Annotated in this window: 44 protein-coding genes and 1 pseudogene (2 of these 45 only partly in view); 20 read left to right on the forward strand and 25 right to left on the reverse strand. The window is 73.2% G+C overall.

The genetic code is table 11. The features are described 5' to 3' along the window. The 3 genes in view from ACH4TG_RS36680 to ACH4TG_RS36690 are tightly spaced (at most 46 nt apart) and all read left to right on the forward strand, a layout consistent with a single transcriptional unit that may run on beyond the window. Window positions 1–996, forward strand: partial view of an extracellular solute-binding protein gene (locus tag ACH4TG_RS36680; protein WP_398247013.1) — the 3' portion only. The gene continues 654 nt to the left of window position 1, outside the view; 996 of the gene's 1,650 nt are visible here — the last part of the coding sequence; the start codon falls outside the window, past its left edge; it ends in the stop codon at window positions 994–996. A 46-nt stretch (window positions 997–1,042) separates the two neighbouring features. Then, window positions 1,043–2,098 carry a LacI family DNA-binding transcriptional regulator gene (locus tag ACH4TG_RS36685; RefSeq protein ID WP_398247014.1) on the forward strand — a complete coding sequence of 352 codons (1,056 nt, stop codon included), beginning with the start codon at window positions 1,043–1,045 and terminating at the stop codon, window positions 2,096–2,098. Window positions 2,099–2,114: 16 nt separating this feature from the next. Continuing rightward, a complete protein-coding gene (locus ACH4TG_RS36690) occupies window positions 2,115–4,085 on the forward strand; it encodes a DUF2264 domain-containing protein (RefSeq protein ID WP_398247015.1) in 1,971 nt (656 codons plus the stop codon). A 112-nt stretch (window positions 4,086–4,197) separates the two neighbouring features. On the opposite strand, the gene ACH4TG_RS36695 is transcribed toward ACH4TG_RS36690, so the two are convergent. Continuing rightward, window positions 4,198–7,194, reverse strand: a complete 2,997-nt coding sequence (locus tag ACH4TG_RS36695) for a beta-galactosidase (RefSeq protein ID WP_398247016.1) — start codon at window positions 7,192–7,194, stop codon at window positions 4,198–4,200. A gap of 785 nt (window positions 7,195–7,979) precedes the next feature. Here ACH4TG_RS36695 and ACH4TG_RS36700 point away from each other — a divergent pair. The 7 genes and pseudogenes from ACH4TG_RS36700 (at window position 7,980) to ACH4TG_RS36730 (ending at window position 19,666) form a co-directional block, all read left to right on the forward strand. Beyond that, window positions 7,980–8,497 (forward strand): annotated as a pseudogene (locus ACH4TG_RS36700) (class I SAM-dependent methyltransferase). Between the two features lie 480 nt (window positions 8,498–8,977). Next, window positions 8,978–9,691, forward strand: a complete 714-nt coding sequence (locus ACH4TG_RS36705) for a hypothetical protein (protein WP_398247017.1) — start codon at window positions 8,978–8,980, stop codon at window positions 9,689–9,691. A 147-nt stretch (window positions 9,692–9,838) separates the two neighbouring features. Then, entirely contained in the window at window positions 9,839–10,351 is a 513-nt protein-coding gene (locus ACH4TG_RS36710) for a hypothetical protein (RefSeq protein WP_398247018.1), read from the forward strand. After that, complete coding sequence (locus tag ACH4TG_RS36715; protein ID WP_398247019.1) at window positions 10,351–11,880, forward strand: copper resistance protein CopC; 1,530 nt, start codon at window positions 10,351–10,353, stop codon at window positions 11,878–11,880. Before ACH4TG_RS36710 ends, ACH4TG_RS36715 begins: the two co-directional genes overlap by 1 nt. Before the next feature lie 165 nt (window positions 11,881–12,045). Further along, the gene (locus tag ACH4TG_RS36720; protein WP_398247020.1) at window positions 12,046–14,928 is read left to right on the forward strand and encodes an AAA family ATPase; all 2,883 of its coding nucleotides are present in this window, start codon (window positions 12,046–12,048) and stop codon (window positions 14,926–14,928) included. Window positions 14,929–15,168: 240 nt separating this feature from the next. After that, window positions 15,169–17,082: a putative Ig domain-containing protein gene (locus ACH4TG_RS36725; protein ID WP_398247021.1), complete on the forward strand. Its 1,914-nt coding sequence runs from the start codon at window positions 15,169–15,171 to the stop codon at window positions 17,080–17,082. A 52-nt stretch (window positions 17,083–17,134) separates the two neighbouring features. Continuing rightward, complete coding sequence (locus ACH4TG_RS36730) at window positions 17,135–19,666, forward strand: hypothetical protein (RefSeq protein ID WP_398247022.1); 2,532 nt, start codon at window positions 17,135–17,137, stop codon at window positions 19,664–19,666. A gap of 85 nt (window positions 19,667–19,751) precedes the next feature. Here the strand turns inward: ACH4TG_RS36730 and ACH4TG_RS36735 are convergent, their stop codons facing one another. From ACH4TG_RS36735 to ACH4TG_RS36795, 13 genes are all read right to left on the reverse strand, one after another. After that, window positions 19,752–21,245 (reverse strand): DUF6298 domain-containing protein, encoded by a 1,494-nt coding sequence (locus ACH4TG_RS36735; protein WP_398247023.1) that lies wholly within the window; start codon window positions 21,243–21,245, stop codon window positions 19,752–19,754. Window positions 21,246–21,250: 5 nt separating this feature from the next. Beyond that, window positions 21,251–22,018 (reverse strand): phytanoyl-CoA dioxygenase family protein, encoded by a 768-nt coding sequence (locus ACH4TG_RS36740; RefSeq protein ID WP_398247024.1) that lies wholly within the window; start codon window positions 22,016–22,018, stop codon window positions 21,251–21,253. Further along, the gene (locus ACH4TG_RS36745) at window positions 22,011–23,990 is read right to left on the reverse strand and encodes an MGH1-like glycoside hydrolase domain-containing protein (protein WP_398247025.1); all 1,980 of its coding nucleotides are present in this window, start codon (window positions 23,988–23,990) and stop codon (window positions 22,011–22,013) included. Before ACH4TG_RS36745 ends, ACH4TG_RS36740 begins: the two co-directional genes overlap by 8 nt. Continuing rightward, the gene (locus ACH4TG_RS36750) at window positions 23,987–24,976 is read right to left on the reverse strand and encodes a Gfo/Idh/MocA family protein (RefSeq protein WP_398247026.1); all 990 of its coding nucleotides are present in this window, start codon (window positions 24,974–24,976) and stop codon (window positions 23,987–23,989) included. Before ACH4TG_RS36750 ends, ACH4TG_RS36745 begins: the two co-directional genes overlap by 4 nt. Further along, a complete protein-coding gene (locus ACH4TG_RS36755; RefSeq protein ID WP_398247027.1) occupies window positions 24,973–25,944 on the reverse strand; it encodes a Gfo/Idh/MocA family protein in 972 nt (323 codons plus the stop codon). The genes ACH4TG_RS36750 and ACH4TG_RS36755 overlap by 4 nt, the downstream gene beginning before the upstream one ends. A gap of 45 nt (window positions 25,945–25,989) precedes the next feature. Next, complete coding sequence (locus ACH4TG_RS36760) at window positions 25,990–26,883, reverse strand: carbohydrate ABC transporter permease (protein ID WP_398247028.1); 894 nt, start codon at window positions 26,881–26,883, stop codon at window positions 25,990–25,992. A 14-nt stretch (window positions 26,884–26,897) separates the two neighbouring features. Then, the gene (locus tag ACH4TG_RS36765; protein WP_398247029.1) at window positions 26,898–27,908 is read right to left on the reverse strand and encodes a carbohydrate ABC transporter permease; all 1,011 of its coding nucleotides are present in this window, start codon (window positions 27,906–27,908) and stop codon (window positions 26,898–26,900) included. A gap of 13 nt (window positions 27,909–27,921) precedes the next feature. Beyond that, complete coding sequence (locus ACH4TG_RS36770; RefSeq protein WP_398247030.1) at window positions 27,922–29,385, reverse strand: ABC transporter substrate-binding protein; 1,464 nt, start codon at window positions 29,383–29,385, stop codon at window positions 27,922–27,924. Between the two features lie 6 nt (window positions 29,386–29,391). Next, window positions 29,392–31,650, reverse strand: a complete 2,259-nt coding sequence (locus ACH4TG_RS36775; RefSeq protein WP_398247031.1) for an endo-1,4-beta-xylanase — start codon at window positions 31,648–31,650, stop codon at window positions 29,392–29,394. A gap of 206 nt (window positions 31,651–31,856) precedes the next feature. After that, entirely contained in the window at window positions 31,857–32,888 is a 1,032-nt protein-coding gene (locus tag ACH4TG_RS36780) for a LacI family DNA-binding transcriptional regulator (protein WP_398247032.1), read from the reverse strand. Between the two features lie 170 nt (window positions 32,889–33,058). Then, window positions 33,059–34,330, reverse strand: a complete 1,272-nt coding sequence (locus tag ACH4TG_RS36785; RefSeq protein ID WP_398247033.1) for a glycoside hydrolase family 5 protein — start codon at window positions 34,328–34,330, stop codon at window positions 33,059–33,061. A gap of 195 nt (window positions 34,331–34,525) precedes the next feature. After that, on the reverse strand, window positions 34,526–35,506 hold the full coding sequence (locus tag ACH4TG_RS36790; protein WP_398247034.1) for a LacI family DNA-binding transcriptional regulator: 981 nt from the start codon (window positions 35,504–35,506) through the stop codon (window positions 34,526–34,528). An 8-nt stretch (window positions 35,507–35,514) separates the two neighbouring features. Beyond that, the gene (locus ACH4TG_RS36795; RefSeq protein ID WP_398247035.1) at window positions 35,515–36,834 is read right to left on the reverse strand and encodes a Gfo/Idh/MocA family protein; all 1,320 of its coding nucleotides are present in this window, start codon (window positions 36,832–36,834) and stop codon (window positions 35,515–35,517) included. Window positions 36,835–36,954: 120 nt separating this feature from the next. Here ACH4TG_RS36795 and ACH4TG_RS36800 point away from each other — a divergent pair, with 120 nt between their 5' ends. Then, the gene (locus ACH4TG_RS36800; RefSeq protein WP_398247036.1) at window positions 36,955–37,284 is read left to right on the forward strand and encodes an acetylxylan esterase; all 330 of its coding nucleotides are present in this window, start codon (window positions 36,955–36,957) and stop codon (window positions 37,282–37,284) included. Here ACH4TG_RS36800 and ACH4TG_RS36805 read toward each other — a convergent pair. Next, window positions 37,281–38,135, reverse strand: a complete 855-nt coding sequence (locus ACH4TG_RS36805; protein ID WP_398247037.1) for a phytanoyl-CoA dioxygenase family protein — start codon at window positions 38,133–38,135, stop codon at window positions 37,281–37,283. The genes ACH4TG_RS36800 and ACH4TG_RS36805 overlap by 4 nt on opposite strands. 71 nt (window positions 38,136–38,206) lie before the next feature. Between ACH4TG_RS36805 and ACH4TG_RS36810 the strand changes: the two genes are divergently transcribed. Then, a complete protein-coding gene (locus ACH4TG_RS36810) occupies window positions 38,207–39,070 on the forward strand; it encodes a helix-turn-helix domain-containing protein (RefSeq protein WP_398247038.1) in 864 nt (287 codons plus the stop codon). A 36-nt stretch (window positions 39,071–39,106) separates the two neighbouring features. On the opposite strand, the gene ACH4TG_RS36815 is transcribed toward ACH4TG_RS36810, so the two are convergent. Continuing rightward, complete coding sequence (locus ACH4TG_RS36815) at window positions 39,107–39,967, reverse strand: helix-turn-helix domain-containing protein (RefSeq protein ID WP_398247039.1); 861 nt, start codon at window positions 39,965–39,967, stop codon at window positions 39,107–39,109. Window positions 39,968–40,112: 145 nt separating this feature from the next. On the opposite strand from ACH4TG_RS36815, the gene ACH4TG_RS36820 reads away from it, so the two are divergent. Further along, window positions 40,113–40,931 carry a phytanoyl-CoA dioxygenase family protein gene (locus ACH4TG_RS36820; RefSeq protein WP_398247040.1) on the forward strand — a complete coding sequence of 273 codons (819 nt, stop codon included), beginning with the start codon at window positions 40,113–40,115 and terminating at the stop codon, window positions 40,929–40,931. Between the two features lie 174 nt (window positions 40,932–41,105). Here the strand turns inward: ACH4TG_RS36820 and ACH4TG_RS36825 are convergent, their stop codons facing one another. Then, entirely contained in the window at window positions 41,106–41,552 is a 447-nt protein-coding gene (locus ACH4TG_RS36825) for a MarR family winged helix-turn-helix transcriptional regulator (protein WP_398247041.1), read from the reverse strand. Window positions 41,553–41,661: 109 nt separating this feature from the next. Between ACH4TG_RS36825 and ACH4TG_RS36830 the strand changes: the two genes are divergently transcribed. After that, window positions 41,662–42,576: an alpha/beta hydrolase gene (locus ACH4TG_RS36830; protein WP_398247042.1), complete on the forward strand. Its 915-nt coding sequence runs from the start codon at window positions 41,662–41,664 to the stop codon at window positions 42,574–42,576. 151 nt (window positions 42,577–42,727) lie between these two features. On the opposite strand, the gene ACH4TG_RS36835 is transcribed toward ACH4TG_RS36830, so the two are convergent. Together ACH4TG_RS36835 and ACH4TG_RS36840 are read right to left on the reverse strand one after the other, a co-directional pair. Beyond that, on the reverse strand, window positions 42,728–44,266 hold the full coding sequence (locus ACH4TG_RS36835) for a HAMP domain-containing protein (RefSeq protein ID WP_398247043.1): 1,539 nt from the start codon (window positions 44,264–44,266) through the stop codon (window positions 42,728–42,730). Beyond that, a complete protein-coding gene (locus ACH4TG_RS36840; protein ID WP_398247044.1) occupies window positions 44,263–45,015 on the reverse strand; it encodes a response regulator transcription factor in 753 nt (250 codons plus the stop codon). The genes ACH4TG_RS36835 and ACH4TG_RS36840 overlap by 4 nt, the downstream gene beginning before the upstream one ends. 35 nt (window positions 45,016–45,050) lie before the next feature. On the opposite strand from ACH4TG_RS36840, the gene ACH4TG_RS36845 reads away from it, so the two are divergent. The 4 genes from ACH4TG_RS36845 (at window position 45,051) to ACH4TG_RS36860 (ending at window position 49,671) form a co-directional block, all read left to right on the forward strand. After that, window positions 45,051–45,614, forward strand: a complete 564-nt coding sequence (locus ACH4TG_RS36845; protein ID WP_398247045.1) for a hypothetical protein — start codon at window positions 45,051–45,053, stop codon at window positions 45,612–45,614. Window positions 45,615–45,883: 269 nt separating this feature from the next. Then, window positions 45,884–46,741 (forward strand): CAP domain-containing protein, encoded by an 858-nt coding sequence (locus ACH4TG_RS36850; protein WP_398247046.1) that lies wholly within the window; start codon window positions 45,884–45,886, stop codon window positions 46,739–46,741. 256 nt (window positions 46,742–46,997) lie between these two features. Further along, window positions 46,998–47,531, forward strand: coding sequence for a CbrC family protein (locus ACH4TG_RS36855; RefSeq protein ID WP_398247047.1), 534 nt, complete (start codon window positions 46,998–47,000; stop codon window positions 47,529–47,531). Window positions 47,532–47,823: 292 nt separating this feature from the next. Further along, the gene (locus tag ACH4TG_RS36860) at window positions 47,824–49,671 is read left to right on the forward strand and encodes a hypothetical protein (RefSeq protein ID WP_398247048.1); all 1,848 of its coding nucleotides are present in this window, start codon (window positions 47,824–47,826) and stop codon (window positions 49,669–49,671) included. 107 nt (window positions 49,672–49,778) lie between these two features. On the opposite strand, the gene ACH4TG_RS36865 is transcribed toward ACH4TG_RS36860, so the two are convergent. After that, window positions 49,779–50,159 (reverse strand): hypothetical protein, encoded by a 381-nt coding sequence (locus tag ACH4TG_RS36865; RefSeq protein ID WP_398247049.1) that lies wholly within the window; start codon window positions 50,157–50,159, stop codon window positions 49,779–49,781. Window positions 50,160–50,197: 38 nt separating this feature from the next. On the opposite strand from ACH4TG_RS36865, the gene ACH4TG_RS36870 reads away from it, so the two are divergent. Together ACH4TG_RS36870 and ACH4TG_RS36875 are read left to right on the forward strand one after the other, a co-directional pair. Beyond that, window positions 50,198–50,809, forward strand: a complete 612-nt coding sequence (locus ACH4TG_RS36870) for a TetR/AcrR family transcriptional regulator (RefSeq protein ID WP_398247050.1) — start codon at window positions 50,198–50,200, stop codon at window positions 50,807–50,809. A 487-nt stretch (window positions 50,810–51,296) separates the two neighbouring features. Next, window positions 51,297–51,893 (forward strand): two-component system response regulator, encoded by a 597-nt coding sequence (locus ACH4TG_RS36875; RefSeq protein WP_398247051.1) that lies wholly within the window; start codon window positions 51,297–51,299, stop codon window positions 51,891–51,893. Between the two features lie 120 nt (window positions 51,894–52,013). On the opposite strand, the gene ACH4TG_RS36880 is transcribed toward ACH4TG_RS36875, so the two are convergent. The 5 genes from ACH4TG_RS36880 to ACH4TG_RS36900 form a co-directional block, all read right to left on the reverse strand. Then, window positions 52,014–53,606 (reverse strand): MFS transporter, encoded by a 1,593-nt coding sequence (locus tag ACH4TG_RS36880; RefSeq protein WP_398247052.1) that lies wholly within the window; start codon window positions 53,604–53,606, stop codon window positions 52,014–52,016. A gap of 10 nt (window positions 53,607–53,616) precedes the next feature. Beyond that, complete coding sequence (locus tag ACH4TG_RS36885) at window positions 53,617–54,159, reverse strand: GbsR/MarR family transcriptional regulator (protein WP_398247053.1); 543 nt, start codon at window positions 54,157–54,159, stop codon at window positions 53,617–53,619. Window positions 54,160–54,227: 68 nt separating this feature from the next. Further along, complete coding sequence (locus ACH4TG_RS36890; protein WP_398247054.1) at window positions 54,228–55,682, reverse strand: FAD-dependent oxidoreductase; 1,455 nt, start codon at window positions 55,680–55,682, stop codon at window positions 54,228–54,230. Window positions 55,683–55,843: 161 nt separating this feature from the next. Continuing rightward, entirely contained in the window at window positions 55,844–56,617 is a 774-nt protein-coding gene (locus ACH4TG_RS36895; RefSeq protein ID WP_398247055.1) for a thioesterase II family protein, read from the reverse strand. Between the two features lie 177 nt (window positions 56,618–56,794). Then, window positions 56,795–57,671, reverse strand: partial view of a type I polyketide synthase gene (locus tag ACH4TG_RS36900; protein WP_398247056.1) — the 3' portion only. The gene runs 3,293 nt beyond the window's last position; 877 of the gene's 4,170 nt are visible here — the last part of the coding sequence; the start codon falls outside the window, past its right edge — the gene reads right to left on this strand; it ends in the stop codon at window positions 56,795–56,797.

A 57,671-nucleotide genomic window follows, 5' to 3' on the forward strand; every position in this document is an offset into this window, starting at 1 on the left:
GGCTCGACGCTGTGGCTCAACCAGGGCATGTTCACCGGTGCCGGCATGCACGACGGCTGGACCTCGGACGACTTCGTCTCCGTCGCCAAGAAGGCGACCCACGGCAAGACCTACGCGCTCGGTTCGGCGAAGGGCTCGGACTTCAACAACAACGTGCACTCCGCGGCGCACAACGCGCCGCAGGGCTGGGCGGTGGACGGCAAGGGCGCCTTCCACGCCGGCTACACCGACGAGCGGTTCAAGGCGGCAGTCGCCTTCCAGGCGCAGCTGCGCAAGGACGGCTACTACCACCCGGACTCCACGTCGCTGTCCACCTCGGACGCGTACACCCTGATGCTCAACGGCACCATCGGCTCGCTGCAGAACGGCTTCGGCAACTACACGGCGCTGTACCCGGACTCCAAGGGCCTGCTGACGCCGGCGCCCGCGGTGCCGTACGCGGTCGACGGCACTCCCGGCGGCGTCGTCGCCGCCCGCCGCTCGTTCGGCTACACGATCCTGAAGAAGGCGAGCAAGGAACGCATCCAGCTGCTGCTGCGCGTCCTGGACTACCTGGCGGCCCCGTTCGGTACCAAGGAGTACGAGCTGACCCACTTCGGCGTGGAGGGCGTGCACTTCACCCGCGACAAGGGCGGCTCGCCGGTGCCCACCAAGCTCGGCCAGGTCGAGAACATCGCCAACCTGCCGTTCCGCTACCTGGCCGAGGGCCCGCAGGTGCTGTTCGTCCCGGGCCTGCCCGACGCGACACGCGCCCTGCACGCCTGGCAGCAGAAGGTGGTGCCGGTCGCCATCCGCGACGCGTCGTTCGGGTTGCAGTCCGCCACCTTCAACGCGCAGGGCACCACGCTCAAGGCGGGCATGGACGACACGATCACCTCGGTGATCGCCGGTCGGGCGCCGCTGTCCGCGCTGGACGGCGCCATCAGCAAGTGGCGCTCGGGCGGCGGCGACAGAATGGCCGACGAGTACGCGAAGGAACACGCCGCGAACACGTGAGGCGTGGACGGCGTACAGGGCAGCAGGGGCTGGAGACAGGAGCGACATGGCGGCGAAGCGGCGGGTCACCATCCGGGACGTGGCAGAGCGGGCAGGCGTGTCCGTCGCCACCGCGTCCCGGGTGCTCAGCGGCAACTACCCGGTTCCGCAGACCACCCGGGCCAGAGTGCTGCGTGCCGCGCAGGCCCTCGACTACGTGGCCAACGCGCACGCCCGCGCGCTGGTGGGCGGCGGCCGCAAGATGGTCGCCGTCCTGGTGCGCCAGGTCACCAGCCCCTTCTACGCGCACGTCGCCGAGGGCGTCGAGGCGGAGGCCGCCGCCCACGGCTGGCTGTGCCTGGTCGGCCAGACCGGCGGCGAGCCGCAGCGGGAGCTGGAGTTCGTCCAGCTCATGCGGGAGGAGGGCGCCCGGCTGGTGATCCTGGTCGGCGGTGTCGTCGAGGACGACGACTACCGCGGGCGCGTCGCCCAGTACGCGCAGGCCCTGGACGCCGCGGGCTCCCGGCTGGTGCTGTGCGGGCGCCCGGCGCCCGGCCCGGACATCCCCGCCCTGGTGGTCGAGTTCGACAACGAGGCGGGCGCCCGCGCCATCACCAGCCATCTGCTGTCCGCGGGCCACCGGAAGATCGTCTTCCTGGGCGGCCTGCCGGGCAACACGGCCCTGGACGCCCGCGTCGCCGGGTACCGGGCCGCGCTGGCCGAACACCGGTTGCCGCCGCAGGCCGCGCATGTCGTGGACTGCGGCCTGGGCCGCGCCAACGGACAGCGCGCCATGGCCGAACTCCTGAAGGGCGAGAGGGAGTTCACCGCCGTGTTCGCCGGGGACGACATGGTGGCCGCCGGCGCCCTGCGGGCCATCGCCGACGCCGGCCTGCGCGTCCCCGACGACATCTCCGTCGTCGGCTACAACGACATCCCCCTGGCGGCGGACTTCCATCCGCCGCTGACCACGGTCCGCACTCCCGCCGAGGAGCTGGGCCGTGAGGCCGTGCGCATCGCCCTGCGCTCGGCCGAGGACTCCCTGAGCACCCGTCATGTGCTCGGCACTCACATCGTCGTACGCGAAAGCGTCGCCGCGCCCCCAGCGGAGCGCACCCCATGAAAGGGCCCGAACCGGCATGACCGCGCCGCACCTTTTGGCCGATTCCCACCAGCAACCGCCCCTGGACCCGGAGTTGTCGCCGTACACCGGCTACACCCGGGCCCACTGGGAGGCCGCCGCAGACCACATGCTGGCCGCACTGCTCCCCTACGCCTCACCGCACAGAGCCCAGTACCGGCTGCCCGGCAGGACCGGGTATCACGGTGCCCTTTCGGACGGACTCGAGGGCTTCGCCCGGTCGTTCACCCTCGCCGCCTGCCGCATCTCCGGCGCCGGCGGCCGGGACGAACCCGGCAGCACCCGCATCCGCGACCTCATCGAGCGCTACTCCGCGGGCCTTGCTGCCGGCGCTGATCCCGACCACCGGGAGAGCTGGCCGGCCATCACCGACGGAGCGCAGTCCATGGTGGAGGCCGCGGCGATCGCCATCGCCCTGCACGAGACGCGGCCGTGGATCTGGGACACCCTCCCCGACGCGGTCAGGCAGCGCGTCGCCACCTGGCTCGGCGGGTTCGTCGGCGCCAAGCCCAACGACTCCAACTGGCGGCTGTTCCAGGTCGTCACCGAGGAGTTCCTGGCCTCGGTCGGCGCCCCGCACCGCCGCGCCGAGATCGACGCGGGCCTGGCCCGGCTCGACGACTGGTACCGCGGCGACGGCTGGTACACCGACGGCGACGGGCAGAAGTTCGACTACTACAACGCCTGGACCCTGCACCTGTACCCCGTGCTGTGGGCCCGCATCGCCGGTCCCCGGGCGGACGGCATGCTGGTCACCACCCACCGCGAACGCCTGCGCCGGTTCCTGGAGACCCACCAGTACTTCTTCGGTGCCGACGGCGCGCCGATCCACCAGGGCCGCTCGCTGACCTACCGCTTCGCCGCGGCCGCCCCGCTGTGGGCCGGGGCGCTGGCCGGCGCCACTCCCCTGCCGCCCGGCCGCACCCGCCGGCTGGCCTCGGGCACCCTCAAGCACTTCGCGGAGCGGGGGGTGCCGGACGAGGAGGGCCTGCTGCGCCTGGGCTGGTACGGCCCCTTCCTGCCCGTCACCCAGCCCTACTCCGGGCCCGCCTCGCCCTACTGGGCCAACAAGGCGTTCCTCGGGCTGCTGCTGCCCGCCGACCACCCGGTGTGGACGGCCCGCGAGGAGCCGAGCCCGGTCGACACCGCGGACCGCTACCTGGCGCTGCCCGGCCCCGGATGGCTGCTGCACTCCACGGCGTCCGACGGCATCGTCCGGCTGGTCAACCACGGCAGCGACCACCAGACACCGACGTCCACCGCCAAGGACAACCCGCACTACACCCGCTTCGCCTACTCCACCGCCACCGCCCCGGAGACGCCGCCGGCGGACGAACCGCCCGGTCCCGACAACCAGATCGCGCTGCTGGACGTGCCCGGGCCCTCGGTCCGCGGCCGCATCCACCGGCTGTTCGCCGAGGGCCGCCGCGCCGCCTCCTGGCACACCCGCCCGGCCGCGGACAACGGCGAGTACGCCCGCATCACCACCGCCAGCGTCGCCCACGGGCCGTGGGAGGTGCGCATCCACCGGGTCGAGGCACCGGCCGGCGCGCTGGTCCGCGAGGGCGGATGGGCGGTGGCCGGCGACGAGGCGTCCCCCGTCGAGGAGACGGGGCCGGGGTGGGCCGCGGCCCACCGCCAGGACGGCCTGACCAGCGCCCTGGTGGCCCTCCTCGGCTGGGAGGGCGACGCGCCCGACGCCGGCTGCCGCAGCTCGGTCACCTCCGCCCGCGGCCACAACGCCTACGGCCGCCACTCGGCGACGCCGGTGCTCACCGCCCGCCACCCCGGCGGGACCAGGATCCTGGCGAGCCTGGTCGTCCTGACGGCCGACCCGTCGGTGTACGGCGACGCGCAGGCGCTGCGCACCGGCACGAGCGCGACCGTCACGGCTGACGGAAGCGTGCGGATCGTCTTCCCGGACGGGACGGCGGAACAGATCCGGGTGACGGGAGAGTCACCCGTGTGACGGCCCGGGCCCTTCGCGCCACCCGGACCGTCACCCCGCTCCCGGCGGGGAGCCCGACCGAGCACCATCGGTCGGGCTCCCCGCCGGGAGTTCCGGCGTGCCCTCAGGGTCGTCAGCCCTGCGTGCCGCCCGGCCGGTAGCCGGGTGAGGCGACGTCCTCGACGGGCGTGCCGCCGGCCGCTGCGCCGAGCAGGGTGAGCGCCGGCAGCGCGGGTCCGGCCGGTCCGCTGCCGTCGCTGAGCACCGCCAGGGCGAGGGTGTTGCCGCCGCGGGTGCGCAGGATGCCGTTCGGCAGGACGAAGGTGTGCTGCGGGCCGACGTCGTTGGCGTACTGGCCGACGTTCCAGCCGTTGAGGAAGATCTGCACGCGGTAGGCGCGCGCCGGGTCGTCGGTGAACGTCAGACCGATCGACGCGTCGGTGCCGCTGTCGACGGCGAGGGTGAACGCGGTGCGGTACCAGGCCACGCCCTGCCGGGTGTCGGTGTGCGGCAGCGTGACCGGCGACCACGCCCGGTCGGGGAACCCCGGCAGGTGCCAGCCCTCGCGCTCGCCGTACAGGCCGCCGTTGTTGAGGGGGCCGCGTACCGCGTCGTACCCCGAAGCGCCCTGGATGCGCCAGTTCAACGGCGCGCCGTCGAGGGTCGCGGCAGTCAGACCGCGGGCGGCCTTGAACGCGTCGTTGGCACCGCCGTCCTCGTCGTGGCCCATCCGCCGGACCAGCACCGCGAGGGTGTGCGGCCCGGAGCCGCGCAGGTCCTGGGGCACCGTGAAGGCGGCCGTGGCGGACCAGGTGCCGGTGGTGACCTCGGCCTTCGCGGGGACCGGCATCCGGTGGGTGCCGAGCGGCCGGCCGTCCCACCAGGCCATCAGCAGGCCGAGGGTGCCCGTCTGGTAGGTCAGGGCGAGGTCCTGCGCGCCGCTCGCGTCGGCGATCTCCGCGCGGTACCAGACGTCGCCGTAGTGGAAGCCGTAGTCGTCCGCGAACAGCACGGCCGGCTGCCCGTCCGGCACCGCGGTCCTGCTGTGGCTGGTCGTCAGGTCGCAGGCGCGCCAGGCGCTGTCGTCGAACGCCGGGTCGGCCTCCGGGTTCTCCGCGGCGTACCGCCAGCCGGTGAGGACGGGCAGCGACACGGCTCCGGGGCCGCGCAGCGGGTTGCGGGCCGCGAGGCCGCCGGAACGGGTCGCGGTCACGGCGATGTCCTGGCCGTTCCACTCCACCGCGCTCAACGGCCCGGCCGACCAGACCTGCAGGCCGGTGGCCGCGGTGGTGTCACCGGTGAGGTGGACGCTGCGGCCGGTGATGCGCACGGTGCGGACCAGGGCGGGGCCGCTGACGAGCACGGAGCCGGCGTCGGTGTCCCGCGGCCACAGGGCGGCCGCCGCGTCGTCGTCCGCCAGCAGCACCACCAGCGGGGCGGCCTGGCCGCCGCCGTCGATCCGCACCACCGTGAGCCCGTCGAGGACGGCGTTGAGCCGCAGCGTTCCCGCGGCTTCGTCGTAGACCGCGTCGGCTTCGCCGTCCGTGACGTTCACGGTGGGGGCGTCCTGGCTGAGCAGGACGACCTCGACCGGGTCGCCGGGGCGGCCAGTGAACACCGCGAGGTCCTTGTCCGCGCCGGAGGCCCGCCACATCGGCTGGGCGGTGGAGTAGAGCAGCGCGCGCCGCCCCAGCGAGAGGTCGGTGGCGAGGAGCTTGCCGTCCTTCGCCGCCACCTTGAGCCCGCCGGCCACGGCCGGGACGGTCAGCGTGCCGGCCGCCGTGTCGACGGGCAGCGTGCAGACGGCGTCGTGGGTGGTGTCGTTGCGTAGCAGGTAGACGTGGGAGCCGCGCTCCGGGTCGGTGAGGTGGTAGACGCGGACCGATGTGCTGCTCGCGGACGTGTCCGCGGCCCGGTCGAGCACGGCGAGGTCGGGGAACGACGCGAGCAGGGAGCCGATCTGCTTCATCGGGGTGACCTTGGCCGTCAGGTGCCGCGTCTCGTCGATGGCCGCGCCGAAGTCGTACGAGGTGTAGACGACCGGGGCGGGCAGCCAGCCCCACGAGGAACCGCCGAACGTCATGTAGACGTTGTGGATCTTGATGCCGTTGGCCAGGTTCGTCAGGTAGAAGCGGCGCTCGTAGGCAGGGTCGCGGGCGGCCCAGGCCCCCGCGTACCCCTGCCCGTTGAATCCAGCGCCGCCCCAGGCGTCGAACCAGCCGCCGCCGAACTCGGCCAGGAAGCCGGGGGTGTCGGGGCTCGCGGTGGAGCCGCCCTTGTCACCGCCGATACCGAAGTAGCCCCAGTCCGGCGGATTGCCGCTGGCGTAGCCGTCGAAGGCGTACAGGTAGCGGCCGGTCTCGCCGCCGGTGTCGAAACTGCCCGGGACCCAGTAGCCGTTGCGGCCCTTGTCGTTGTGGAACAGCGGCACGTCGATGCCGTCGGCCCGCACCCTGGCGTACAGGTGGGCCATGTAGTCCGCGCCGGTCGCGCTGGTGACGTACGAGGCGTACTCGTTCTCCAACTGGTAGAGCACGACGGTCCCGCCGCCGCGGGTGTACTGGCGGGGCGCGATCACCTTGTCGACCGCGGTGAGCCACTCGTCGGCGTACCGCAGGTAGACGGGGTCGCTGGTGCGGGCCTTGGCGGCGCTGCTCGTCAGCCAGCCGGGGTAACCGCCGGCGTCCGTCTCGCCGTTGATGTACGGCCCGGGCCGCACGATCACGTACAGCCCGGTCTCGGCGGCCATGTCCAGGAACCGCCCGAGGTCGCGCACTCCCGTGAAGTCGTAGCTGCCGGGCGCGGGCGAGTGGTAGCTCCAGTTGGCGTAGATCGACACCGCGTTGTAGCCGCTCGCCGCGAGCTTCTGCAGGATGTCCCGCCACAGCGAAGGGCTGGGCAGCCGGAACGGGTGCATCTCGCCGGACCAGATGGGCACCCGGCGGCCGTCGATGATCAGCGAGTACCGGTCGAAGGCGACCGTGTGGGCCGTCCCCGGCGCGACGGCCGCCAGCGGCACCGCGGCGCCGGACGGGGAGGATCCGGCGGCGGCCTCGGCACCGGCCGGCAGTGCCAGGGACGCGGCGGCCGCCCCGGTCAGGGCCGTGAACGTACGGCGTGACAAAGACACATGGTCTCCTCGATGAGGTGGAAGTGGAGATGGAGGTGGAAGTGGAGGTGACGGGAGCGGGGAGCGGAAAGGGCTCATGGTCCGGACCGCCTGAAAACGTTTTCATGCCTATGCTGCTGCATGCCTCCCCCGAGGGGCTTCGACAACGGGTCAACCAGGCCAACACGGCCGCGACTGAACAGAATTCAGCAAACAAGCACGGGAATGAACGCGAAGATGTCGCAGCCCAGAAAGCAACCACAGTGCGGGCGTCGCGTCAACACTCCTCACAGAGAGAGACGAGATCCCGTTGGCACCAGTGGAGTTGACGGTTCAACCCCCACATTGGCACACGTCGAGTTGGCATCAGGCGGTAGGCAGACGCCGATTCGGTCGCTACTCTGGCCCGACATGAAACGTTCCAACCCCGCGCGGTGCGGCACGTGGGGACCGATCGCGGAGCGGGGCCGCTGCGCAACGAACCCAACGATTCCCAACACACCACGGGCACCGGGCACTTCGTGTCGTCAGGCTTCGGGGTGACCGGCTCCGGTTCGCCCTTCACATGGCGCGGTGGGGCCCCGTCAAACCGCTCGCGGTCGGCAGCCCGCCGGCGCGATGCTGTCACGATGCCTCCACACACCGCCTACCATGGCGAACTCGGTGACCACTTCGCGAGGATCGCCGACACCAGCCCGTACAACGCCTACACCGACCGGCCGGCGATGCTCGCACTCGCAGGGGACGTTGCCGGGCTGAAGGTTCTCGACGTCGGCTGCGGAGCCGGGCACTACGCGGCCGAACTCCTGGCGCGCGGCGCCGAGGTGGTCGGGATCGACGGCAGCGCCACACTCCTGGCTCATGCGCGGGAGCGGTTGGGCGACCGGCCGAACTGCGCGTGCACGATGCGGAGAAGCCGCTGGACTTCGTCGGCGAGGCGTCCTTCGACGGAATCGTGTGCGCCTTGATGCTCCACTACATCGCCGACCGGCAGGGCCTCCTCAGCGAGCTGCGCCGCGTGCTGCGTCCGGGCGGATGGCTGCTCGTCTCGACGACGCACCCGACGGCCGACTGGCGCAAGTTCGGCGGCTCGTACTACGCCGAGGACTGGGTCGACCGCCCGATCGCCGGGAGGACGTGGGCGATCCGCTACCAGCGCATGCCGCTGGAGACGCTGGTGAACGAGCTGCTGGCCGCCGGATTCGTGCTGGAGCGGCTCGTGGAGCCCCGCCCGGCGCCCGACCTGAAGGAAGTCGACGAAGCGGCCTACGACAAGCTCCACGAGGCTCCGTGCTTCCTCGCTGTCCGGCTTCTGCGGCCATGACGGCAGACGATCCGCACGCCGGTCCGCACGTCCCCGGCGCACGCGGCACCCGCACGGGTCCCGGGCCGGGGCGCGGCGGTGCGGGACGCACTGGACCAATCCGGGGGTGACGACGTTGTCGCACGGCCTCGTCGCAGCTCCGTGGTGTAGACCAATTTCATGCCGCACACCGGCCAGACGAATGCGCCTCCACGCCTGCGGCCAGCCATGACGTGTAAAGGTCCAGACCTAATTGGTCCAGACCCTTGCGAGGACAGCTCACGAGTGCCACGGTACGAACGTGCCCTGCGCAGGGCGTCGTCGGGATGGCTGCCATCTGCTGCCGCCCGCTGGCGGCAGCCGGACGACACCCAGCACCACGCGTCGACGAGGTACCGGCGGCGCGGTGTCCGACACCGCGCCGCAGTGCCCCCCACCGGCCCGCGGTCCCCACCGCGGGCTGCACGCCCACTCGTTCGCGATCGAAGGGAACGACCCACCATGCACGGAAAGTCCACCGGGCGCGGGTTAACCGCCAGCCTCGGTACCGTCCTCCTGCTCGCAGGTCTCGCGGCCTTCGCCGGGGGAAGCCCGGCCTCGGCCGATCCGAACACCACCACTTCGGTGTCCGCGGGACCGTCCAGTTACACCCAGGCCGTCGCCACCGGTCAGCCGTCGCAGTACAACTCCCCGCTCGAGCGGTGCGCCAACGGCGTCGACCACCCGATCAGCGGCGCCAACCCCGTCCTCAGCGAACCGCTCACGACCCAGTTCACCAGCAACGTCGGCCTGTCCGAGTACGTGACGTTCAACGGCAACCAGTGGTACGGCAACTGGGACTTCGTCTTCACCAACACCTCCTCCCAGGTGCTCTCCACCGACTGCGCGGTGCTGGTCTTCCGTGCCCCGTCGAGCTCGGACGACCACAGCTACACGGCCACCCAGTCCTACGGCCACCCGCAGCAGGACTACCTGGAGGTGCCGCGCGGGGACGGCACGTCCTTCTACATCGCCCGCCTCGGGTTCCACGACGTGCCGCTGGCGCAGCGGCAGGTGGCCCCCGGCCAGTCCTTCACGTACACGTTGGGCGGAGTGCCGTCCTCGGCGATCACCAACGACCAGATCCGCGACTCGCTGAAGTTCACCGCTGACCTGGACCTGAAGGCCAACGAGTCCCTCATCGAGCACTACGGAACCGACCGTCTGACCAACTGACCGCGACGGCGGACCCCCCTCCCCCACCCCATGCCACGGGGGAGGTCCGCCCTCGCCGCCGGGAGCGAGTGCTCGCGCACCCGCTCCCGGCACAGCCGGGCGGCGTACGTCCGCGCCGGGCGGAAGGCCCCGGACGAGGAGGGGATCGTGCAGCGCGTACCCAAGCGATGGCTGGTGCTGGCCGCGGCCGGCCTGACCCTGCTGACGGTGGCGGCCGTCCGGTCGGGCCCGTCCCACCACGGCGGCGGCTCCGGCGCCGGGATCCGGGCCGGCACCGGTGGGCCCACCCCACCGCAGCCCCAGCAGGCCTCGGCCGTGGCCCGGCAGGAGTTCGGGCTGCTGGCCGGCGGCGGCTGGGCCCAGGCCTGGGAGCTGTGGACCGCCGACGCCCAGCACGCCGTCCCGCGGGCCGAGTTCGTCCACGTGAACACCGCCTGCCGGCCGGCGGTCGGCGTCCCCTACGTGATCGACAGCAGCACTCCCACCGATCCGGCCACCGTGCGGATCGTCTGGCACCGTGCCGGTGCCACCGGCAGCAGCTCCCTGCTCTTCCAGTCGGGACGATGGCGGTTCGCGCCCGACGCGCGCACGATGAGCGACTACCGGCTCGGAGCCGACCGGCTGATCAGGAGCCGGCGGTCGGCGGGCTCATGCCACTGATGCCGGAAACCCCAGCCGCGCGGTCCCGGCGCCCGGCGAAGACGCGCGTCCCGAACCACCGGGTCCCGCGGGTCGCGGCCACGGACCGGCTCGGCTCCGCCGCGGCCACGCGCCGGCTCGGCTTCGCCGCGGTCGTGCGGCGGCTCGCGTGGGCCGCGGGCCTGGCGGTCGCCGCACTCCTCTCCCTGCCCGCGGTGGCCGCGGCCCACGCCGACCTGGTCGACGCGTCACCGTCCGATCGGGCCGTGCTGTCCGCGGAGCCGCAGCAGGTGACGCTGGTCTTCTCCGAGCGGGTGACGCTCGCGCTCAGCACGGTCGCGGTGGTCGCGCCGAACGGGCACCGGGTCGATCGGGGCGCCCCGACCGCGGCGGGCGCGGGGGGCGACCGGATCCGCGTGCGCCTCGCACCGGAGCGGGACCGCGGCACGTACGTCGTCGCGTGGCGGACCACCGCGGCCGACGACGGGCACACCACGTCGGGGCAACTCACCTTCTCGGTGGGCGCCCCCAGCAGGACCGGCGCCGCGCCGGCGCCGCTCGGCGGCCACGACCGGCTGACCGACGCGTTCCTGGACACGGCCGTCTGGCTCGGCTTCGCCGGGCTCGCGGGCCTGGTCGGCTTCGCCGCGGTCCGCCTGTACTGCCTTCCGGACCCCGGCGCGTCCCGCGACCACCACGAAGACGGGGAGACCGCGCCGCCGGCCTGGGCCGGCATGCGGTGGCCGGCCGCCGCCGGCTGGGGCCTGCTGGTGACCGGAACGCTGGTCCAGCTCTTCCTCTACGGGCCCTCCGCGCAGGGCGAGTCACTCAACTCCGCCTTCGACCGCTCCCTGCTGTCGAGTTCACTGTCGTCCCACGTGGGGCACACGCTCGTCGCCCGCTTCCTGCTGCTCGCCCTGATCGCGGCGGTCGGCGAGGAGGTCCTGCGGCACCGTCGCGCCGGGCGTGCGGCGGCCGCCGTGATCGCCTTCGCACTGGCCCTGACCTGGAGCGAGACCAGCCACGCACCGGCCGGCCCGGTCGCGCCGCTCGCCCTGACGATCACCACCCTGCACGTCACGGCGATGGCCGTGTGGGCGGGCGGCATGGCCTGCCTCGTCGTCCTGCTGACCCGCGGCCGGGACGCGGCCCTGGCCCTGGCCGCCCGGCGCTTCTCGCACCTCGCCCTGTGCGCGGTGGCCGTGCTGGCCGCCACCGGCCTCTACCAGGCCTACCGCGAAGTGGGCAGCCTCCACGGGCTGACCGGCACCCACTACGGCAGGCTCGTCCTGACCAAGGCGACGCTGTTCCTGCTCGTGGTGACGGTGGCCGCGCGAACCCACGCCCGGGTGCGCCGCCGCCGCGAGCCCGCGAGCCCGCGCGAGGCGCGCCGTCCCATCCTGCTCGAACTCGCGGGTGTCACCGCGGTCCTGGTGGTCACCGTCCTGCTCATCAGCACCGCCCCCGCCCACGTTCCGCGCACCACCTACACCGGCTCCGGCGGCGCGTCCCCCGCGGCCCCGCAGGCGCCGGGCGCCTCCCCGCGGTAGCGCCCGTCGCCCGTGAACGCCCGTGCGGGCAGGGGTGGTTCGCGGGTGCCGGCGGGCGGTCTCGCGGGCCGGTTCCCCAAGGGGCACGGACGAGGCGGTGTCCGGCCTCCGAACTGGGAGAATCCGAGACGGTCAGGCCGCCGCGCCCGTGGATAGCATCACGTCATGGACAGTGTGCGCTCGCCTGCCTTCGTCGGCCGTGACCTGGAACAGCAATGGCTCCGGGAGGCGTTGGCGCGGGGCTCGACGCGGCTGGTGGTCATCGAGGGCGAGGCCGGGATCGGCAAGTCCCGGTTCGTCCACGAGACCGTGCCGGAGGCGGCCGGTGGCGACGGTGTCCTGCTGCTGCGGTGCCCGCCGGTGGCCACCCCGTTCCCGATGGGAACGCTGGTGGAGGCTCTCGGCCCGACGCCGCCCGACCGCCGCCGGCTGGGGCGGCTCGCCGGGGCGCTGCGCCCGCTGTTCCCGGAGTGGTTGGACATCCTGCCCGAGGCGCTGCCGCCCGCGGAGAGCGGCGCCTTCGAGCGGCACCGGCTGTTCAGGGCACTCGCCGAGCTGGTGCGGACGCTGGGCGTCCACACGGTGGTGCTGGACGACGCCCACTGGGCGGACGACGCCACGCACGAGTTCCTGCTGCACCTGGCGACCGTCGACGGGGACGCGCCGGTTCGGGTGGTGGAGACCTGGCGTACCGAGGAGCGGCCTGACCCCGAACTGGTGGCGCGGATCCTGCGCATCGCGGCCGGCAGCACCGGCCGGGTGATCCCGCTGGGCCCGCTGGACCTGGCCAGCACCGAGAAGTTCGTGGCGTCGATGCTGCACGGGCCGCTCGCCTCGCCTCGCGTGGCCGACCTGCTGCACCGGCGCACGCAGGGTGTTCCGCTGCTGCTGGAGGACCTGATTCGCACGCTGAACGACCAGGTGCGGGCCAACCCCGGTGAGGTGCGCTGGAGTCCGGCGAGCATCGGCGCCCTCGCGCCGCCCGCGAGCCTGCGCGAGTCGGTGGCCGCACGGACCGAACGGCTCACGCCGTCCGCCCGGTTGACCGGCTGGGCGCTCGCCGTGCTCGCCGAGCCGGCCACCGTCGCACTGCTGGCCACGGTGACGGGCCTGGACCACCAGGAGGCCGGCACGGCGGTCGACGAGCTGATGGCGGCGCACCTGCTGAGCGCGGCGGGCGGCGGCGAGATCGCGTTCCGCCACGCGCTGGTCCTGGACGCGGTCGCCGACCAGGTGCCGCTGGGCGAGCGGTCGCGCCTGCACGCCCGTGCGGCCGCGGCGCTGGGCGCGCTGCCCGCGCCGCCGGTGGTCCGGCTGGCCCGGCACCTGAAGCTGTCGGGCGACCTGGCGGGGTGGGCCCGGTACGCCGAGCAGGTGGCGGACCTGGCGCTGGGCCGGGCCGACGACCTGACGGCGGCGACGATCCTGCTCGAACTCGCCACCGTCACGGTGCAGTCGCCGGCGGACCTGACGCGGATCGTGGCGAAGATACCCTTCGCGGTGTTCCGCAGCGTCGACCAGTACCGCGCGGTCGAGGAGGTCCTGCGGCGCGTCGCGGAGGACCCGACGCTGTCGCGGCTGGACCAGGGCCGGGTGCGCTGGCAGCTGGCGCGGGTCCTGATCCTGGAGGACCGCATGAGCGAGGCTGCCGAGGAGACGCAGCGGGCCGTGCCGCTGCTCGCGGACGAGCCGCTGCTCGCCGGGCAGGCGATGATCAACACCGTCCATCTGTCCTGGCCCACCTGGTCGTTGGCCACCCGCCAGGCGTGGCTGCAGCAGGCGGCCCGGCTGCTGCAGGACCGCGATCCCGGCTCCGAACTGCGGCTCACCTCCGATCTGGCGACCGTGCTGCTGCGCTTCGGGTCGGCGGACGGCTGGCGGGAGGCGGCGAGGATCCCGACCCGCGACATCGAGGTCAGGGACCGGCTGAACGCGGCCCGCGGGCTGGGCAACATCGGCCACTGCGCGCTGATCTGGGGCCGCTACGCGACGGCCCGCACAGCCTTGTCGGCCGCGTTCGACCTCGCGCACACCTACGACTACCCCGTCGTGTCGTCGGTGCTGGAGGACATCAGCCTGCACCTGGACTACCTGGAGGGCTCCTGGGAAGGGCTGCGGGAGCGCGCTGCCGCGCTCGTGGCCGCCGCGCGCTCCCTGGGCAGCGACCGGCTGGAGGTCGAGGTCGTCGCGGCCCGGCTGCTGGTCGCGGAGGGCGAGAGCGACGACGCACGCCGCCGGCTGCGGGCCGTCCTCGACCACCCCGCCAGCCGGCTGGGCCCCGAACTGGTCATGGAGGCCCGCGCGGTGCTGGCCGAGGTGGCGCTGGCCGGCGGCGACCCCGAGGAGGCGCTCGCGCTGACGCAGGAGCCGTTCTCGCTGATCGAGCGCACGGGGGTGTGGCTGTGGGGCACCGATCTCGTGCCCACCCGGGTGCGCGCCCTGCTGCTCACCGGCAGCGAGGAGGAGGCCATGGAGGTGGTGGACGCCATGGCCGCGGGGATCGGCGGCGGCAGTGCCCCGGCCGCCGACGCGGCGCTGCTCAGCTGCCGGGCGCTGCTTGCGCACGCCGCGGGCCACCTGTCCGAGGCGCGGGACCTGCACCGCGGGGCGGCCGCGGCCTGGCGTGAACTGCCGCGCCCGCACGAGGAGGTGCGCGAGCTGGAGGCGGCGGCCCGCTGCCTGCCGGAGAGCGCGCGGCAGGAGGCGGTCGCCGAACTCCGGGACGTCCTGCGGCGGTACACGCGGCTTGGCGCGGTCGTCCACGGCGAGCGGGTCGCGGCGGTGCTGCGCACGGCGGGGGCCGGGACGCGCGTGCCGGGACGGCGCGGCAGGAAGGGGTACGGTGCCCGGCTCTCGCCCCGTGAGCGCGAGGTGGTCCGGCTCGTGGCAGCCGGCGAGACGGACTCCGCCATCGCCGCGAAGCTGTTCAAGTCGCCCAACACCGTCCAGTCCCAGGTGAAGTCCGCCAAGCACAAGCTCGGGGTGTCCACCCGCGCCGAACTCGCCCGTGCGGCGGCGGAGTTGGCGCCGGACGACGACGAGGCGTGAGGTAGGCCCGCCGGCGCCGTCCCGCGGACGGGACCGCCGGACGAGTCCCGGCCGCCATTTATTTCACCTGTCCTGGGATTTCATTCACCCCGCGGTCCGTGACCTGCCCGTGGCGTGCGCTGGCAGACTCACCCGCACCGAAGAACGGTGCGCACTCCCCCACGGTGCTGCGCGGCCCCCGGTTCCCCACGCTCCCCCTCGGCAATGGTGCCGCGCTGCCCACAACCCTTGGAGGTACTCGTGAAACACGCCCTCGCTGCCCTGGCGGCAGCGGCGGTGCTCGTGCTGAGCGGCGCCACGGCCCAGGCCGGCACGCCACCGGCCGACTCCCCCTCGGCGGCACCCAGTTGCGCCCAGGACGTGAAGGCCGGGCACTACACGTGCTTCGCCCTGAAGCGCACCGACGTGAAGGGCGTCAAGGCGCTCGCGGCGAACGCCACCCCCAACGGGTACGGCCCCGGGGACCTGCGTGCGGCGTACAACCTGCCGGACAGCGCCACGAGCGCCACGGTCGCCATCGTCGACGCGTTCGACGACCCGAACGCCGAGTCCGACCTCGCCGCCTACCGGTCGCAGTACGGCCTGCCGGCGTGCACCACCGACAACGGCTGCTTCAGCAAGCTGAACCAGAACGGGCAGGCGAGCCCGCTACCGTCCCCCGACGCCGGTTGGGCCGGTGAGATATCCCTGGACCTCGACATGGTCTCGGCGACCTGCCCGACGTGCCACATCATGCTGGTCGAGGCGGACGACAACTCCGCCGAGAACCTCTTCGGCGCGGTCAAGAAGGCCACCGATCTCGGCGCGAAGTACGTGTCGATGAGCTTCGGCGGCTCCGAGTCCGGCGCGGAGTCCAGCTACGACTCCACGTACCTCCAGGCGACCGGCGTCGTCTACACCGCGTCGAGCGGTGACGACGGCTACGCCGCCGGGCCGATCTACCCCTCCACCTCCAACCGGGTCGTCTCGGTCGGCGGTACGTCCCTGACCCGGTCGGGCAACTCCCGCGGCTGGGACGAGTCGGTGTGGGCAGGCGCCGGCTCGGGTTGCTCCAGCGACGAGACCAAGCCGGAGTGGCAGAGCGTCGTGCCCACCGGGGTGTGCGGCCACCGGGCCGACACCGACGTCTCCGCCGTCGCCGACCCCTACACCGGCGTCGCCGTGTACCAGACGTACGGCGGCTCCGGCTGGGCGGTGTACGGCGGCACCAGCGCGTCCGCGCCGATCATCGCCAGCGTGTACGCGCTCGCCGGGACCCCGCGCTCCGACGACGAGCCCGCGTCCTACCCGTACGCGCACACCGGCGGGCTGAACGACGTGACGAGCGGGAACAACGGCGGCTGCTCCGCGTCGCTGCTGTGCACGGCGGGCGCCGGATGGGACGGCCCGACCGGGCTCGGCACCCCCGACGGGCTGGCCGCCTTCGCGCCCGGCAACAAGATCACCGTCACCGCCCCCGGCAACCAGACCGGCACCGCGGGCACGGCCGCCAGCCTGCAGATCCAGGCGACCGACTCCGACTCGGCCGCGACGCTGAGCTACTCGGCCACCGGCCTGCCCCCGGGCCTGGCGATCGACGCGCACACCGGCCTGATCTCCGGTACGCCGACGGCCGGCGGGATCGGCAACGTCACCGTCAAGGTCACCGACGACACCGGCGCGTCCGGGTCCACGTCCTTCACCTGGACCGTCGTCGGCAACGGCACCGGCTGCTTCGGGCAGACCCTGCTCAACCCCGACTTCGAGTACGGGGACGCGGGCTGGACCGCGAGTGACGGCGTGATCAACACCGACGGGGCCTACGCGCACGGCGGTTACGGCTACGCCTGGCTCGACGGGTACGGCACCGCGCACACCGCCACGCTGTCCCAGCAGGTCACCATCCCGGCCAAGTGCAAGGCCACGCTGGACTACCAGCTGCGGATCTCCAGCTACGAGAGCGCGAAGGGCGCCCGCGACATCCTCACGGTGACCGTGGGCGGGCACGCCGTGCAGTCGTTCTCCAACGCCGACAAGGGCACCGGCTACGTCGAGCGCACCGTCGACCTGTCGGCCTACGCCGGGAAGACCGTGACGATCGCCTGGACGGGCAAGGAGAACAGCTCGCTCGCCACGTCGTTCTTCGTCGACGACACCGCACTCAACCTCGGCTGACGCACAGCCCGTGCACCTTGGGCCCGTTGACACGAATACGAAAGGCAATCCCATGCGCACACGACCAAGGCGCGCCACCAGCGCCCTTGTGGCCGTCGCGTCGCTCCTGCTGGGTGCGGCGGCCCTCGACTCCGCGGCCGTCGCACCGGCCACCGCCGCCCCCGGGCAGGCGAACCCCGCCGGACACCCCCCGGCCCAACGCTGGAAGCAGAGCGGCCTGACCCAGACGCTGACCGCGAACGCGGGTCTCGGCGCCACCATCGGCTACTCGTCCGCGCTGTCCGCGGACGGCTCGACCGCGGTGCTCGGCGCGCCCGACGCCAACTACTACGACGGCGCCGTCTACGTCTTCCACAAGGCCGGCGGCACGTGGCAGCTCGACACCGAGCTGAAGCAGACCGACCTGCAGTACGCCGAGATCGGCTTCTCCGTCTCGGTGTCCGACGACGGCCGCACCATCGCGAGCGGCGGGATCAACTCCGGTGGCCGCGTCTACGTCTTCAGCAAGCAGGACACCACCTGGAAGCAGGACGCCGAGTTCAAGGCGCCTTCGGGCGGCGGGCTGTTCGACGACCTCGGTTTCGCGGTGAGCATCTCCGGCGACGGATCGACCGTCGCCGCGGGCGACTTCGCGCGCTACAACAACCAGGGCTCGGTCTTCGTCTACGACAAGGTCGCGGACGGCTGGAGCAGCGGCAGCGAGCTGAAGGCACCGGACGGCGTGGCGGGTGACCGATTCGGCTACGCGAACGGCGTCTCGCTGTCGCACGACGGCAAGGCCATCGCGGTCGGCGCGATGAGCAGGAACAAGGACAAGGGAGCGGTCTACACCTTCACCCGGCAGTCCGGCGACTGGACCCAGACCGGCGAACTGGCCGCCTCCGACGGCGCCGCGAACGAGCGCTTCGGCGAGGCCGTCGCGCTCGCCGGGACCGGCGACACCCTCGTGGTGGGCGCGCCGTACCACGGCACCGGCGTCGCCTACACCTACCAGCTCGGCGGAGGGTCCTGGACCCAGACCGGCGAGCTGCAGGCCGGCGGCAAGCGGGACTTCATGTCGGACGCCATCGCGGTGAGCATCTCCGGTGACGGCTCGGTCGTCGGTGTCGGCCTGCCCTCCCGCAACACGCTGCAGGGTGCGGCCGCGATCTTCGTCCAGGACGCCTCCGGCACCGGATACACGCAGCACGCGACGCTCGTGCCGTCGGAGTTCCGCGGCTACACCGGGGGCGCGGGCACCGGCCTGGCGCTCTCGGCCGACGGGCACACCGCCCTGGTGGGGGCGCCCATGGTGGCGCAGCCGGACTTCATCTCCGGTGCCGGCTTCGTCTACGAGGACGGGGCCGCGAAGCCCGGTCCCGGCGGGATCCTCGGCCAGGTCGCGCCGTCGGCCCGCAAGACGACCTCGCAGGGCAAGCCCCCGACGGCTGACACGCCGTCGCCCTACGGCAGGACCGGGCGGACCCAGGCCACGTCGTCGTCGCACAGCTCCAAGCTCGCCGGCCGGCACCCCGTCCTGAACACCACCCACCGCACGGCCACCGCCTGCGCGGCGGTCCCGCGGCCCGGCTACGCCAGCTGCAGCGCCCAGGTCGTCACCGACACCGCGCTCAAGCCGCTGGCGACCACGGACTACCAGGACGGCTACACGCCCGCGCAACTCCAGAGCGCCTACGGGCTGAAGGGCCTGACCGGCAAGACGACCGTGGCGGTCGTCGACGCCTACGCCAACCCCGACGCGCAGAAGTCGCTCAACGCCTACCGCGAGCAGTTCGGCCTCGGCCCGATCCACCTGATGCAGGTCGGCCAGGACGGCACCTCGAAGCTGCCGGCGGCGAACGACGGCTGGGGCACCGAGGAGATGCTCGACCTCGAAATGGTCTCGGCGACCTGCCCGACCTGCTCGATCCTGTACGTCGGCGCCGACTCGGCCAGCTTCGACGACCTGGGCACCGCCGTGAACACCGCGGTGAAGCTCGGCGCGAAGGTCGTCTCCAACTCCTACGGCGGCGACGAGGGGTCCGACAACGACCAGATCCAGGCGAAGTACTACCAGCACCCGGGCGTCGCGATCACCGCGAGCAGCGGCGACTACGGCTACGGGGTCTCGGTCCCGGCCGCGTTCAACTCGGTGATAGCCGTGGGCGGCACCTCGCTCACCGTGGACGCCTCGGGCGCCCGCACGAAGGAGACGGTCTGGGACGGCGCCGGCAGCGGCTGCTCGCGCTTCACCGCCAAGCCGTCCTGGCAGCGCGACAGCTACTGCGCCAACCGCACCGTCTCGGACGTGTCCGCGGTCGCCGACCCCGACACCGGTGTCGCGGTCTACGACTCGGTCGCCGGGGGCTGGATGGTCGTCGGCGGCACCAGCGTCTCGGCGCCGGTCATCGCCGGGATCTACGGCCTCACCGGCCACACCTCCGGCCAGCCGGCCCAGCGCCTGTACACGGCGCCCGGCCACGCGCTGTACGACGTGGGCTCCGGCCTCAACGGCACCTGCTCGTCGGACTACCTGTGCTCCGGCGTGGCCGGGTACGACGGCCCGACAGGAGTGGGTTCGCCGAGCGGCGTCGGGGCGTTCTGATCCCAGCGCGATGACCACCCGTTCCCGCTGGGCACGTCACCGCGGGGCCCCGCCCATCCGGGCCGGGGCCCCGCGGCATGCCGTGTCACGGCCGCGTCGGGCCCGGGGACGGGGTGAGCCACAGCGCCCAGTCCTGCTCGTCCGGAGCCGTCACCTCGACCCGCGCGGACGGGTCCTTCTCCCGCGCGCCGCCCTCCAGGACCGCGCCGGTCCGCGGGTCCAGCCATCGGCAGCGCACGGCGGGGACGCCGGCGGGAAGCCGCAGGGTGAGCCGGCCGCCGTGGAGCATGTAGACCAGGTAGAACCGTCCCGGATCCGCCAGGCACCAGTGCGTCTGCCCGCCGTCGAGCGGCAGCGGCCGGGCCCGGGCCAGCGGCGCGGCCAGGTGGTCCGCGACGAAGCGGAACGGGATCCGGGCGATCTCGGACCCCACGGGGCGCACGTACTCCGCGGGCGGCAGGGACTTCGGGGAGCCGCCCGGCGGGAAGTGGATCTTGTCGATGAGCATCGACCCGCCGCCCATGAGGAAGGCCCAGACGTGCTGCCGGGACGGCAGGTGCCGTTCGACGATGATCGCCCGGTCCGGATACCGGGTGCGGTACTCGGCGACCTGGCGGTACAGCTGGGCGGGCGTGGGCCGCATGCCGTCCATGAACCGCGCGGGGGTCTGCCGGCCGCCGCACGGCGCGTCCAGGGCGCCGGACGCGTCGTAGGACCAGTACCGCAGGTCGATCGTCGAGATCGACGGCGAGCGCACGGGATCGTCGAGGACCGCGTCCGTCACGTCCTTGGTCGCGCCGAGCGCGACGTGCACCGACCGTCCGTTCTCCTCCTCCCACCGCCGGATCTCGTCCAGCCAGAACTCCAGGAAGGACAGCGGCCCGGTGTACTCCTCGGCGAGCAGGAAGACGACGTTCCTGTTGTCCCCCAGCACGTCGAGGCACTTCCTGATGTACCTGCGGTGCAGTTCCCCGCGGACCGGGTGACCCACGTCGTAGAAGGCGTTCGCGGCCGGGACCCGGTCCGGCATGCCCGTGGCCTGGAGGCAGTTGGCGGGCCGCCAGGGGAAGTCCACGTAGTGGGCGTCCACCTCGACCAGGGCGTGCTGCAGGTAGAAGTCGTGGAAGAGGACGAGTCCCTTGCGGTCGCACAGGTCGGCGAACTCCTTCAGCCGCCGGAAGTAGAAGGGGTTGAAGCGGTCCAGGTCGTAGCGGGGCAGGCCGTCCCATGCCGCGGGGCCCCCGCTCCTGGGCCACGGCTGCTCGAGGAACGGCGGGACGGCGTCCGGGTCCGCCCGCCGCTCCGTGTCGTGGGCATCGCGCCTGCGGTCGAACCACAGCCCGAAGCAGTGCTCGAACCCCGGGACGCCGTGCTCCACCATCGAGTCGGTCAGCCGCGGCAGGTCCTCGGTGTGTCCGGGCCCCGTCCGGCCGGGGTCGCGGGCCGCGATGTTGGGGCGGATCGGGCAGTCGGCGAACCAGCCGTTGCTCCCCTTGAATCCGCCCCAGATCCCGTTGTGCTGGGCGAGTCCCCACACGACCCGTCCTCCGTCGGCGTACCAGCCGTTCGTGACCCGCACGGGGATCAGTCCCGGGCCGCCCCGGCTCCGGCGTACCGGTAGTGCCGCTCGGGGTCGAAGGCGGGCCACGGCTGGCAGGCGTTGACGCCGGGTGTGCCGCGCAGGTGGAAGGCGCTGGGGTAGGGCTGCTCGTCCGCCGTGATGCGGGTGGCGGCCGGGATGTAGCGCATGGTCAGACCGCAGCGCCGGTGGGGCGAGGTGTTGGCGTTGCTGCCGTGGACGATGTTCGGGTGGTGGACCTCGACGTCGCCGGGGGCGAGCACCATGTCGACGGCCGCCGACTCGTCCACCTCGACGGCGATCTCCTCGCCGAGGACGTTGTCGACGTCGGTGTTGGCGCGCATCGCCTCGATGCCGCCGCGGTGGCTGCCGGGGATCAGGCGCACACAGCCGTTCTCCGGTGTGGAGTGGTCGACGGCCAGCCAGAGCGTGACCACGCGCATCGGCTCCAGCGGCCAGAAGGCGCCGTCCTGGTGCCAGAGCACCGCCTGGCCGGAGTACGGCGGCTTGCTGATGTAGTGGGAGGCGAACAAGGCGATGTCCGGGCCGATGAAGGTCTCGGCGATGTCCAGCAGCCGGTCGTCGGAGACCAGCCGCAGCCAGAACGGGTCGTCGCGCAGCAGAGTGTGCCCGAGCTGTTCCGGCCGCAGTTCGGGGTGCCGGCGCTCCAGCCATGCGACGTGGCCGGCGGCTTCCCGCACCAGGTCGGGGTCGATCGCCGCGCGGAAGAGCGCGTAGCCGTCGCGGTCGTAGCGGTCGAGGGCGTCATTCATCGGGTTCTCCCAGGATGCGCAGCGGGGCGGGCGCCCCGGAGTGGAGGACGCGGCCGTCCACCGCCACCTCGCTGTGGCCGGTGGAGAGCCGGAGGCCGATCTCGCGGCCGCGGTAGTGCAGCCCGTGAAGTGCCAGCTCGCCGGGGAGCCAGGCGGGCGGTGCCAGGTCGAGCGCGCCGTCGACGCGCGGCCGCAGCCCGGCCATGCCGAGCAGGACGGCCTCCGCACCGGCCAGTCCGGCGATCACGTTGGCGCGCCGGCCGCGCGGCGGGGCCGCGGGGCGGTCGCAGTAGTGGTCCTGCGGGAAGTACGGGAAATGGGCGCCCATCCACAGCACCCGGCGCAGCACGTCCCAGGCGGTCCGCGGCTCGTCCCGTTCCCACAGGGTCAGGGCGAGCTGGGGTGCCTCGCCGGTGTAGGCGCCGCCGCCGGACCAGTCCACGTCGCCGAGTTCGTAGTGCAGCCGGTCCTCGGCGGAGACGCTGCTCACCCCGTACGGGCCGAGGAACGCACCGTCGCGCAGGTGGGCGAGCAGCGCCGCGGCCATCGGCGGAGTGCAGGCGCCGGCCCTCAGGGCGTCGAACGCCTGGACGGAGTAGGCGAGTTCGGTGTGCCCGTCGGGGTAGCGGCTGCGGAACCAGCCGGCCTGCTCGTCCCACAGTTCCTGCCCGACGGCGCCGCGGATCCGCCGGGCCTGGGCGCGCAGCGGTGCCGCCCGCACGGGAGCGCCGCACTGCTCGGCCAGTTCGGCCAGCAGGTCCAGGCTCCAGGCGCGTTCGGCGTTGGGGCTGGCGACCACGTGCTCCCAGCCGGCGGTGCGCATCTCCAGCAGGTTCTGCTGGCCGCCGTAGTCGCGCAGTTCGCCCGCGGCGGGGAACCGCTGGGCGAGTTGCTCCTCGGTCTCGTGCAGCCGCGCCACCAGGTCGGGGGTGATGCCGTCGTGGCAGGCGGCGGCGTGGGCGAGCATCACCAGGGACCAGGCGCTGTAGGCGTAGGCGACGCCGGTGCCGGCCCCGTCGGGGGCGATGGCGTAGTGGTCGGTCAGGTCCGCCTTGACCATGGCCTCCACCACGTCGGTGACGCCCCGCCCGAGCATCAGGGCGAGCGTGTGGGGCGCGTAGCCGCCGGTGTCCCAGGCGTAGGCGCACAGCGCCCCGCCGTCGATGCCGGAGGTGGCGGGGAACGGGACGGTGGCGAACGCCGGGTTGTCCCACAGGCAGACCAGGCCGCTGGCGAGCGACCGGCGGTAGTACGCGTCGAGGTCCGGCACGTCGGTGGCCAGACGCGGCACCCGCTCCAGGACGCCGGCCGTCCGGCGGGCGACGAGGTCGCGGGAGCGCGCCGCCCAGTCGGCGGGCGAACCGCCGGGACGGCTGCCGTCGAGGAGCACCGCCAGCTCGAAGGACACCTCGCCGGTGGCGCCGGCGTCGGCCTCCAGCGGGCCGTGCACCAGCGCCGCCGTCCCATGGGCGGGGGGCGGCTCGGGCGGCATCCAGCTCCACTCCCCCAGCGGCACCGCGCCGACCGGGCCGGCTGTCAGCTCGGGCAGCAGGCGCAGCGGCAGCGGCCGCCCGGAACGGTTGCGGACGGTGATCCGCAGCGCGTAGCCGGGGTGGCCGTGCAGCGGCGTCAGCTGCGAGCGCACCAGCAGCGACACCAGCCGCCCCTCGTGCCGCCGGTGGTAGGTGCCCTGGCGGTCGATGCCGTCCAGCCGCCAGGAGCCGCCCTGGGGCAGCAGCACGATGCTGTGCATCCCGTGGGCGCCGGTGTCGGCGATGCGGATGCCGTCCGCATCGAGGGCGACGGCCAGTTGGGCCTGCGGTGCGGCGTGCGGCGGGGCGTAGCAGGCGCCGACGCCGCACACCGTGCCCGGGGCGAGCGCCACGGTGGACCAGCCGCTGGTGGTCCACAGCGGCTCGGCGACGCCCTGCCGCAGGTCGAAGGTGAAGTCGCTCGCCTCGTACCCCGTCACAGGGTGATCTCCCGCTTGTCGTGGGCGGACCGGTAGGCCGCGAGGATGACCTTGAGCACGTCGGTGCCCTCCTCGTGGGTGTGCACCGGGCGCGACCGGTCGTGGATCCGGCGGACGAAGTCGGCGCAGACGGCCGGGACGGAGTCGACCGCCTCGAAGGAGGTCTGGACGACGGCCTCGCCGCGCGGCTTGTGCCACAGCCGCTGCCCGTCGCTCCACAGGCTGCCGTGCTCGCCGACGAGCGAGAACTTCTCGGTGAACGGCGCGGCTTCGTACGCCCAGCTGGTCACCACCTCCCCCACCGCGCCGTCGGCGAAGCGCACCAGGACGCGGGCGGAGTCCTCGCCCTCCATGAACGCCAGCCGGTGGGTGCTGAGCATGGCCGTGACCGCGGTGGGGCGGGCGGCGGCCAGGTACAGCAGCAGGTAGGTGGGGTGGTAGCCGGTGTCGATCAGCTCGCCGCCGCCGCTGGTGGCCGCGTGTGCCCGCCAGCCCATGGTCGCGGGGTCGAAGTCGTTGAAGAAGCTGTCGGTGGTGCGCAGTTCGTAGACGCGGCCCAGCACGCCGGAGTCGACGACGGCGCGGGCCCGGGCGACGGCGGGCAGGGTGAGCTGGTTGTGCGCGCACATGAGGGTGACCCCGGTGGCCCGTACGGCGGCGGCGATCCGGTCGGCCTCGTCGAGGGTGAGGCACAGCGGCTTCTCGCAGAGGATGTGCTTGCCGGCCTCGGCGGCGGCGATGATCGCCTCGGCGTGCAGGTGGTGGGGCAGGCAGATGTCGACCGCGTCGACGGCGCCCTCGTCCAGCATGCGCCGGTACGAGGCGAACTCCCGGGCGGTGCCGGCCTGCCGGGCGCGCTCGGCGGCCAGGGAGGGGTCCAGGTCGGCGACGGCGGTGACGGCGGCCAGGTCCGGTACGGAGCGGTAACCGCGCACGTGGGCGCGGGAGATGTTGCCGCAGCCGATGAGGCCGACGGACACGGTCATGTGCGGCTTCCTTCCTCGCGGCCGCTGCGGGTGGCGGCGGCCATCAGGCGGGTCAGGTCGAGGCCGAGGGCGAGGTTCTCCTCGTCGCGGGTGCCGTCGGCGACATGGCGGACGAAGAGGTCGAAGGGCGTGCCGCGGCGCGGCGGCACCGGCAGTTCGCGCCAGTCGCCGCCGGTGCCCAGCAGCAGCCGGGGCTCGGGCGTGCCGTAGACCAGGGAGCCCTCGGTGCCGTGCAGTTCGATGGAGAACGGGGAGGCCGGGGCGGTGAAGGACGCCTCGACCACCCCGAGGGCACCGTCCGCGCAGCGCAGCACCGCGACGGCGTTGTCGTCGACGGCGCGCTCCGTGACATGGCCGAAGGTCGCGGTCACCGTCTCGGGCATCCGGCCCAGGAACAGCCGGGCCAGGTACATGGGATGGCAGCCCAGGTCGATGAGGGCGCCGCCCGCGGTGGCCGCGGGGTCGTAGAAGTGCTCGGGCAGCCAGCCCTCGCCGACCGAGCCGCCGTGGGCGAGCCGGACGCGGACCAGGGTCAGGCGGCCGAGACCGCCGCCGGCGAGCACCTCGCGGACGGCGGTGGTGTAGCCCTCGTACAGCCGCGGCAGCGCGAGCATCAGGACGACGCCCGACGCTTGTGCCGCGGCGGTGATCTCGTCGCACTCGGCCGGGGTCGGGGCGAGGACCTTCTCGGTGAAGACGTGCTTGCCGGCCGCCGCGGCGGCGGTGATGACCTCGCGGTGCGCGGTGGTCGGGCAGGTGACGACGACCGCGTCGACGTCGTCGCGGGCCAGCAGGGACCCGAGGTCGGGGTGGAAGCCGGCGCCGAGTTCGGCGGCGCGGGCGCGCCCGCGGGCGGTGTCCTCGTCCCAGACGGCGGTGATCTCGGTGCCGGGGTGTGCGGACGCCTGGCGCGCGTAGTCGGCGGCGTGCACGTGCCAGAAGCTGAGGATGGCAAGGCGCAGAGGCACGATGATCCTTAGGTTGCGGGGAGGGTGGCGCGGGGTTCTGCGGGGCTATCCCTTGACGGCGCCGGCCAGGCCGTTGACGAAGTAGCGCTGCAGCAGCAGGAAGATCACCACGATCGGCACGAGCGAGATCACCGAACCGGCGCACAGGAACGTCCAGTCGGTGGAGTTCTGGCCGACGAACGAGTACATCCCCACCGGCAGCGTGCGCAGTTCTGGCTTGGAGAGGGTGAACACCAGCGGGATGAAGAAGCTGTTCCAGGCGCTGATGCAGGTGAACAGGCCGACGGTGGCGAGCATCGGGCCGGACAGCGGCAGCATCACGCGCCAGAAGGTCTGGTGGAAGCTGGCACCGTCCACCCTGGCCGCGTCCTCGATCTGCCGGTCCATCGTGGAGAAGTAGCCCATGAACAGGAAGGTGGCGAAGACCAGGCCGCTCGACGCCTGCACGATGATCACCGCCCACACCGTGTTGAGCAGGTGCAGCCCACGCACGATGTCGAAGATCGGGATGATCGTGTAGCCGTGCGGCAGGAACAGGGTGACCGAGATCAGCCCGATGCAGGCCTTGCGCCCGGGGAAGTCGGTGCGGGCCAGGACGTAGCCGGCCATGGACGTGGCGACCAGCACCAGTACGACGCAACCGCCGGATATCAGCACGGTGTTGAGGAAGTAGCGGCCGAACGACGCCTGCTGCCAGGCGCTGCTGTAGTTGCCGGCGTGCACCCCGTCCGGCAGCGGGTTCAGGCCCTTGGAGAAGAAGCCGTCGGGGCTCTTGAGGGAACTGCCCAGGGTCCACAGGAACGGGAACAGCCACAGCAGGCCGCCGCCGAGCAGCAGCAGATGGGTCAGGGAGCGGCCGGCGGTGCGGCGGGCGGCGGCCCGGCGGCGGGTGAGCGCGGCCGGCCGGCCGCGCCGTCCGGCGGAGACCAGGACTGCCATGTCGCTGCCTCCTTTCAGGCGCGCCCGGTGGCGCGGCGCTTGGCGAGGGAACGGAAGAGGAGCACCTGCAGCACCGAGAAGCCGATGAGCAGCAGTCCGTAGAAGAAGGAGGCCGCGGAGGCCAGTCCGACGTTCGGCTCGGTGGCCGCGGCCTGGTTGCCGCCGAACGCCAGGTGGTAGATGTAGGTGTTGACCACTTCGGTGCCGAAGTACGGGCCGCCTCCGGTGAGCACCTGCACCAGGTCGAAGACCTGGAAGGAGCCGATGAAGGCCAGGATGACGATCATCAGGCCGACCGGCCGCAGCAGCGGCATGGTGATGTGGGTGAAGGTGCGCAGCCGGCCGGCGCCGTCGATCTTCGCGGCCTCGTAGACCTCTTCGGGGATGGTCTGCAGCCCGGCGAGGAAGTAGACGAGGTTGTAGCCGAGGGTCTGCCACACGCCGACGAGGATGATGATGCCGAGGGCGATCTTCGGGTTGCCGAGCCAGTCGACGGGCCGTCCGATCAGGTGGGCGTCCAGCAGCCAGCCGTTCAGGCTGTCGCCGAAGTTGGAGAGCATCAGCTGGACGATGACGCCGACCACGGCGGGCGACGTGACGACCGGCAGGAAGAACAGGGTGCGGTAGAAGCTGGCGAAGCGCAGCTTCCTGTTGTTGAGCGTGAGGGCCAGCACGAGGGCGATCAGCAGCTGGATCGGCACCACGACGATCGCGTAGACGAAGGTGTGCCCGACGGCGCGCCAGAAGATGGAGTCGTGGGCGATCTGGCGGAAGTTGTCGAGGCCGACGTAGTCGCCGGGCGAGCCGATGCCGTTCCAGCGGTAGAAGGCGTAGGCGAGCGAGCCGAAGATCGGGTAGACGACGAAGGTCAGCAGCAGGGCCATCAGCGGCGCCAGGTAGAGATAGCTCCACCGGGCGGCCTTGATCCGCTGCCAGCGGCCGTGCGCCGGCGCGGTCACCGCGGGGGCCGCCGCCCCGCGCCCGCCGGTGGGCGGTTTCGGGGCGGCGGTGTCGAGGAGTTGCACACGAGCCTCCGGATCAGGCCGGCTTGTTCTGGTACGGCTTGGTGGGGTCCCAGTCCTTGAACACCCAGTCGGCCAGGCTGACCTTGGCGCCCTTGGCCTGGGCCTGCTTGACGCCGTCCGCGAGGGCCTTGTTGCGGCGGTCCTCCAGGGCCGACAGGGCCCCGCTCACGTCCTTCAACTGGCCGGAGTACAGCCCGGCGAGGACGTCCGGCAGGTCCGGGGTGACCGTCGGGATGACGACCTTGGACACGTCGGGGTTGCGGATCGCCGGGACGGGCATGGGCAGCGCGTACTGCCGCATGTCGATGTAGTCCTGGAACTGCTTGGACCCGACCTTGGCCTGCTTGTTGGCCTCGGGGAAGATCGACAGGCCCTGCCCGGACTCCACCCAGCGCTGTCCCGCCGCCGGGCTGTACAGCCAGTCGAACCAGGTCCACGCCTCGTCGGAGACCTTGGTGTCCTTCGACAGCGCCCACAGGTGGCCGCCCGGCGGGTAGTAGAAGAACGCCTTCGGGGCCTCGGTCGGCGACGGCAGCGTTGTCAGGCTGTAGTCGGTGAAGTGGTGCTGGGTCCAGGTGGACTGGTTCCACACGCCGCCGACGATCATGCCGAACTTGCCGCGTTCGAAGAACGCCCGCGCCTGCTCGTCGCCTATGGACATCGACGAGGGGTAGACGTAGCCCTTCTTCTTCCATTCCAGCAGCAGTTCGACGAAGTCCGCGTAGTTGCGGTCGGAGCCGAAGGTCCACTTGCCGACGCGGTAGTCGAGAAGGTCGACGCCGTAGCCCGCGGGCGAGCCGGCGCCGCGGACGAACAGCTCGACCCACCACGGCAGCGAGGTGTTGGGGACGTTGCCGAAGCCGAGGCCGTACGCCTTGCCGCCGCTCTTGGCGGTGATCGCCTCCGCGGCGGCGGTGACGTCGTCCCACGTCTTGGGGACCTTGGCCGAGCCGTCCGGGTTGGTGATGCCGGCCTGCTTGAACAGGCCGTTGTGCACGTACAGTTGCAGCCAGGGCGCCTGCCCGCTGAACGGGGCGCTGTAGACCTTGCCCTCGACCATGTCGACGCCGTTGTAGAAGTTCCCGTCGGGGAACCGGCCGCGCCACTGCGGGGTCGCGTGGTCGTCCAGGGTGCGCAGCCATCCGTCGGCGACCTGCTCCTGGAGCGCGGGCGTGCTGGGGATCATCAGCAGGTCCGGGGCGCTGCCGCCGCGGAACGCGAGGTTGATCAGGTCCGGGTACTTGTCGCTGACCTGGACGGTGCGCTTGATCTTGATCTTGGGGTGCTGCTTCTCGAAGAGGGCGATCTCCTGCTTGAGCCAGGGCTCCTGGCTGACGAACCAGTCCCAGTGGTCGATCGTGGTGGTGCCGGGCGTCGAGGACGACGACGAGGAGCAGCCGGTCAGCGCGGAGGTCAGTGCGGTGCCGCCGAGGGCGGCGGACGCGGTCAGGAAGCCGCGTCTGCTGAGGGGAGACATGGGGATTCAGGCTCCGTTCGTGAGCGATGCGTCGTCGAGCAGGAGATCGCCGGTGCCGGCTGCGGTGCTGACCCACCACTCGGCCTTGCTGAGGGTCTTGCCGTGGAAGTCCAGGGGCACCGCGGAGGGTGACTTCAACTGGGTCCAGGCGCCGGTCGACACCGTCGCGGAGGCGAGCGGGATCGACTCGGAGGTGCCGTCGGTGTACGCCAGCTTGATCCGGATCTGCGCGGTGGTGTCGTCGCCGGACGCCAGGCGCACCCACGCGCCGGCGTTGTAGCTCTGGCCGGAGGCGACCTGCACGCCGGCGGCCGGGCCCTGCCACTCGGCGGTGCGGCCGGTGGAGCGGACGGCGCCGGTGCCGGAGTGGACGGTGGTGGTCTCGGCCCGCACCGTGCTCGGGCTGAAGCCGTACCAGTCGACGCTGCCCAGTTCGGCGTCGGCGTTGTTGCCCAGCAGGTTGGTGTCGTCGGAGGAGGTGCCGTCGGCGACGACGGTGACGGTCGTGCCCTGGTTGGACGGCATGTGGACGTGCACCTTCTCGGTGGCGCCGTTCGCCGTCACCGTGACCACGTAGTCGCCGAGGAAGCCGCGGGTGCGGTAGCTGCCGGACGCGCCGGTGGTGCCGGCGGCGTTGGTCCACCACTGCTTGGTCACCAGGTCGTGCCAGACCTGCCCGTTCGGCTTGAGCGACCAGTCGAGGTTGTACAGGGAGGTCTGCGGGTTGTAGGAGTTCCCCGCCCAGATGCCGAAGTTGCTGATCGCGGTGACGTCCGGGTGGCTGAAGAGGATCGTCAGGAAGTCGCGGGTGTAATCGGCCTGCAGCTGCTGGTCGTCGGTGGCGACGTCGAACTCGGTGGCCTCCAGCGGGAGTCCGAGTGAGGCGTAGCGGTTCAGCAGGGAGTAGACGGTCTCCGGCGGGGTGGGCTGCTGGGCGGTGAAGTGGCTCTCCAGGCCGAGCCCCTGGATCGGGCTGCCGCTGTCCTTGAGCTGCTGGGCCAGGTCGTAGAGGTAGTCCTGGTGGCGCGTGGACCAGCCGTCGTTCTCGATCGCGCCGTAGTCGTTGAGGACCGTGCGGGCCTTGGGGTCAGCCTGCTTGGCGAGGGCGTACCAGCTGTCGATCTCGTCGGGGCCGAGGATGTCCTGCAGGTTGTGGTCGGAGTAGGGCTCGTTGACGACGTCCCACTTGTCGATGTCGCCGGTGAGGGTGCCGGCCTCGTCCGTGATGTGGCCGTCGATCCGGGCCCGCAGCGCGGCCGGGTCGTTCTGCAGACCCTGCAGGTCGGCCGGGAGGTTGCCCCAGGACGGCCAGACCAGGTTGTGGCCGCGCACCGCCATGCCCTGCTGGCGGACCCACTTCATCGCGGGCTGGGTGATGCTCTGCTGGTAGCCGGGGGTCTCCCAGCGCGCCCACTTGAGGTCGTTGGCGAAGGTGATCTGGTTGAAGTCGCCGTTCGTGACGGCCTGCCGGTACTTCTGGCCGTCACTGGTGTTCTGCATCATCGTCGCGGCGTCCACCGCGGTACCGAAGTCGAAGGCGTGGCTCTGCATGTCCGCGGTGACCGACGCGCCGGGCACCGGCTTGCCGTGCGTGTCGACGACGCGGACCGTGAGGTCGCCCTTGCGGTAGCGGTCGATGCGCTGATCGGCGGCCTTGCGCCAGGCGGCGTCCGCCTCCTCACCCTGGTAGGTGACCTTGGGGAAGCCCGCCGGGTCGCCCGGGCCCCAGTCGGCGACGGAGAGGCCGGCGATCTGCAGGGTCTGCGCGCCGTAGCCCAGCCACAGGTTGGCGTGCGCCTCGCCCGGCGCGTAGTCCTCGGCGAACCGGAAGGGGAAGGTGAACTTCTGCCAGCGGGGAGTGAGTCGCAGCGCGGCCGTCACGGACTTCTTGTACGAGCCCCCGTCGCGCTCGAAGACGAAGGTGGCGGAGCCCGCGTAGGAGCCGGCGGGCGGGGTGACCGAGCGGGCCCAGAACGTCGCCACGGCGGCGTCGTTCGCCTGGACGGGGGCGGCGGTCCGCACACCCAGCGTCATCTCGTACTCGCCGTCCAGCCCGGCGCTCTTCGGGTCGGTGGTGGTGGTGATCTGCAGGGCGCTGCTGAAGTCGGGTGAGCCCTTGACGGGGAGGACCCGGTACTGCGGCGCCGGATCGCCCTTGGTCTCGGTGAAGGCGGCGAGCGGGTCGGGGCCCAGGACCTCGGCCGGGTCGGCGGTGGCGCGGGCGGCGCCGGGGACCGCCTGGATTCCCAGGGCGGCGAGGAGCAATGCGGCGAGAACGGCCGCTGCTTTTCTTGCCCGGGCGATATGTGGGGGGTAGCGGTGTCTCCGGGAATGCCTCATGGATTCGGCCCTTCCGGGGTATCGGTGGGCACGGCGCTCTGCTGCTCTCCGTGCTGCGGCTCCACCGGCGTGCTGAGGCGGTGTGAAATGAAGAGATCCGTGGGGGGATGCGCGGGGGGATGTACGGGAATTCAGCGGTCGGCGGGGGCGGGAGCGGTGCTCTCCCGGACGATCAGTTCGGTGTCGAGGACGATCTGCCGGGGTTGCTCGTCGGGTTCGACCCCGTCGAGGACCGACAGGAGGATTCCTGCGGCCTGCCGTCCCATGTCGGCGAAGGGCTGGCGGACCGTGGTGAGCGGGGGCCGCACGTGGGCGGCCGCGTCGATGTCGTTGAAGCCGACGACCGACACGTCCTCCGGGACCCGCACGCCGGCTTGGAGCAGTTCGTCGAGCACGGCGAAGGCCGCCGAGTCGTGGTACGCGAAGAGCGCGGTGGGGCGGCGGTCCGCGGGCAGCTGCAGCAGTTCCCTGGTGCGGCGGCGGACCAGCGCCTCCTCGAAGCCGGTCTCGGCCTCCAGGCCGGGGTCGGGCTCCAGGCCGGCCTCGCGCAGGGCGTCCCACAGCCCCCGCCGCCGTTCCTGGACGTAGGGGTGGCCCATCGGGCCGAGGATGCTGGCGATCCGGCGGTGGCCGAGGCCCAGCAGATGGCGGCCGATCAGCAGTCCGCCGGTGTGGTTGTCTGCGCCGACGGCGGGCAGCTCGCCCGCCGCGCCGAGGGTGTCGATCAGCACCACCGGCAGGCCGCCGCGGTGCAGGTCGACCAGGCGGTCGAGGGGCTGCTTGTCGTGGTTGACCACGATGAGCCCCGCGCACAGGCCGGAGCTCATGACGCGGTCGATGGCGCCGCCGTAGTCGCGCTCGTTGGTGCTGGTGAACAGGACGATCTCGTACTTGGTGTCCTCGACCACCTTGGCCACGCCGTAGTTGATGTCGGCCATGAAGCGCCACGTCAGGCCGGGCACGATCATGCCGATCAGGCCCGTGTTGCCCTTGGCGAGCGCGGTGGCCGCGAAACTCGGCACGTAATGGTGCTCGCGCATCACGGCGATCACCCGGCGGCGCGTCTCCGGATCCACCTTGGGGCTGTTGTTGAGCACCAGGGAGACCGTGGACTTCGACAGTCCGGAGAGCCGGGCGATATCGCGAATGGTGAGCTTTGCCATGCCGTTTCCTCTTTCCGTTGGACTGGTCCAACGACCGGTTGCGACAGATCTGTTGGACCAGTCCAACACTGAATGGGGAACTTACTGTTGGAACGGTCCAACGTCAATGCGTAGGACCGGGCAAGTTCCGCCGGGAATCGGGGAGTCGGGGCCCTGGGTGCGGGCTCAGGTCACTGCCACTGGGAGTACACGCCGTAGCGCTGCTGGTTGAGCGTCCCGTCGGCGTTGAGCGCGCCGAGTCCCTGGGTGTCCCAGACGTACCAGGTGACGCTGACGCCCTTCTCGGTGCCGGCGAACGTCGGCCCGCCGCCGGCCCCCTGCTGGCCGTTGACGTAGGAGGTGAGCGTGTCCGCCCAGGCCGTGTCGTCGGCGCTGGACATCGGGGCGCCGGCCTCGCCGATCCACACCGGGGCGATGCCCTGGGTCACCAGGTACCCCCACACCGCGTTGTAGCGCTGGACCGCGGCGGGGCCGCTGTCCGGGTCGATGTGGGCGACGGAGTACGGGTACTCGTGCACCGAGTAGACGACGCGTGCCCGGCCCGCGTTGGCGTCGGAGAGCACCACGGGGTGGGCGGCGACCGCGGTGAGGTCGCCCTCGGGTGCCGTGACGCCCGCGCCGCCGGCGTACGAACCGCCGTAGTTCTGCGGGCCATCGCAGATGATCAGCACACCCGGATCGATGGTCTCCAGGGCGTTGCCGACGTCCGTGTACATGGCGTGGATGTCGGTGACGCCGCCGTCGCCCCAGGTGCTCTCGCCGGGGTAGGCGAGCGGCTCGTTGTCCAGGTCGAAGCCGATGACCGTGGCGTTGCCCTTGTAGCGGGTGGCGAGTTGCTTCCAGTCGGCGAGGAACGACGCCTGGGTGACGGTGCCGGGCGTGCCGCACCCGTCCGTCCCGTCGGTGCCCGGGCCGCTGTCGTACCAGAGGCCGTTCCCTTGCTGCGCCAGGCAGTTGCCGTTGCCGGCCTGCCCTTCGTCGTTGTGGTGGTTGAGGATGACCTTGAGGAGGTTGCTCTTGGCCGCGGCGACCACCGCGTCGAGGCCGGCCAGGTAGGCGGCGGCGTTGGCGTCGTGGAGGCTGGCGTCGCTCCAGGCGAGCGTGACCGTGTTGAATCCGGCGTTGCGGATGGCCCGGATGTTGGCGTCCAGGCCGGCGAGCGGGCTGTCCTGGTTGACGATGGTGTTCTGGTCGAGGCGGGAGTTGCCGTGCAGGGCGGCGGCCGCGATCCGCACGCGCTTGCCCGTGGAGTCGACGATCTGGCTGCCGAGGGATGCCAGGTAGCCGTCGCCCAGCAGAGCGGCGGTGGCCTGCGGCCGGACCGGCGAAGCTGCCGGTTCGGCCTGCACGGGGACGGGTTGGGCCTGGGCCGCGGTGCCCAGGCCGGTTGCGGCGAGCAGTAGGGCCGCGGTGGTGACCGAGGTCCTGACGGTGTGGTGCATGGACCGTTCCTCCTTCTCGGTGGGGGTCGCCGCCTTCTCGGGTGGAGGCGGCGAGGTACGAGGTCGTGGAGACGGTGGGGAGAGGTCGCTCTGACCCGGGGCACCCTGCCGGGTGTTCTTGCCCAGGGGCAGCCCTGCCGGGGCCTCAGCCCCGGGCCCTTTGCCCGGGGCGCTGGTGCGCGGGGGCGCCTCCGCTCAGGAGCGCGCGGCGCCGGGGCGTGCCGTGGAGGCCCGGACCACCAGGCTCGTCGGCAGTGCGGCGTGCCGCGGCTCACCGTCAGGGTCGTCGATCCGTTGCAGCAGCAGGTCCACTCCCCTGGCGCTCATCACGTCGAGGGGGATGTGCAGTGCGGTGAGCGCCGGGTAGATGGTGCGGGCCATGAAGGTGTCGTCGACCGTCACCAGGCTGAAGTCGCCCGGGACGGACCGGCCTTGGCGGGCGAGCCCGCCGGCGACGCCGTGCGCCACCATCTCGTTGTGCGCGATGACCGCGGTGGCGCCGCTGGTGGGCACCAGGTCGGCGGCCGCCACGCCGTTGTCGAAGGTGAGGTCGAACGGGCCGAGCTGCTCGACCAGTTCCACGCCGTGCTCGTCGCACGCCTCCTGCACCGGCTGCCGGTGCCCGGCCGTGCGGGCGGTGCGGGTGCCGTTGACGTAGACGATCCGGCGGTGGCCGAGCGCGGCCAGGTGCCGGACCACGTGCCGCATCCCGATCCCGAGGTCCGCGTAGGCGCTGTCGGTCCCGGCGAGCCGCGCCCCGATCAGCGCGACCGGGCCCGCCTGCGTCAGTTCGCGGACCATGGCGTCGTCCATCCGCGGGCCGGCGAGCAGCAGGCCGTCGGTCTGCCGGGCCATGGCCCGCGCCAGTGCGAGGCCGTCGGCCGGGTCGTCGCCGGTGTCGGCCAGGAAGAGCGCCTGCTCCTTGGCCCGTGCCCGGTGCTGCACGGCCTTGACGATCTCGGCGTAGTACGGGTTGGCCACGTCCGGCACCAGCAGGCCCAGCGTCCGGGTGCGGCCGCGGGCGAGCGAACTCGCCAGCCGGTTGGGCGTGAAGTCCAGCCGCCGGGCGACGTCGAGCACCCGCTGCCGGGTGTCGGCCCGCACCGTGTCCGGCAGGCTGAACACCCGCGAGACGGTGGAGGCGGACACCCCTGCCTCGCGTGCCACGTCGGCCATGGTGGCGGTCACCTGAGGCGCACCACGTCGTCGATGTCGACGGCCTGGCCGCGTGCGAAGGCGGTGTTGGCGGCCAGTCCGGTGGCCAGCGCGAGGGCGCCGTCGACGGCGGTCGCGGTCTGCGCGCCGCCGGCCGGGCCCGTCTCGCCGTCGAAGAGCGCCCGCAGCATCCGGGCGTCCCCGCCGCCGTGGCCGGTGTGGTCGAACGCGGGGATCTCCACGTCGTACGGCGGCTGCCACAGCGGCCGGACCCGGATGCGCGCGCCGCCGGCGTGCTCCATCTCGGTGTCGCCGTGCACGGCTCCCCTGGCGGACGTGACCTTCGCCTGCGGCCGCTGCCACAGGCTCTCCTCGACCTCCAGCTCCAGCCGGCCGCCGGTGCCGTTGAACATCACCCGGTAGCCCTCCCAGGGCGAGTAGGCGGTGAGGTGGTACGACATGGTCGCGCCCGTCGCGTAACGCACCAGGACGGCCATGTCGTCCTCGATCGTGATGCCGTCGCCGAAGACGTTGCGGTCGCGGTGGTAGCCGTCCTCCTGCTCGGCGTCCAGGTACAGGGCGCGCAGCCCCTCGTTTTCCGCCAGGTGCAGGGCGAACGGGTCGTCCGCTGCGGCCGGCGAGCCGTGCGCGCGCTCGTAGTCCCGGCGGTAGCCGGTGCGTTCGCCGTTCTCCCGGCCGTAGAAGGCGAGCCGTCCGAGCCCGAAGACCCGCTGCGGGCGGCTGCCCAGCCACCAGTTGACCAGGTCGAAGTGGTGGCCGGCCTTGTGCACCATCAGGCCGCCGCTGTTCGCCTTCTCGCGGTGCCAGCGCCGGAAGTAGTCGGCGCCGTGGCGCACGTCCAGCAGCCACTCGAAGTGCACCGACACGACGTCGCCGACGGCGCCCTCCCGCAGCTGCCGGTGGACCAGCTCGTGCACGGGGTTGAAGCGGTAGTTGAAGGCCACCGACAGGTCGCCGCCGGTCTCGCCGACGGTGTCGAGGATGCGGTGGCAGCGCTCGGCGTCGGTGGTCATGGGCTTCTCGGTGACGACCCGGCAGCCGGCGCGCAGCGCGGCGACGATGTACCCGTCGTGCAGGGCGTCGACGGTGGTGACGACCACGGTGTCGACGCGCTCGGCACGGAGCATCTCGCCGAAGCGGTCCGGTGGGTAGACGGCGGCCTGCGGCCGGCCGGCGGCGGCCAGCAGCCGGTTGTGGTGCGCCATCCGCACCCGGTTGGGGTCGCAGAAGGCCGCGACCTCGATGTGCTCCCGGCGGGCGAGACCTTCGGTGAACTGCTGGGCGCGATTTCCGGTGCCGACGATGGCGGCACGTGCGTGAACGGTCATCGCTCACCTCCCTCACCGCCACTCTGCATGCGCTTGCAAAATCATGTCAAGGGCTCGTTCCCCCTTGCCTGTCACGGGAATTGCTTGCACAGGCAGTAGACGGACCGAGGTCGGTTGCGCATGATTGGCAGCGCATGCGCGCCCTGCCCGGGCGGCGTGCGCAGCACGCCCGACCGGCGCCTGCGCGCCTCCCGGCCGCGCCGCCACCGCACCTCACCACCGGGAGCCCGGATGGTCCTGTTCGACCTGCCCCTCGACGAGCTCCGCGGGTACCGCCCCGCACGGGACGAGCCCTCGGACTTCGACGCGTTCTGGAAGCGCACCCTGGACGAGGCGGCGGGCCACGACCTGGCGGCCGAGTTCCGCCCGCACGACGCGTCCCTGACCGAAGTGCAGGTCTACGACGCCTCGTTCGCCGGGTGGGACGGGCGGTCGGCTCGGCCGGCTTAGGCGGCGGGCGGCCACAGCCGGGGGCAGACGGCCGGATCGGCGTAGTCGGGCGTGCCGTCCGGACGTGCGGTCAGCCGGTCGTTGTGGTGGCCGGCGACACTGCCGTCGGGGTTGCGCGCCGCCACGTGGTGGTTGTCGCCGGGCTGCAGGTGGATGGCGACGGACCGGCGCGGTTCGCCGCTGCGGTTGGGGCCGCTGCCGTGGATGGTCCTGCAGTGGTGGAAGCAGACCTGTCCCCGGGTGAGCGTGGCGCTGACGATCCTGAGGTCGCGCTCGGCCGCGTACCGGTCGATCGTGGACAGGTCCTGGTCGAAGAAGTCCAGGTCGGTCCGGGAGTCCCAACGGTGGCTTCCGGCAACGAACATCACCGGTCCGTGGTCCTCGGTGACGGTGTGGAACGGCACCCACGCGGTCAGCATCCGCTCGCTGGAGCAGGCGAGCCAGTAGCGCCGGTCGGTGTGCCAGCCGACGTTGGCCTGCTGCCGCGCACCGCTGGGCTTGTACAGCAACTGGTCGTGCCACAGCCGGATCTCGTCGGCCCCGGCCAGCCGGGCGGCGCTGCCGGCGATGACGGACTGGCGTACCAGGAGAGCCAGTTCGTCGACGCGCAGGCAGGCGCCGTCGTTCTTGCGCAGCACGTCGCCGTCGGCCGGGGTCCAGCCCCCGAAGGACCCCTCCGGTTCGCCGGCGATGCGGTGGTCCAGATCGCCCGCGTGGTGGCGGCGCATGCCGCGCTCGGCGGCATCCAGGACGTCGTCGGCGAGGAGGGGCGGGGAGATCCAGTAGCCGTTCTCCCGGTAGAACGCCACGTCCTCGTCGGTCGGAAGTGCGCTGAGCGTCTCGTTCGCCATACCCGGGACGTTACGGGCGGTTGCCCAGCCGGCGCGTGCACGCGAGCCGGGTGCACGTACACAATGCTCGGGTGTCCATCGATCGCCCCACGGGGCTGAGCGCCGGATTCCACGCGCATCTGCAGCACGCCGGGGTTCGGGGGCTGCGTCACGCGGGCGACCAGCACGCGCCGACCAGCTGGGTGATCGGCACCCACACCCACGACGCCTGGGAGCTGTACCTGCAGCTGGCGGGCCCGCCGACCACGTGGACGGTGGCGGACCGGACGTGCGAGGTGCCCTCGCGCGGCCTGCTGGCGGTGCCCCCGGACGTGCCGCACGCGATGGCTGCCTCCAGCACGGCCCCCTACCACTTCCTGTTCGCCGCGCTCGTGCCCGCGGACCTCGTGCCCGCGGAGGACCTGCACCCGGTGTGGCGGCAGCGGCGGCCGTTCGCCGTCCCCGACGCGGGGTCGATGGTCGCCCCCTTCGAGCTGTTCCTGAGGGAGGTCACCACGTACCAGCCGCTGCGCGCGGCGGGCCTGGCCCACTCCGCCGCCCTGCTGGTGACGGAGGCGACCCGGCTCGCCCAGGGAGGCAGGCCGGGCCGCCGGCTCGCGCTGCACCCGGCCGTGGCCACCGCCGCACGGCTCATCGAGGACCGCCTGGCCGACGGCCTCACCGTCGCCGGGCTGGCCGCGCGGGTGCACCTGTCGCCCGCGCACCTGGCCGAGCTGTTCCACGCCGAGACGGGCGAGACGCCGGGCCGGTACCGCACCCGGCTGCGGATGGAACGCGCCCGGCTGCTGCTCGCCGAGACCGACGTGCCGGTCACCACCCTCGCGGCCGACCTCGGCTACTCGTCGTCGCAGCACTTCGCCACGGCCTTCCGGCGCGAGACCGGCACCACGCCGTCCCGGTACCGCCGTTCGGCCACGGGCAGGCTGGCGCGGTGACGGCACGCCGCGGTGAGGCGCGGCGCGCGGCCGGTGTCAGCCGGGGACAACCGGCTGCCGGTGGGCGGCCCGGTACTCGGTCGGCCGCAGGCCCTTCAGCTCGCGGAACCGCCGGTTGAAGTTGGACAGGTTGCGGTAGCCGCTGCGCGCGGCGACCTCGGTGACCGGAAGCGAGGTGCCGGTCAGCAGCCCGCAGGCGGTCTCCACCCGCAGCTGGTTGACGTGGTCGGTAAGGGTGCGGCCCATCGCCGTGCGGAAGAAGCGGCTGAAGGACGTCGGCGACATGTGCACCAGCGCGGCGACCTCCTCCTGGTGCACCGGCCCGGTGTGGGTCTGCTGGAGGTGGCGGCACACGGCGTCGACGCGGTCGCGCACGGCGCTGCTCGGCGCCGGCGCGTATCCGGGACCGGTGATCGCGGCGGCGGTGGGATCGGCGGCGAGGCGGCGCAGAACGTCGAGGAGCGCCACGGTCTGGGCCGTGGCCTCCAGGGCGGGGAGCCGGGCGAGCTCCGCCCTGGTGTCGTCCCCCGCGCCGTCGAAGCGCAGCCCGCGGGCGGATCGCGCGAGCAGCCCGCCGAGGGTGCGGAACTGCGGCAGGGCGAAGAACCCGGGGCCGAGGAAGTCGTGCCGGAACTGCGTCACCGCGGCCTCGGCCGAGCCCTCGTACGGCTCGGAGGTGAAGGTGTGCGGCAGGTCGGGGCCGAGCAGGACGAGATCTCCCGGGTGGTAGCGCTCGACGGTGGTACCCACATAGCGCGTGCCCGATCCCTCGGTGATGAGCGTGAGTTCGTACTCGCGGTGGTAGTGCCAGCCGAAGCCGAAGGCGCGCTCCCGCCGGATGTAGCTGAGGAACGTGGTCCCGTCGAGGGTGCGCGGCTGCTCGTAGCGCGGCTTCACGCCCGCCAGGGTAGCCCGCGGCACCCCCCCGGGTAAGTGGCAACTGCGTACCGGAAGTGGGCAACAGCGGCGTGGCGGGGCCGGCCCGCGGGATGCGACGGTGGTGGCCGCAAACCCGCCCCTGCCGCATGTGGAGGCAGTCGACATGACCGCGATGACGCACGCGCCGACCGACGAGCTGGACGCCCCGTACGAGGGCCTGTCCCCCACCGCCGCCGCCGACTTCACCCGCGACGGCTTCGTGCACCTGTCCGGCGTGCTGTCGCCGGAGACGATCGCCCGCTTCGAGCCGGTCATCACCTCCGAGGTGATCCGGCTGAACACCCAGCACCTCCCCCTGGCCGAACGCGACACCTACGGCAGGGCGTTCCTCCAGGTGTCGAACCTGTGGCGGGAGAACGAGACCGTCAGGCGGCTGGTGTTCTCCCGCCGGCTGGCCGGCATCGCCGCCGCGCTGCTGGGCGTGCACGCCGTCCGCCTCTACCACGACCAGGCCCTGTACAAGGAGCCCGGCGGCGGCATCACCCCCTGGCACGCCGACCAGTACTACTGGCCGCTGTCCTCTGACCGCTGCGTGACGGTCTGGCTGCCCCTCCAGGACACCCCGCTCGCCATGGGCCCGCTGGCCTTCGCCCGCGGGAGCCACAACTTCTCCCACGGGCGGGACCTGCCCATCTCCGACGAGTCCGAGCGGCAGCTGAAGCAGGCCGTCGCCGAGCAGGACTTCGAGGACGTCGTCGAGCCCTTCGCCCTCGGCGACGCCAGCTTCCACCGCGGCTGGACCTTCCACCACGCCGGTCCCAACCGCGGCACGCAGCCGCGGCGTGTGATGACCGTCATCTACATGGACGCCGACATCCGGGTCACCGAACCGACCAACGTGCACCAGGCGCGCGACCGCGACTGGATGCCCGGCACCGAGGCCGGCCGGATCCCCGACACCCCTCTCAACCCCGTCCTGTAGCGCTCACGCGGGCCTCACGGCAGGGGCGGTGCGACGGTGGCCCACGGGGACCAGCTGCCGCCGGTGCGGTAGGTCTGCCGGTGGAGGGCTCCTTCGGCGTCGGGGCCGAACACGTCCATCCGGTCCCCGTCGCTCAGGGCCGCCGGCGTGCCGGCGGGGGCCAGCGGCCTGGGCTCAGCCCGGTTGGCCCTGGGCGGCGGCTTCGAGGGTGGCGCGGAGGGCGGTCAGGGTGGTGGCGAGGCGGGCGAGGTCGTCGGGCGGGACCGAGGCGGTCAGGTCGGCGAGCGCGCGGGCGACAGCGGGGCGCGCGGCCGCCAACCGGTCCTCGCCCTCGGCGGTGAGGCGGAGGACGGACGAGCGCCGGTCGTGCGGGTGGGCGTGCCGCTCGCACCATCCCGCGGCCACCAGCCGGTCGACGCCCTTGCTGACGGCCCCCACCGTGATGGCCAGTTCCCCGACGATGTCGAGCACCCGGCACCCCGGCACGCGGTCGATGATCTCCAGGAACTCGAACTGCCCGAGACCCAGGCCGTGTTCAGCGCGCAGCCGGGCGCTGACCGCGTTGTAGAGGCGGGTCTCGACCCGGACGAGGTCGAGGAAGACCGGGGTGACGTGGCTCACAAAAACCTCCAGTGGATTCCTAGGAATCATCTTCCCTGGAATCTGGTTGGGTACGAGCAGATGGATTCCCAGGAATCCATCCTCGCATCCCGACCGATGGAGGCCCGCCATGTCCCGACCGCAGCGTGACGCACTCGACGCCCTGCTCCGCTCCGTCCCCCGGCCCGAGGAGCCGCCCACCGTCGAGGAGCAGCGCGACGGCTTCGCCGCCGCCATCGCCCGGCCCGCGCCGGAGGGCGTGACCACCCGCAGGACCGTCCTCGGGGGGCGGCCCGCCCTGGGGCTGGAGCCGGCGGGAGCCGCTGCCCGCGGGCGGCTGCTCTACCTGCACGGCGGCGGTTACGCCATCGGGTCGCCCGACACGCACGCCGGCCTGGTGGGCGAACTGGCCCGCCGCGCCGGGCTGCGGACGACCTCGCTGGACTACCGGCTCGCGCCCGAGCACCCCTTCCCCGCGGCGGTCGACGACGGGCTCGCCGCCTACCGCGAGTTGCTGGCGTCCGGCACCGACCCGCGGGACCTCGTCGTGGCCGGCGACTCCGCCGGTGGCGGCCTCGGCCTCACCACGCTGCTCGCGGCCCGCGAGGCCGGACTTCCGCAGCCGGCCGCCGTGGCGCTCTTCTCGCCCTGGACGGACCTCACCCTGAGCGGGGCGAGCATCCGCGCCAAGGAGGAGGCGGACCCGATCTTCGTCGAGGCCGACCTGCGGGACTACGCGGATCTCTACCTGGGCACGCAGGACCGGACGCAGCCGCTGGCCAGCCCGCTGTTCGCCGACCTCGCCGGGCTGCCCCCGCTGCTGGTGCAGGTCGGGTCGAACGAGATGGTGCTCGACGACTCCGTGCGGCTCGCCGGCCGTGCGGGCGCCGACGGCGTCGAGGTCACCCTGGAGATCGGGGCCGGGCTGCCCCACGTCTTCCAGCACCATTACGGCCGCCTCGACGAGGCGGACGCCGCGCTCGACCGCGCCGCCCGCTTCCTCACCGCCCACCTGGAGGCCGGCCGCCTCGCGACGGTCCGCTGACGGACGGGCCGCCGGAGCAGGGCGGGGGCCGGGGGCCAGGGCCGGGAGAGGGCAACGGCCGTACGCCGCCGTCCCGTCGAGCCCCGGGTCGTACGGTTCCGCCCTGCGCGGCCGTACGGTTCCCGCCCTGCGCGGCCGGCCGCGCACCGGCTCAGCGCGGGGACCGCAGGAACCCGCGGCGCCGGCTCCGGTGCAGGCGCGACGCGCGGACGGGTTCGGCGGCGAGCGCGAAGGTGACGGCGATGCGGGCGCCGCCGAGACCGCCGGGGGTGATCGTGACGGACCCGCGCGTGGCGGACGCTGCACGGCGGGCGATGTCCAGGCCGAGGCCGGTGGACGGCCCGGTGGAGCTGTCGCCTCGGCCGCGCGCGACGGCCGCCTCGGGGTCGGCGATGCCGGGACCGGCATCCTCGACCACGAGCGTGACCGCCTGCGCGCTGCGCTCAAGCCGGATCGCGAAGGCGGTGCCCGCCGGGGTGTGCCGGAACACGTTGCCCGCCAACGCGTCGATCACCGCGATGAGTTCGTCCTCGGGCACGGCGACGGTGCTGGACTCGGCGGTGACGTGCAGGTCGAACGCCCGGTCCTGCTGGCGGGCCAGCACCGCCCAGAAGGCGGCGCGCGCCGAGGTGACGTCGGCGGCCTCGCAGCGAGCCGGGTCGGCCGCCGGTACCGGGTCACCGGGCGAGGGCGCCGGGAACGCTCCAGTTGACCGGTCCGACCCCGACGCCGCGGGTGCCTTCCGGGTGCGGGCGGCGGAGGAGGTCGTACCGGCGGGGCGGACGTCGAACGGCGCGCGGGCGGTCTCGATGATCGCCTGGAGCTCGTCCTCCAGTGCGTCGATCGCGGCGGTGAGCCGCCGCGGGTCACCGCGCCCGCCGGCGGCGACGGGCCCCGAAGGCCCTGGAGGTCCGGCGACTGCCGGGCCGGGAAGGGCCCCTGGCCGCATCTCGTGCTGCTCCGCAGCCAGGCGCAGGGCGGTCAACGGGGTGCGCAGCCGGTGGGACAGATCCGCGACCAACTCGCGTTCGGTGGCGAGCAGCTGGACCATCCGCTCGGCCATCGCGTTGAACGCCGTTCCGGCTTCGCGCAGTTCGGGCGGCCCCATGGGGTCCACCCGGGTGTCCAGGTCGCCCTCGCCGAGCGCGTGCGCGGCGTCCGACAGCCGGCGGGAGGAGCGCACCACGCGCGCGGCCAGCCGGTCGGCGACGAACACCGAGCCCAGCACCAGCCCGATCGCCAGCCCCGCCATCACCCACCAGGACTCGGCGACCCCGCGTGACAGGTCGGCGGACGGTACGAACTCCTCGACGACCGCGACCCGTCCGCCCCCGAGCACCACCGGCTGGAGGTAGACCCAGCCGTCCGGCACGTCCCGGGCCAGCGACTCCCCCGCGCTCTGCGCCCTGCGCAGCAGCGCCGCGGGGGCGTGCGTCGCGCCGAGCAGCGTGCCGCCGGGCAGGTGGATGGCGAGCCGGTCGTCAGGATCGACGCTGGCGGCCGCGGCCCGCAGGCTCGCCACGTCGGTGGTGAGCGCGAGCACCGGCGCGAGGGCGGCGGCCCGCTGCTCCGCGGCGGTGACCGCCTGGGTGCGGGCCTCGGACCGCACCAGCAGGGACAGCGGGATCGAGAAGGACAGGGCCACCATGGTGGTGACCGCCAGGGCGATGCCGGCCAGGGTCCTTCTCAACGGGGTGCGACCAGTTTGAATCCGACGCCGCGCACGGTGTGCAGGTACCGCGGCCGGGCGGCCTGCTCGCCGAGCTTGCGGCGCAGCGCGGACAGGTGGACGTGCACGGTCTGGTCGTCCACGTACGGCTCCCGCCACACCTCGGCGAGCAGCTCCTGCTTGGACACCACCGCCCCGGCCCGCTGCCCGAGATACGCCAGCAGGTCGAACTCGCGTCGCGTCAGGTCGAGTTCGCGACCGGCCAGGGCGGCGGTCCTGGCGCGCGGATCGATGTCGAGTTCGCCGACACGCAGCGGCGCCGCGCGGACCGCCGGCGGCAGCGCGGCGCCGCCGGCTCCGCGGACGGCCGGCGGACCGCCCGGCAGCGGCTGCCGGTAGGGCTCGGGACGGTGGGTGCGGCGCAGTACGGCGGACAGCCGGGCCTGCAACTGCCCGCCGGAGAACGGCTTGACGAGGTAGTCGTCGGCGCCGGCGTCCAGCAGCCGGATGATCTCGTTCTCGTCGTCGCGGGCGGTCGCCACCAGCACCGGCACCTGAGAGATGCCGCGGAGCATCCGCAGGGCGTCCCGCCCGTCGATGTCGGGCAGCCCGAGGTCCAGCACCACGGCGTCGAACCGCGTCTGCGTCACCTCGCGCAGCCCGCCGAAACCGTCGGCGGCACTGCGCACGACGTGCCCGAACGCGGTCAGCGCCTCGAGCAGCGAGGAGCGGATGACCGGGTCGTCTTCGATCACCAGGACGCTGGCCATGCGGCACACGGTAGCGGATCGACCATGATGGTCCCGTGCCCCGGTTGCTGCGCTACTTCCTGGTCTGGCTGTCCTGCACGGCGGTCACCGTGACCGCCGTTTTCCTGACCGTGCGGTTCGTGGTGCACTCCACCGCCCCGCTGCCGCCGACGGCGCACGGGATGCCGACCGCGTTCGGCGCGCCGACGGTCGGCACCGGCACGATGGCGCCGAAGCCGTCGCCGGTGTCGTCCGCGCGTGCCACGCCGACGCACCGTCCGTCGCCCACCGCGCCCGCGACGACCCGGCCCACGCCGACCCGCACCGCGTCGCCGGCCACCACGACGCCCAAACCCCCTGCGAGCGGGCAGGGTTACGACTGCTCGGGCGGCGTCGGTGCGCACGCCGTGCAGGCGCAGGGCGGGCAGGTCACCATCCGCTGGGGGGACAACGCGGTGTGCCTGGTGTCCGCGGTGCCCGCGCAGGGCTTCACCACCAGCACCGAGCAGGACTCGGCGGATTCGCTGGTCGTCACGTTCTCCGGGTCGCACCACCGGTCGCAGATCACCGCGACGCTGGATCCGCAGCCGAAGGCGGTGACGACGGAGACGTCGTGGTGACGGCGCCGCGGGCGGAGGGGAGTGCACCGCGGGCGAGGGCTGCTCCGCCGCCCAACCGAAGCGCGGGTTAAGGCGTTTCTCAACGGAGCATTAAGGCGCTCGCTGAAGCGTTCTGCGCAGGTCGGGGACGTCCTACGGTGGTGCGCGTCCGAACGGCCGTCCGGTTTCTGTCCCCGGTGCACACCCCCACCGCGCACCGTTCCGCGGCCGTTCGGACGCCGTCCCCGGCCGTCGCCCGACGTCCCCGGCGCCCCAGGAGAGAAGCCCCGATGAGTTCGCACCGTCGCCTCCCACCGCAGCGCAGCCACCGCGCACCGCGCAAGCCCCGGGTGCGGATAGCCGTCAGCGGCGCCGCCGCGCTGGTCGTGGTCGGCGGCGGCACCGCGTTCGCCTGCATGGGACATCCCGGGCACCACCACGCGGAGGCGGCCGGCGCCGGGAGCCACGTCCATCTGCTGCCGGCGCAGTGGCTGGAGCACGCCGGCGGCCCCTGGTCCACGCAGGCCGGTCACGAGGCCCGGCCGCCCGCCTCGGCCCCGGCGTCGCCGTCCGCGCGGCCCGCGCCTACGTCGTCCAGGCCGGCCCCGACCGCCTCACCCACCGCTTCGTCCGCGCCGGCCCCCACCCACCGCCCCACGCCCTCGGCGCATCCGACCACGCCGAGCGCTCCCGCCTCGCCCGCCCCGACCTCCGCCACCGACCTGGCCGTCCAGCAGGTCCTCGCCCTCATCAACAAGGCGCGCGCCCAGCAGGGCCTGCCCGCGTACACCCTGCTCGACGGCCTGGGCGGCAGTGCGGCGCAGCACAACGCGGTGATGGCCGGCGGCTGCGGTCTGTCCCACCAGTGCCCGGGCGAACCGGCGTTCGGCGACCGCGAGTCGGCGAACGGCGTCCACTGGACGTCCGCGGGCGAGAACATCGGCGTGGGCGGCCCGGTCGCCGACACTCCCGAGGCCATCGCCGCGATGGCCGTCAGCCTCACCCAGGGCATGCTCGACGAGCAGCCCCCCGACGACGGCCACCGCCGCAACATCCTCTCGTCGGGCTTCACCCGCATCGGCATCGCCGTCCACCGCGACACCAAGGGCTCGGTCTGGCTCACCCAGGACTTCGCCTCCCTGCAGTGACGGAGACGGCCGGATGATCCCTCACGACTGCAACGACCCCGGCAGAAAAGCCGGTTGGCGAACCTGCCGGAGCCTGCGGCGCGTTGACGGCCGTCCGCCTCGGCGGCGGGGCGCCGCGTTCCGGCGCCGCGGCTCCGTGATCCGGCGTCGCGGCTCCGTGATCCGGCGTCGCGGCTTGATCGCGGACGGTCCGTGCGGACAGACTGCCCTCCATGGGACCAGCAGGCGACGGCCAGGCGCGGACCGGCGAGCGGCGATGAATGCCGGGCTGCCCGTCTTCCGCTATCACGCGGACCCTGTGGCCAGCGGGTCCATCCGCGAGGCCGCCGAGAAATGCGCCTGCTGCGACCGCGACACGGGCTGGATCTACACCGCGAGCTTCTACAGCGCCGAGGAGGTCAGCGGGCGTTTCTGCCCGTGGTGCATCGCGGACGGGAGCGCGGCCGCACGCTTCGCGGGCGAGTTCTGCGACTCCTACGGGCTCGCCGATGTCAGCGAGGACGTCCTGCACGAGGTCACCCGTCGCACTCCCGGCTTCCACGCCTGGCAGGACCCGCGCTGGCTCGTCCACTGCCAGGACGCCGCGGCCTTCGTGGGCGAGGTGGGGTACGCCGAGCTGGCCGCGCATCCCGAGCCCCTCGACGAACTGCGGGCCGAGATGCGGCTCGACGGCTGGCACGACGAGAAGCAGCTCGAGCGGTTCCTGACGCACCTCGGCACATCGGCGACCGCCATGCTCTTCCGCTGCACCGTGTGCGGCACGCACCTCGCCTACGTCGACTCTTCCTGAGGGCGGCCGGCGATCAGCCCGAGGAGCCCGGGCCGGCGGGCGTCCGGCAGAGTCCTCCGGGCCTCGGTGGAGCGGGCGTTGGGCCTTCGCCGCGGGCGGTCGGGGGGTTGGTCGGAGGGATGCCTCGAAGGCAGTACCCTCTTGATCCTCACAGCCTTCCCCTCGGGGACTTGAGGGTTGCCACGACGCCCTCAGGCAGGGGGCGGGCCTCCCGAGACCCCGCACGCGACCAGGGGTCGAGGGCATACGACCAACGGCCCCTGGCAGGGGGCGGTGCGAGGGGCAGGATCACGTGGACGACATCGACGGCACCGGCATATCCGGCGGCACTGACGGCACGACGCCGCAGGTTCCCCCCGCCGGACAACCGGCCCCGACCCCCGCGAGGCGCTCGGCCCGTGCGGCGAAGAAGGCCGCCGGTTCGCCGGTTGATGCCTCGCAGCCCACCGGTGGGAACGAGGCCGCGCCCGCGGACGCGCCCGCCACGCCGGCCACCGGCCCGGCACCGCGCAAGCGCACCCCTGCCGCCAGGACGGCCAAGGCCACCCCGTCCGGGGAGACTCCGGCAAGGAAGGCGACTCCGGCCAAGAAGGCAGCGGCAGCCAAGCGCCCTCCGGCCAAGGCCACTTCGGCCGAACAGCCCGCTCAGCAGGACGCCGGCCCGGTCGACTCCCCCGCGGCGGCTGCTTCGGCCGCCACGACCGCCGTGCCGGCGAAGCGTACGCCGGCCGGGAAGAAGGCCACCGAATCGGCCCCCGCGCCCAGGAAGCCCGCCCCCGCCGAGAGCACCACGGCCGACACGTCAAAGGCAGCCGCCGCGGCCATCGCGGCTCCCGCCGCAACGGCCACCACCGCCAAGCCGCAGGACGCCGGCCCCGGCACCGACTCGCCTGCCGGGAGCACGAGTTCACCCGCCAAGAAGACGGCCAAGTCCGCCAAGGCCGCCCCTGCCGCGAAGAAGGCGGCCGCCAGGTCCGCCAAGTCCGCTGCCCCCGCCAAGAAGCCGGCGGCGGCCAAGCAGGCCGCGGCCAAGCGCACGGCGGTCAAGGCGGCGGCAGCCGGGACCGCCGCCGCCGCGGACAACGCCGAGCCGGGCGCCGGCTCCCCCACCGGCAACGAGCCTTCCGCCCCGCAGACCGAGTCGGCCGCGAAGGCCGGAAGCGCCGGCAACGCCGAGACGTCGGGGAAGACCTCGAAGACCGCGAAGAACGCCCAGTCCCCGCAGGCGCCGGGCCCCGCCGGGCCCACGGCGGACGCAGCCCAGGCGGCCACGCCCGGCGCTCCGGCCTCGCCCGCCCCGGCGCCCGAGGCCGCGCAGCCCGCGGACGCCCGGAAGGCGACGATCGGCGCCAACGCCATCATCGCGGTGCTCGGGGGCAGCGAGGGAGTGGCGCCCGAAGGCTCCGATGAGGGCGGGGAGAAGCGGCCGCCGCGGTTCGGGCGGCGGGCGAAGCTCGTGACGGTCGCCGCCGTGGCCGCCATCGCGGTGGTCGCCGCGATCACCGCGGTGGCCTCGGGCAGCGACAAGGGCAGCGCCGCCGCCGACCCCGGCACGCCGGACACCACCGCGGCAGCGGCGCCGGCCAGCACGGGGGCGACGACCCCCGCGGCGCCCGTCAGCACCGCGCCGTCGAGCTCCGCGGGCAGCCCCACCCCCTCGCACACCGCCAGCCCGTCCCGGTCCGCCACGCCCACGGCCACGCCGACCGCACCGGCCACCCCGTCCGGCGGCAGCCCGGCGACGACGCCGTCCGCGACGGTGGGTGCCACGGTGCCCACGGCCCGGCCCACGCACCCGGGTGCGGCGAACCCCCGCGTGGCCTCGGTGTCCGTCACGGACTTCAAGTGCACCGGGGGCAAGCGCCGCACCGCCACCGCGACGGTGATCGTGCGGTACGACGGCTCCGCGGCGGGCACGCTCCACCTGGCCTGGTGGCGCAGTTCCAGCCGCTCGCCGCAGGGTGCGGTGACCGTCAACAGCCCGCAGACCGCGCAGTTCCCGAAGGGTTCGCAGAGCTACACGTTCACCGACCGGCTGACCTTCACTCCGGACGGCGCCCGCCCGTACGTCGGCCTGACGGTGTCCACGAGCCCTGCCGCCGCCTCCGGCGCCAACTCGTTCGGCGTCGGCTGCGGCTGAGCAGGACTACTCCGATCTCACCCGGGTCCGGCGGCCCCCCTCCGGCCGCCGGACCCGGGCGCGCGCGCCGGCGCGGGCGAACGCCGGTGCGAGCTCTCGCCGCGCGGTCAGGCCGAGCGGGCGAGCTGGTGGATCCGCCGCACCCGCCCGTCGTCGGCGACCTCGCCCATCAGGATCCAGTCCATCCGCACGGCCCCGAGGGTCCGGTGCTCCGCGACGAGACGGCAGCGCGCCGCGAACCCGCTTCCGTCGACGAGGAGTTCGTCGATCAGGACCTCGCTCGCGGTGACGTTCTTGCGGGCCGGGGCGGCATGGGCGATCAGCTGGTCCCTGGTGAGGGCGTTGCCGTCGGTCATCCACACCACGTCGCCGGTCATGGTGCGGTCCACGATCAGGGCCGGGTCCTCGTCGGAACGGGCGATGTCGCGGGTGTAGTCGATCAGGAGGCGGCGTGCCGCCCGTTCGGTTGCCTCAGTCGTCTCTGACATACCCGTCAGACTTGAGCCCGCTGCTAATATTGTCAACCGTGTCAGAGATAAGGCGTCGCCGTCAGCGCGTGGAGGTCTCCCGCAACCGCGCCGCCCTGGTGTCGGCGGCGGTCCGGGTCCTCGCCGCGCGTCCCGGCGCGAGCATGGCCGAGATCGCCTCGGAAGCCGGGGTGACCCGGCAGACCGCCTATGCGCACTTCGGCACGCGCGAGGCGCTGCTCGGCGCGGTGCGCGACGAGTTGAGCCGCCGGGCCGCGGCAGTTGTCCAGGACGCCGAGGTCGAGTCCGGTACCGCCACCGAGGCCCTGGAACGGTTCCTCTCGGCGGTCGGCACGCTGCTGGCCGATCAGGCCGGCGATGCCGGCGGTCCCGAACCCGACGCCGAGGCGGAGGCCGCGCGCCACGCAGCGGTCGAGGAGAGCCTGGCGTCCCTCATCGACCGCGGCCGTGACAGCGGCGAGTTCACCACGCCGTTGGAGACCGGCTGGCTGGTGACGGCGACGGTCACCCTCGGGCACGCCGCCGACCAGCGCATCCGCGCCGGCCTCGTGGACGCGGCCGCCGCGGCCGGCGAGTTCCGCACCGCGGTGATACTCCTGTACGGCGCGGCCCCTCGATGCGCGGACGGCTCCGGCCGCCCGGCCCGCTGATCCGGCCCGCGCCCCGGCTCTCCCGCGCCGCGCGCGCTCGGACTCCAGACTGACGTAGCCGCCGGGGACAGCCTTGGAGGAGTGGGGCACCTCCACCGCCGGGCAGCAGCACACGGGAGATCAGCCCCTCGGGAGGAGCCGAGGACGAACGATCATTCCCTGCGTCCCCGAAACCGTCACCGTACGGTCACCGCATGTACCATTTTATAGAGGTATGCCCGTACCGGAATCCGCTTCAGGGAAGGCACCATGCGAGGTGACTCGTCAGCGGCGGGCACGGCGGAGCCGCAGCCTTTGCCCGCCGTCATGAACACCCATCGTGACGGTGAATTCACGGTACGTGCGGGCGAGCGGTACGCCGGCTGCGACGGCCCTCTGGCGGAACTGGCCAGCTGGAGGAGGGGCTCGACGTCCCGGTGTCATGCACGGCCCGGGTAATGGACATCATCATGCCCGGCACGGACGGCGAGCGGGGAGGTGACCCGGAATGAGCCCCACGGTGCCCGACAAGGCCAGCATCCTCCTCGTCGACGATATGGAGGAGAACCTCATCGCCCTGGAGGCGGTCCTGGGCCCTCTGGACCAGAACCTCGTCCGGGCCAGCTCCGGCGAGGAGGCCCTCAAGGCGATGCTGCGGCAGGAGTTCGCCGTGGTCCTGCTCGACGTCCAGATGCCCGGCATGGACGGCTTCGAGACCGCGTCCAACATCAAGCACCTGGACCAGACGAAGGACGTGCCGATCATCATCGTCACCGGGACCGACGCCGACATCCACCGCGGGTACTCGGTGGGTGCCGCGGACTTCCTCACCAAGCCCTTCGCCCCGTGGCTGCTGCGCACCAAGGTCAACGTCTTCCTGGACCTCTACCGCAAGAACCGCCAGCTCGCCCGCCAGGCCGAGCAGTTGAAGCGGCAGCTGTCCGCCGCGCGGACGCCCGGAGAGCGTCCTGCCGACGAGATCGCCGAGCACCTGGGCGCGATGAGCCGGCTGCTGGAGGGCGCCTGCGCCGCCGACCGGGCGGAACTCGCCTGGCACCTCAACGCCGCCAAGGAGGCCGTCGGACGGCTGCGCGCGGACGCGTGACACGCCCGCCCGCCCGGTCACCCGGATCCGCCGGCCGCCGCGGGCCTCGCGCGGGGGAAGGTCGCGCGGACGCCGTCGCGGGGAGGCTCGGCGTCGGTCCGCGGCGGCGGGCGGCGGGGGTCAGGCCAGGGAGTCGGAGGTGCGGCCGGGCGGGGTGCCGCCGGCGTCGGGGCCGGGAACGGCGTCGGCCGTCGCGGGCTCGTCGTCCTTCGCGGGCAGGGCGGCGCGCTTGGGCAGGAACAGCAGGGCCAGCACGGCGGCGATGACGACGATGACCCCGCAGGCCAGCAGGACGGTGTGCATCGCGGTGACGAACGCGTCGCGGACGGCGTCGAGGATGCTCTGGCTCTTGAACTTGCCCGCCACCGCGACACCGGCCGCGGCGCTGCGCCCCGCGGCGTCCTTGATCGGCTGGGGCGCGTGCCCGAGGTCCAGGTGGCTGCGGTACGTGGAGTTGGCCGCGGAGCCGAGCACGGCCACGCCGATCGCGCCGCCGACCTGCCGGACCGCCTGGGTGAACGCCGAGCCGACGCCGCTGCGTTCCTTGGACAGCGAGTTGAGGGCCGCCGCCATCGTCCGGGTCAGCGACATGCCGAGTCCGGCGCCGATGACGACCAGCCAGGTGGCGATGAAGCCGTAGCTGGACGTGGTGCTGGTGGCCATGCCGGTGAACAGCCCGGCGCCCATGAGCACGAAGCCGAGCGCGGGCACGCTGCGCGGACCGAGCTGCGCGGGCAGCTTGTTGACGACGCTGGCGCCGACCAGCAGGCCGCCGATCAGCGGCAGCAGCCGCAGGCCGGTGCCGAGGGCGTCGGTGCCGAGCACCGCCTGGTAGTACTGCGGGAGGGCGAAGATCAGGCCGAACATCGCGAAGCTGACGACCGTGGCGAGGATCGAGCCCCACACGAAGCCGCGACTGCGGAAGAGTTCGAGGTCGACCAGCGGGCTGCCGCCCGCTTGGGTGACGCGGCGCTCCCACAGGGTGAAGAGCACGAGCGCCACGGCTCCGCCGGCGATCGACAGGACCACGACCGCGTCGCCCCAGCCGCGCACGCCGGCCTCGATCGCGCCGTAGGTGATCGCGGTCAGGCCGATGCTGGAGATGGCCACGCCGACGTAGTCGATGCCGATGTCCTGGGTGCCGCGCGACTCGGGGACCAGCTTGGCGACCGCGATACTGCCGAGCGCGACCAGGGGCACGTTGATCAGGAACACCGAGCCCCACCAGAAGTGGTTGAGCAGCGCGCCGCCGATGATCGGGCCGAGCGGCAGGCCGAGCATCGTGGAGATCGCGACCACGGTGATGGCCTTGGTGCGCTCCGCCTCGGTCTCGAAGATGTTGAGCAGCACCGAGGTGCTCAGCGGCACCAGGAACGCGCCCGCCAGGCCGAGCAGCGCGCGGGAGGCGATCAGTTGGCCGGCCGATCCTGAGTAGGAGCAGGCGAGGGAGGCCACGCCGAACAGGATCAGCGAGGCGAGCAGGAACTTCTTGCGGCCGTACTTGTCGCCCAGCAGGCCGGCGGGCAGCAGGACCGCCGCCAGGACCAGGGTGAAGCTGTCGACGATCCACTGGAGTTGGCTCGTCGAGGCGCCCAGGTCGCTGCTGATCGTGGGGACCGCGACGTTCAGGATCGTCGAGTCCACGCCCACGGCCAGCAGGCTTAACCCGATCGCTCCGAGCGCCCACCACTTCCTGGTCTCCGTACTGGTCATGCCGCCACTCCTACGTCTCGGGTGCTCCGGCCGGGTCCTCGGTGTTCACCGCGTCCCAGCGCTTCCACATGGGGTCGGCCTCGGAGTCGAGCCAGGCGAAGAGGCGGTGGGCCGCCCGCACGCGCCCGGCCCGTTCCGAGTCCTCGGGAAACAGCGCCAGCCCCTCGCCGGTGATGTCCACGAAGGACGTCAGACTCTCCAGCCGTCGTTTGAGCACGCCCGACCAGGCGTCCTCGGTGATCTGGTAGTACGTCGAGCGCTGTCCGGCCCGGGTCACGGCCTGCACCATCCGCGCCTCGGTCAGCAGCTTCAGAGTGGTGGTCAGGGACGCGCGGCTGGCCTGCACCGCCTGGGCGATCTGGGCCGGGGTCTGGGCCGGCGGATCGCTCACCATGAGCCAGGCCACCGTCCGCCCCATGATCGGCGGCCAGCCTGCCTGGCTCATGAACCAGGACGTGACCCGTTCCATCCACGCCTCGACGTCCGGGCCCGGTCTCGACTCCCCACCGCGGCCTACGGGTTGGGGAGCAGGGTCCGGACCCGAACTGGTCATGTCTGCCATCGTACGGAACCTTCTCGTGGTTGCTATACCCGCTACTCGTTTCAGTCATCAATGTAACGTCAAGATGCGACTCCGGCACGGTCGTCGGCGGTCACGGCGCGCCACTCGGCGGCGGTGAGGGTCGGCTCGGCGGGTGCGGAGGTGCCGGCGACGGCGGCCAGGGCGTCCTGGACGTCGGCGGTCCCCAGCGCGTCGGCCGCGCCGGACAGGGTGTTGACCAGCAGGGCGGCGGAGCAGACGACGGGGTCGAGCAGCGCGGCCTCGCCGATCACGTCGGCCTGGCGGCGGCGCTCGGCGGCGTACCGGGTCAGCCGGGGGTCCTCGGTCCTGGTCTGCACACCGGGGTAGCAGACGTCCTGCGAGGTGGCGAGGATCCACGGCGTGTCGACCACCGCGCCGACCGCGCGCTGTGCGGCCTGCGCCGCGCCGGGCACCAGGCCGCCGCACTCGGTCAGGGCCGTGTCGAGCGCGGCGGCGGCCAGTGCGGCGCTGCTCATGCCGTGCCCGTAGACCGGGTTGAAGGCGGCGACGGCGTCGCCGACGACGGCGAGCCCGTCCGGCCAGTGCACGAGGCGCTCGTAGAACAGCCGCCGGTTGGCGGTCGAACGGGACGCCTGGACGGGGGTCAACGGCTCGGCGTGGCGGAGCAGTCGGGAGATCAGCGGGTGGCGCAGGGTGTCCAGGTAATCGTGGAACCCGGCCTCGGTGCCGGGCGGTTCGGCGCCTCGGGTGCCGGAGAGGGTGACCATCCACCGTCCCTGCTCGATCGGCAGCAGGATCCCGTTGCGGCCCGGCACGCCGGCCCGGTGGTCGGCGTAGACGCTGACCAGCGGGAACGGCCCGCGGGCGCCCTCGGGGGCGGCGAAGATCCGGGTGGCGTACGCCATGCCGGAGTCGATCACGTCCTCCTGGACGGGCGGCAGGCCGAGGACGCCCAGCCAGCGCTTCATCGGGGAGCCGCGGCCGCTGGCGTCCACCACGATGTCCGCCTCGACGACGGACATCCCGCCGCCGCCCCGCGGCTTGTAGGTGACGCCGGTGACCCGGTCCGCGTCGCCGCGCAGGCCGATGATGTCGGTGTCAGCGAGCACGGTGATCCGCTCGTCGCGCAGCGCCTGGTCCCGCACCGTCCAGTCGAGCAGCGAGCGGCTGGCCGCGATCATGAACTGCGTCTCGGGCATGCGCTGCTGCCAGCCGTAGGCGGTGAGCGACACCAGGTCCTCGGGCAGGCCGATGCGGTGGGCGCCGTCGCCGCGCAGCCGGTCGACGGTGCCGGGCAGCAGCGACTCGATGAAGCGCGCGCCGCCGGACCACAGCACGTGGGTGTGCCGGGCCTGCGGCACACCGCGGCGCGGGTCCGGGCCCTCGGGCAGCCGGTCCCGCTCCAGGACCGTGACGGTGTCGACGTGGCGCAGCAGCGCGACGGCCGCCAGCATGCCCGCCATGCCGGCGCCGAGCACGACGGCGCGGCGACCGGGGGCGGATCCGGTGGGTCCCGCGGATGTTCCGACCATGGTGTCCTCTCACGTTCCTTCTCGGGTGGATGCCCTGCCCTGCTGCCCTGGGCGGGGGCCTTGGCGGATGCCCGGGCGGCGGCCGGGCCGGCCGCCGGCGACCGTGTACGGGCCGAGGTCCGGGCCGCGGGCGGGCGGCGGGCCGGCGGCCGGCCGCGGGGTCATGACGCGGGCACCCGGCCGAGCCGGCCGGCCAGGGCTGCGGCGACCGCGGGCCACTGCTCGACCAGGTAGAAGTGGCCGCCGGGGAAGGGCCGGAACGACGCCTCGCCGGTGGTCTCCCGCCGCCACCCCTCGGCGTCCTCCCGGCGGGCCCAGGGGTCGTCGTCGCCGAGGAACACGCTCACCGGGCAGCGCAGCGGGACGCCGGGCCGGTAGGTGTAGGCGTCCAGCGCGCGGTAGTCGCCGCGCAGCACCGGCAGCACCATGGCCAGGATCCCGGGGTCGGCCAGCAGCGGGGCCTGCGTACCGCTCAACGCGGTCAGGTCCGCGACGAGTTCGTCGTCGGTGCGGCGGCCGAGACGCGCGTTGCGGTGGAGGGCCGGCGCCCCGCGCCCGGAGACGATCAGCGCGACCGGGCGAATCCGGCCGGCTGCCTCCAGGCGGCGGGCCACCTCCCAGCCGACCAGGGCGCCCATGCTGTGGCCGAAGAGCGCCAGGGGCACGCCCTCGGGAAGGTGGCCGAGGGCGCCGGCGATGCCGTCGGCGAGCGCCCCGATGTCCTCGGTGCAGGGCTCGTTGCGGCGCTCCTGCCGCCCCGGGTACTGCGCGGCCAGCACCTCCACGCCCGGCGGCATGTGTGCGGCCAGCGGCTTGAAGAAGGTCGCCGATCCCCCGGCGTGCGGCAGGCAGACAAGCTGCACCGGGCCGGCCTCCGGCGCGGCGGGGGTGTAACGGGTGATCCACGGACCGGTGTTCAGGTCCCAAGCGGTCATGGCTGCCTTCCTCGGTGCCGCCGGGCCGGTCGGCGGCGGCGGAGGGAGCGGGTGGGGCTCACGGGGGTGGGGGCCGGGTTCGGGCGGGTCCCGCGGGTGCGCGGTGCGGGACCGTTCCGCCGAGGCGGCCCGGGGGTGGCGCCGGCCGTCGACGGGCCGGCCGGCGCCGCGGGCGCGTCAGCTCGGGTCGAGGGCGGCCAGCCAGCGGTCGACGGCCGCGGCGGTGGCCGCCGCACGGTCGGCCTCGATCATCGAGAAGTGGTCGCCCGGCACGTCGGCGGTGTCGTGCGGCAGGGCCCAGTCGACCCGCCAGCCCTCGGCGTCGTCCCCGCGGTGCCCGCCGATCGGTTCGCTCGCCCGGACCAGCAGGGTGGGCACGCCGAGGGCGTCGAGGCCGTAGTCGAACCCGGCGTAGCGGGCGCGGGCGGTGAGCCAGGCCTCGCCCGGGTCGTCGGCGGAGGTCTCGACGACCTCCCGGCGCTCGCGCAGCGAGTCCTGCAGGGTGTCGGTCCAGTCGGCGCCGAGCCCGTGCTCGCCGCCCCAGGTGGGCGTGTCGAGCAGCACGAGTCCGGCCGGGGCGTGTCCGTCCGCCGCCAGCCGGGCCGCGGTGACGGCGGCGATGTTCCCGCCACCTGAGTAGCCCAGCACCGCGAACCGCCGTCCCCCGGCGGCCTGCTGGGCGGCCTGGGCCAGCGCGTCGGCCAACGCATCGACGGAGGAGGGCAGTTGCTCTCCGGTCACGAAGCCCGGCAGCCCGACGACGGTGGCGGCGCGCCGGCCGGCCAGGCCGGCGGCGAAGCGGGCGTACTGGTGGAAGTTCTGCCGCCAGATGAACGTCGGGAAGCAGATCAGCACCGGCTCGTCCGCGCCGTCGGCGAGCTTGACGGTGCGCAGCGGCCGGGCCAGCTCGCCTGCGGAGGCGAACTGGTCGCGGTAGTCGGCGAATCGGGCGAGCAGGTCGTGCGCCTCCTCGCCCCGGCCGAGCTCGACGGCGCGTTCGAAGAGCGCGCTCAGGCCCTCCGCCGAGCGCGCCGCGGGGGCGGCGGGCGTGGCG

Origin of the sequence: Streptomyces sp. NPDC020917, assembly GCF_044333795.1 — a bacterium.
GTDB lineage: Bacteria > Actinomycetota > Actinomycetes > Streptomycetales > Streptomycetaceae > Actinacidiphila.

Excerpts from the sequence above, each read along its gene's own strand:
- ACH4TG_RS36800 (WP_398247036.1), top strand. The coding sequence starts at position 36,955 with ATGATTGGCAGCGCATGCGCGCCCTGCCCGGGCGGCGTGCGCAGCACG.
- ACH4TG_RS36705 (WP_398247017.1), top strand. The coding sequence starts at position 8,978 with ATGCACGGAAAGTCCACCGGGCGCGGGTTAACCGCCAGCCTCGGTACC.
- ACH4TG_RS36840 (WP_398247044.1), bottom strand. The coding sequence starts at position 45,015 with ATGGCCAGCGTCCTGGTGATCGAAGACGACCCGGTCATCCGCTCCTCG.
- ACH4TG_RS36865 (WP_398247049.1), bottom strand. The coding sequence starts at position 50,159 with ATGTCAGAGACGACTGAGGCAACCGAACGGGCGGCACGCCGCCTCCTG.
- ACH4TG_RS36890 (WP_398247054.1), bottom strand. The coding sequence starts at position 55,682 with ATGGTCGGAACATCCGCGGGACCCACCGGATCCGCCCCCGGTCGCCGC.
- ACH4TG_RS36785 (WP_398247033.1), bottom strand. The coding sequence starts at position 34,330 with ATGCACCACACCGTCAGGACCTCGGTCACCACCGCGGCCCTACTGCTC.
- ACH4TG_RS36740 (WP_398247024.1), bottom strand. The coding sequence starts at position 22,018 with ATGAATGACGCCCTCGACCGCTACGACCGCGACGGCTACGCGCTCTTC.
- ACH4TG_RS36795 (WP_398247035.1), bottom strand. The coding sequence starts at position 36,834 with ATGACCGTTCACGCACGTGCCGCCATCGTCGGCACCGGAAATCGCGCC.
- ACH4TG_RS36780 (WP_398247032.1), bottom strand. The coding sequence starts at position 32,888 with ATGGCAAAGCTCACCATTCGCGATATCGCCCGGCTCTCCGGACTGTCG.
- ACH4TG_RS36770 (WP_398247030.1), bottom strand. The coding sequence starts at position 29,385 with ATGTCTCCCCTCAGCAGACGCGGCTTCCTGACCGCGTCCGCCGCCCTC.
- ACH4TG_RS36685 (WP_398247014.1), top strand. The coding sequence starts at position 1,043 with ATGGCGGCGAAGCGGCGGGTCACCATCCGGGACGTGGCAGAGCGGGCA.
- ACH4TG_RS36715 (WP_398247019.1), top strand. The coding sequence starts at position 10,351 with ATGCCGGAAACCCCAGCCGCGCGGTCCCGGCGCCCGGCGAAGACGCGC.
- ACH4TG_RS36690 (WP_398247015.1), top strand. The coding sequence starts at position 2,115 with ATGACCGCGCCGCACCTTTTGGCCGATTCCCACCAGCAACCGCCCCTG.
- ACH4TG_RS36875 (WP_398247051.1), top strand. The coding sequence starts at position 51,297 with ATGAGCCCCACGGTGCCCGACAAGGCCAGCATCCTCCTCGTCGACGAT.
- ACH4TG_RS36830 (WP_398247042.1), top strand. The coding sequence starts at position 41,662 with ATGTCCCGACCGCAGCGTGACGCACTCGACGCCCTGCTCCGCTCCGTC.
- ACH4TG_RS36750 (WP_398247026.1), bottom strand. The coding sequence starts at position 24,976 with ATGACCGTGTCCGTCGGCCTCATCGGCTGCGGCAACATCTCCCGCGCC.
- ACH4TG_RS36820 (WP_398247040.1), top strand. The coding sequence starts at position 40,113 with ATGACCGCGATGACGCACGCGCCGACCGACGAGCTGGACGCCCCGTAC.
- ACH4TG_RS36880 (WP_398247052.1), bottom strand. The coding sequence starts at position 53,606 with ATGACCAGTACGGAGACCAGGAAGTGGTGGGCGCTCGGAGCGATCGGG.
- ACH4TG_RS36730 (WP_398247022.1), top strand. The coding sequence starts at position 17,135 with ATGCGCACACGACCAAGGCGCGCCACCAGCGCCCTTGTGGCCGTCGCG.
- ACH4TG_RS36855 (WP_398247047.1), top strand. The coding sequence starts at position 46,998 with ATGAATGCCGGGCTGCCCGTCTTCCGCTATCACGCGGACCCTGTGGCC.
- ACH4TG_RS36760 (WP_398247028.1), bottom strand. The coding sequence starts at position 26,883 with ATGGCAGTCCTGGTCTCCGCCGGACGGCGCGGCCGGCCGGCCGCGCTC.
- ACH4TG_RS36805 (WP_398247037.1), bottom strand. The coding sequence starts at position 38,135 with ATGGCGAACGAGACGCTCAGCGCACTTCCGACCGACGAGGACGTGGCG.
- ACH4TG_RS36895 (WP_398247055.1), bottom strand. The coding sequence starts at position 56,617 with ATGACCGCTTGGGACCTGAACACCGGTCCGTGGATCACCCGTTACACC.
- ACH4TG_RS36720 (WP_398247020.1), top strand. The coding sequence starts at position 12,046 with ATGGACAGTGTGCGCTCGCCTGCCTTCGTCGGCCGTGACCTGGAACAG.
- ACH4TG_RS36885 (WP_398247053.1), bottom strand. The coding sequence starts at position 54,159 with ATGACCAGTTCGGGTCCGGACCCTGCTCCCCAACCCGTAGGCCGCGGT.
- ACH4TG_RS36790 (WP_398247034.1), bottom strand. The coding sequence starts at position 35,506 with ATGGCCGACGTGGCACGCGAGGCAGGGGTGTCCGCCTCCACCGTCTCG.
- ACH4TG_RS36850 (WP_398247046.1), top strand. The coding sequence starts at position 45,884 with ATGAGTTCGCACCGTCGCCTCCCACCGCAGCGCAGCCACCGCGCACCG.